The sequence below is a fragment of the Mycobacterium sp. NGS22 genome (assembly GCF_059813095.1).
On the sequence record NZ_JCALDY010000005.1, the window covers coordinates 171,953 to 229,623 of the forward strand.

At 67.6% G+C, this 57,671-nt stretch carries 36 protein-coding genes and 1 pseudogene (2 of these 37 running past the window's edge); 20 read left to right on the plus strand and 17 right to left on the minus strand.

What is annotated here, in order from left to right; genetic code table 11:
* From AC5Y47_RS06510 to AC5Y47_RS06535, 6 genes are all read left to right on the plus strand, one after another.
* A protein-coding gene (locus AC5Y47_RS06510; RefSeq protein WP_499943091.1) for a lysophospholipid acyltransferase family protein crosses the window boundary here: on the plus strand, positions 1-205 show its 3' end. Its footprint begins 539 nt before the window's first position; 205 of the gene's 744 nt are visible here — the last part of the coding sequence; its start codon lies off the left edge, out of view; it ends in the stop codon at positions 203-205.
* A 32-nt stretch (positions 206-237) separates the two neighbouring features.
* The gene (locus AC5Y47_RS06515; RefSeq protein WP_499943092.1) at positions 238-1,041 is read left to right on the plus strand and encodes a lysophospholipid acyltransferase family protein; all 804 of its coding nucleotides are present in this window, start codon (positions 238-240) and stop codon (positions 1,039-1,041) included.
* A 31-nt stretch (positions 1,042-1,072) separates the two neighbouring features.
* Positions 1,073-1,897 (plus strand): HAD family hydrolase, encoded by an 825-nt coding sequence (locus AC5Y47_RS06520; protein WP_499943172.1) that lies wholly within the window; start codon positions 1,073-1,075, stop codon positions 1,895-1,897.
* A gap of 67 nt (positions 1,898-1,964) precedes the next feature.
* The gene (locus AC5Y47_RS06525; RefSeq protein WP_499943093.1) at positions 1,965-2,771 is read left to right on the plus strand and encodes a hypothetical protein; all 807 of its coding nucleotides are present in this window, start codon (positions 1,965-1,967) and stop codon (positions 2,769-2,771) included.
* On the plus strand, positions 2,768-3,934 hold the full coding sequence (locus AC5Y47_RS06530) for a glutathionylspermidine synthase family protein (protein ID WP_499943094.1): 1,167 nt from the start codon (positions 2,768-2,770) through the stop codon (positions 3,932-3,934). Before AC5Y47_RS06525 ends, AC5Y47_RS06530 begins: the two co-directional genes overlap by 4 nt.
* A 13-nt stretch (positions 3,935-3,947) precedes the next feature.
* Complete coding sequence (locus AC5Y47_RS06535; protein ID WP_499943095.1) at positions 3,948-4,406, plus strand: DUF350 domain-containing protein; 459 nt, start codon at positions 3,948-3,950, stop codon at positions 4,404-4,406.
* Here the strand turns inward: AC5Y47_RS06535 and AC5Y47_RS06540 are convergent.
* The gene (locus AC5Y47_RS06540; RefSeq protein ID WP_499943096.1) at positions 4,403-5,920 is read right to left on the minus strand and encodes a PE family protein; all 1,518 of its coding nucleotides are present in this window, start codon (positions 5,918-5,920) and stop codon (positions 4,403-4,405) included. The two genes, AC5Y47_RS06535 and AC5Y47_RS06540, sit on opposite strands and share 4 nt — an antisense overlap.
* A gap of 244 nt (positions 5,921-6,164) precedes the next feature.
* Between AC5Y47_RS06540 and AC5Y47_RS06545 the strand changes: the two genes are divergently transcribed.
* Entirely contained in the window at positions 6,165-7,544 is a 1,380-nt protein-coding gene (locus AC5Y47_RS06545) for an HNH endonuclease signature motif containing protein (protein WP_499943097.1), read from the plus strand.
* On the opposite strand, the gene AC5Y47_RS06550 is transcribed toward AC5Y47_RS06545, so the two are convergent.
* The 3 genes from AC5Y47_RS06550 to AC5Y47_RS06560 form a co-directional block, all read right to left on the minus strand.
* Positions 7,541-9,457, minus strand: coding sequence for a spermine/spermidine synthase domain-containing protein (locus AC5Y47_RS06550; protein ID WP_499943098.1), 1,917 nt, complete (start codon positions 9,455-9,457; stop codon positions 7,541-7,543). The genes AC5Y47_RS06545 and AC5Y47_RS06550 overlap by 4 nt on opposite strands.
* A gap of 9 nt (positions 9,458-9,466) precedes the next feature.
* A complete protein-coding gene (locus AC5Y47_RS06555; RefSeq protein WP_499943099.1) occupies positions 9,467-11,086 on the minus strand; it encodes an N-acetylmuramoyl-L-alanine amidase in 1,620 nt (539 codons plus the stop codon).
* A gap of 124 nt (positions 11,087-11,210) precedes the next feature.
* Entirely contained in the window at positions 11,211-12,242 is a 1,032-nt protein-coding gene (locus AC5Y47_RS06560) for a hypothetical protein (RefSeq protein ID WP_499943100.1), read from the minus strand.
* A gap of 230 nt (positions 12,243-12,472) precedes the next feature.
* Here AC5Y47_RS06560 and glf point away from each other — a divergent pair, with 230 nt between their 5' ends.
* From glf to AC5Y47_RS06615, 11 genes are all read left to right on the plus strand, one after another.
* Positions 12,473-13,684 carry a UDP-galactopyranose mutase gene (glf, locus tag AC5Y47_RS06565; RefSeq protein WP_499943101.1) on the plus strand — a complete coding sequence of 404 codons (1,212 nt, stop codon included), beginning with the start codon at positions 12,473-12,475 and terminating at the stop codon, positions 13,682-13,684.
* Positions 13,681-15,576, plus strand: coding sequence for a glycosyltransferase (locus AC5Y47_RS06570; RefSeq protein ID WP_499943102.1), 1,896 nt, complete (start codon positions 13,681-13,683; stop codon positions 15,574-15,576). The genes glf and AC5Y47_RS06570 overlap by 4 nt, the downstream gene beginning before the upstream one ends.
* Positions 15,569-16,117, plus strand: coding sequence for a phosphatase PAP2 family protein (locus AC5Y47_RS06575; RefSeq protein ID WP_499943103.1), 549 nt, complete (start codon positions 15,569-15,571; stop codon positions 16,115-16,117). The genes AC5Y47_RS06570 and AC5Y47_RS06575 overlap by 8 nt, the downstream gene beginning before the upstream one ends.
* A complete protein-coding gene (locus AC5Y47_RS06580; RefSeq protein ID WP_499943104.1) occupies positions 16,114-17,028 on the plus strand; it encodes a decaprenyl-phosphate phosphoribosyltransferase in 915 nt (304 codons plus the stop codon). The genes AC5Y47_RS06575 and AC5Y47_RS06580 overlap by 4 nt, the downstream gene beginning before the upstream one ends.
* Entirely contained in the window at positions 17,015-18,994 is a 1,980-nt protein-coding gene (gene aftB / locus AC5Y47_RS06585) for a terminal beta-(1->2)-arabinofuranosyltransferase (RefSeq protein WP_499943105.1), read from the plus strand. The genes AC5Y47_RS06580 and aftB overlap by 14 nt, the downstream gene beginning before the upstream one ends.
* 346 nt (positions 18,995-19,340) lie before the next feature.
* A complete protein-coding gene (locus tag AC5Y47_RS06590; protein ID WP_499943106.1) occupies positions 19,341-20,375 on the plus strand; it encodes an esterase family protein in 1,035 nt (344 codons plus the stop codon).
* Positions 20,376-20,507: 132 nt separating this feature from the next.
* Positions 20,508-21,407, plus strand: coding sequence for an esterase family protein (locus AC5Y47_RS06595; RefSeq protein ID WP_499943173.1), 900 nt, complete (start codon positions 20,508-20,510; stop codon positions 21,405-21,407).
* A 181-nt stretch (positions 21,408-21,588) separates the two neighbouring features.
* Positions 21,589-22,602, plus strand: a complete 1,014-nt coding sequence (culp6, locus tag AC5Y47_RS06600; RefSeq protein WP_499943107.1) for a carboxylesterase Culp6 — start codon at positions 21,589-21,591, stop codon at positions 22,600-22,602.
* Positions 22,603-22,892: 290 nt separating this feature from the next.
* On the plus strand, positions 22,893-24,782 hold the full coding sequence (fadD32, locus tag AC5Y47_RS06605) for a long-chain-fatty-acid--AMP ligase FadD32 (RefSeq protein ID WP_499943108.1): 1,890 nt from the start codon (positions 22,893-22,895) through the stop codon (positions 24,780-24,782).
* A gap of 22 nt (positions 24,783-24,804) precedes the next feature.
* Positions 24,805-30,045, plus strand: a complete 5,241-nt coding sequence (gene pks13, locus AC5Y47_RS06610) for a polyketide synthase Pks13 (protein WP_499943109.1) — start codon at positions 24,805-24,807, stop codon at positions 30,043-30,045.
* Positions 30,046-30,072: 27 nt separating this feature from the next.
* Positions 30,073-31,647 carry an acyl-CoA carboxylase subunit beta gene (locus AC5Y47_RS06615; protein ID WP_499943110.1) on the plus strand — a complete coding sequence of 525 codons (1,575 nt, stop codon included), beginning with the start codon at positions 30,073-30,075 and terminating at the stop codon, positions 31,645-31,647.
* A 57-nt stretch (positions 31,648-31,704) separates the two neighbouring features.
* Here the strand turns inward: AC5Y47_RS06615 and AC5Y47_RS06620 are convergent, their stop codons facing one another.
* The 3 genes from AC5Y47_RS06620 to AC5Y47_RS06630 form a co-directional block, all read right to left on the minus strand.
* Positions 31,705-33,504, minus strand: a complete 1,800-nt coding sequence (locus AC5Y47_RS06620) for an acyl-CoA dehydrogenase family protein (protein WP_499943111.1) — start codon at positions 33,502-33,504, stop codon at positions 31,705-31,707.
* A gap of 25 nt (positions 33,505-33,529) precedes the next feature.
* The gene (locus AC5Y47_RS06625; RefSeq protein WP_499943112.1) at positions 33,530-33,982 is read right to left on the minus strand and encodes a hypothetical protein; all 453 of its coding nucleotides are present in this window, start codon (positions 33,980-33,982) and stop codon (positions 33,530-33,532) included.
* Positions 33,983-34,280: 298 nt separating this feature from the next.
* Positions 34,281-35,156: an SGNH/GDSL hydrolase family protein gene (locus AC5Y47_RS06630; protein ID WP_499943113.1), complete on the minus strand. Its 876-nt coding sequence runs from the start codon at positions 35,154-35,156 to the stop codon at positions 34,281-34,283.
* 64 nt (positions 35,157-35,220) lie between these two features.
* Here AC5Y47_RS06630 and AC5Y47_RS06635 point away from each other — a divergent pair, with 64 nt between their 5' ends.
* Positions 35,221-36,693, plus strand: coding sequence for an arylsulfotransferase family protein (locus AC5Y47_RS06635; RefSeq protein ID WP_499943114.1), 1,473 nt, complete (start codon positions 35,221-35,223; stop codon positions 36,691-36,693).
* Here the strand turns inward: AC5Y47_RS06635 and embB are convergent.
* Together embB and AC5Y47_RS06645 are read right to left on the minus strand one after the other, a co-directional pair.
* Positions 36,690-39,971, minus strand: a complete 3,282-nt coding sequence (embB, locus tag AC5Y47_RS06640) for an arabinosyltransferase EmbB (RefSeq protein WP_499943115.1) — start codon at positions 39,969-39,971, stop codon at positions 36,690-36,692. The two genes, AC5Y47_RS06635 and embB, sit on opposite strands and share 4 nt — an antisense overlap.
* Positions 39,968-43,294, minus strand: a complete 3,327-nt coding sequence (locus AC5Y47_RS06645) for an arabinosyltransferase domain-containing protein (protein WP_499943116.1) — start codon at positions 43,292-43,294, stop codon at positions 39,968-39,970. The genes embB and AC5Y47_RS06645 overlap by 4 nt, the downstream gene beginning before the upstream one ends.
* 202 nt (positions 43,295-43,496) lie before the next feature.
* On the opposite strand from AC5Y47_RS06645, the pseudogene AC5Y47_RS06650 reads away from it, so the two are divergent.
* Positions 43,497-44,628: pseudogene (locus AC5Y47_RS06650) on the plus strand (BTAD domain-containing putative transcriptional regulator).
* A gap of 9 nt (positions 44,629-44,637) precedes the next feature.
* On the opposite strand, the gene AC5Y47_RS06655 reads toward AC5Y47_RS06650, so the two are convergent.
* From AC5Y47_RS06655 to AC5Y47_RS06690, 8 genes are all read right to left on the minus strand, one after another.
* Entirely contained in the window at positions 44,638-48,804 is a 4,167-nt protein-coding gene (locus tag AC5Y47_RS06655; RefSeq protein ID WP_499943117.1) for a serine/threonine-protein kinase, read from the minus strand.
* 144 nt (positions 48,805-48,948) lie between these two features.
* Positions 48,949-52,224 (minus strand): arabinosyltransferase domain-containing protein, encoded by a 3,276-nt coding sequence (locus AC5Y47_RS06660; protein WP_499943118.1) that lies wholly within the window; start codon positions 52,222-52,224, stop codon positions 48,949-48,951.
* Positions 52,224-54,299, minus strand: coding sequence for a galactan 5-O-arabinofuranosyltransferase (locus AC5Y47_RS06665; protein ID WP_499943119.1), 2,076 nt, complete (start codon positions 54,297-54,299; stop codon positions 52,224-52,226). Before AC5Y47_RS06665 ends, AC5Y47_RS06660 begins: the two co-directional genes overlap by 1 nt.
* A gap of 2 nt (positions 54,300-54,301) precedes the next feature.
* Positions 54,302-55,066, minus strand: coding sequence for a decaprenylphospho-beta-D-erythro-pentofuranosid-2-ulose 2-reductase (gene dprE2, locus AC5Y47_RS06670; RefSeq protein WP_499943120.1), 765 nt, complete (start codon positions 55,064-55,066; stop codon positions 54,302-54,304).
* Positions 55,067-56,440 carry a decaprenylphosphoryl-beta-D-ribose oxidase gene (dprE1, locus tag AC5Y47_RS06675; protein WP_499943121.1) on the minus strand — a complete coding sequence of 458 codons (1,374 nt, stop codon included), beginning with the start codon at positions 56,438-56,440 and terminating at the stop codon, positions 55,067-55,069.
* A 32-nt stretch (positions 56,441-56,472) separates the two neighbouring features.
* A complete protein-coding gene (locus AC5Y47_RS06680; protein ID WP_499943174.1) occupies positions 56,473-56,838 on the minus strand; it encodes a GtrA family protein in 366 nt (121 codons plus the stop codon).
* Between the two features lie 86 nt (positions 56,839-56,924).
* Positions 56,925-57,410 carry a GreA/GreB family elongation factor gene (locus AC5Y47_RS06685; RefSeq protein ID WP_499943122.1) on the minus strand — a complete coding sequence of 162 codons (486 nt, stop codon included), beginning with the start codon at positions 57,408-57,410 and terminating at the stop codon, positions 56,925-56,927.
* 111 nt (positions 57,411-57,521) lie between these two features.
* Positions 57,522-57,671: the end of a 6-carboxytetrahydropterin synthase gene (locus AC5Y47_RS06690; RefSeq protein ID WP_499943123.1), read on the minus strand. The gene runs 378 nt beyond the window's last position; only the last 150 of its 528 coding nucleotides appear in the window; its start codon lies off the right edge, out of view — the gene reads right to left on this strand; it ends in the stop codon at positions 57,522-57,524.

Sequence of the window (57,671 nt, forward strand, 5' to 3'; positions counted from 1 at the left end):
GCGCGCCGTCCAGGACGTCGCACGGACGAACGAACTGCTACACGAGACGATGACTTCGCTGTTGCACCAGGTGCAACGGAACTATTCTCATCCAACTGGCGAAAATTGGGTGCCGCGGCGGTTGGGCGGCGCGGCGCCGACGTTGGAGGAGGCCGCGCAAATGGACGCCGACGAGAGTGCGGCGAGAGCCGCCGGCCGAAAATAGCTAACGTATTCGGTAGGGCAGGAGGTCAAAAAGTGGCTGAGCCAGTCTTCCGGTTTTTGGAGTATCTCGTGCCGTCGGCCATGGCGCTGAATGGCAACAAGATCACTTACTACGGCCTGGAGAACATCCCCGAGCGCGGCGGGGCGATCGTCGCCCTCAATCACACCAGCTACGTCGACTGGATTCCCGCGTCGCTGGCCGCCAAGGAACGAAAGCGGCGGCTGCGGTTCATGATCAAAGCCGAGATGGCGGAGGTGAAAGCGGTCAACTACGTGATCAAGCACATCCAGCTGATCCCGGTGGACCGTTCCCAGGGGGCCGAGGCGTACTCGGTGGCGGTGCAACGCCTGCGCGAGGGCGAACTCGTCGGGGTGCACCCCGAGGCGACCATCAGCCGCAGTTTCGAATTGCGGCCCTTCAAGACCGGGGCGGCGCGAATGGCGATGGAGGCCAACGTGCCCATCATCCCGATGATTGTCTGGGGCGCACACCGCATCTGGCCGAAGGACCACCCGAAAAAGCTGGTGCGCAGCAAGGTTCCGATCACCGCGGCAATCGGTCCGCCGTTGTGGCCGACGGGCACCGTCGACGAATACAACGCCACGCTGCGCCAGGCGATGGAGTCGATGCTCTATTGGGTGCAGGAGGAGTACCCGCACCCTGAAGGCGAGTACTGGGTGCCGCGCCGGCTGGGCGGCAGTGCGCCAACCCCGGACGAGTCCAAGGAGTTCCGGGTCGCCGAACTGGCCGAGCGAGCGCAAAAGCGTGCGCAACAGGGTGTGGACGCGAAGAAACGAAAGAAGGCGGACCGCGCTGACGACTCCGGCCGACCGTAACAACGCGTCCCCGCAACCGAATTCGCAACGGATTTCTTCGTCGACACCTCCCGCACTCATCGGATGCGACGTCGACGGCACGCTGTTCGACGAGGACGAGACCCTCACCCCGCGTACCCGCGCCGCCGTGCTGGCCGCCGTCGCCGGCGGCGCCCGCTTCGTGCTGGCCACCGGCCGCCCGCCGCGCTGGGTCAGGCCGGTCGTCGACGCCCTGGGCTTCGCACCGATGGCGGTCTGCGCCAACGGCGCCGTCATCTACGATCCCGAACACGACCGGGTGGTGTCGGCGCGCACGCTGTCGGTGGATGCGTTGGCCGCGCTGGCCGACATCACCCGACGGGTCCTGCCGGGGGCGGGACTGGCCGTCGAGCGGATCGGGGAACGCGCGCATGACACGGCCACCCCGCAGTTCGTCAGCTCACCGGGCTACGAGCATGCGTGGCTCAACCCCGACAACACCGAGGTGTCCATCGAGGATCTGCTGAGCGCGCCTGCGATCAAGCTGTTGATCCGCAAGGCCGGCGCACGCAGCGCGGACATGGCTGCGGCGCTCGCCGGGCAGATCGGCGACGAGGGCGACCTGACGTATTCGACCAACAACGGTCTGCTCGAGGTGGTGCCGCGCGGCATCAGCAAGGCCACCGGACTGCGCGAGGTCGCCGAACCGCTGGGAATCGACGTCGCGGACGCCGTCGCCTTCGGTGACATGCCCAACGACATCCCGATGCTGGTACGGGCCGGCCTGGGGGTCGCGATGGGTAACGCGCACCCGGAAGCGCTTGCCGCCGCCGACGAGGTCACGGCCCGCAACAGCGACGACGGCGTCGCCCGCGTGCTGGAGCGTTGGTGGTCTTGAGGATTATTTCCGGTCCGGTGTGGGAGACTGCCCGCGTGTTCGCGTTTCCGGGACCGGAGGGCAGCTAGTGGGGTCAGAACCAGACCCGCCGGACGGCGGTGAGCCCGAGGGCCGTGGGTCCGGAACCGGCGGGACCGACCAGCCCAAGCCGGAGACGCCTCCCAAGCTGCTACCGCACGGGAAGATCGAGTCGCGGGACCCGGCCAAACCTCCGATACCACCCAAGCTGTTGCCGAACACCCCACCGACTCCGCCGGTCCCGCCGAGCGGACCCCGCAAGAGCACGTTCGGAGCGAACCGTCCCGAACCGGGTAGGCCGCCGTCGCCCCGTCCGCCGGATGCCCCGTCCAAGCCGAAACCGTTGGGCAGCATCCAGTTTCAGGACGCCGCCACCACGAAGCCCCGCCCTCCGACCCCGGCCGAGTTGCGTGCCCGGCAGAAGTACGAGGACCAGCAACGCGAAGCCGAAGAGGCGCGGCTGGCGGCCGAAGCCAAGCGCAAGCGGCAGAAACGCATCCTGATGGGCTCCGCCGCCGCGGTCGGCGTGGTGGGGCTGGTGGCGGGAGTCGGGTACTGGTTGCTGACGCCGAGCCACGTGACCGCCCAGTGCGTTCGGGATGACCCGAACGGTCAGCCGGTGATCGTCCCCGACAGCTACTGCACGGGTCACACACCGGGCTTGAACGGCTTCTTCATCTGGGGCGGGCACTCCTACCGCTACTACTACGGCAGTTCGGGATCGGTCGGTCAACGGCCGTCCGGCGGCACCACCACCATCCCCAAGGGCGCGACGGTGACCACCAAGTCGGGCAGCACTATTCAGCGCGGCGGCATCGGCGGCAGCGGCGGCAAGGGCGGGAGCGGCGGCTCGTGAAACGCGGCAGGACACAGCCGCGGCCCAATTGGCAGTCGATCGTCGAATCGCAAGGACTCGTGTACGGCACACCGGCGCGTGACGCCAGCGGCGCCGACCGGCCCTACTGGGACGAGTCGGTGTACTACGAGTTCGAGATGGACGAGATCCTGGCGCTGGAAGCCGACGTCGAGTTGCTGCATTCGATGTGCCTGAACGCCGTCGAGCAGGTGGTGCTCATGGAGCGGTACGCCGATTTCGGTCTGCCGGAATGGAGTTGGCCGCACATCGCCGAGTCCTGGCGCCGCTCCGATCCACATGTCTACGGGCGCTTCGACTTACGCTACGACGGGCGACGGCCCGCGGTGTTGCTGGAGTACAACGCCGATACGCCGACCACCCTGCTGGAAGCCGCGATCGTGCAGTGGTATTGGCTGAAAGACAAGTTCGCGGAAGACGATCAGTGGAACTCACTGCACGAACAACTGGTGGACCGCTGGAAGGTGGTCCGTGACCTGTTGCCCAGCAACGAATTACACTTCGCGTGGTCCGGGGTCGAAGCGACTGGCGAGGATCAGATCACTACTACTTACATGCAGGAGACGGCGGCCGAGGCGGGATTTCACACCGTCGGGCTACTGATCGAGGACGTGGGCTGGGACTCCGCGCTGGAACGGTTCGTCGATCTGGAAGAGGACCCGATCCGGGCGATGTTCAAACTGCATCCGTGGGAATGGGTGCTCGAGGACCAGTTCGGCAAGCACGTGGCGGCCGGCCTGCCGCAGACGATGTGGATCGAACCGCTGTGGAAGACACTGCTGTCGAACAAGGCGATCCTGGCCGTGCTCTGGGAGATGTACCCCGGGCATCCGAACTTGCTGCCCGCCTACCTCGACGATCCGCATGAACTGACCGAATACGTGCGCAAGCCCAAGCTGGGCCGGGAGGGCGCCAACGTCACGATCGTCGGCGCCGGGATGGAAACCGCCACCGGCGGTTTCTACGGCGAAGAGGGCTTCGTCTACCAATTGTTGGACCCGCTACCGGAATTCGACGACATGCGGCCCGCTTTGGGCGCGTGGATAGTGGGCGACACGTCGGCGGGTCTTGGTATCCGGGAGACCGCCGGACTCATCACCGACGACGGCGCCGCCTTCGTCCCGCATCGCATCCCGCTGAAGTGAACGGAGAGAACCGATGACGAAAACCGTTGTGGCGCTGCCGCATTCGGACTATTGGAGCTGGCTGGGCAGTGGCGCTGCGGCAATCATCCTCTACTCGATCCTCGGCTTGGTGCTGATGGTCGTCGGGTTCTACGCCATCGACCTGACCACCCCGGGCCCGCTGCGCAAGATGGTCAACGCCGGCAAGCCGAACGCGATCATCGTGTCGGCGGCCGGCATGGTCAGCATGGCCTTCATCGTGGTGGTGGCCATCTACTCGTCGTCGGGGAATCTGGCGGGAGGGCTGCTGGCCTCGGCGGTCTTCGGGCTGATCGGTATCACGGCGCAGGTGGTGATGATGCGGATCGCCGCGCTGGTGATCGGCATCGACATGCATGCGTTGTTTTACGCCGACGAGTTCAGCTACGAGGCGCTCATGGTGGCCGCGGCGCAGTTCGCGCTGGGCATCGTGGTGTCGGTGGCGATTCTCTAGGTGGGCCTGATGGCCGCGGCGAGTTGCTGCGGTGCGTAGTTCACCAGGAGCGGGATCAGGCCGGAGAACGGCGTGCCCAGGATGGTGACGGGAATCGACTGTGGCGGAATCACCACGATGGCCGGCACATTGATGGCCGGCACATTGATGGTCGCGGTGACCGGATGCGGAGGAACGAGGAGCCCGTCGGACGGCAAGTGCAGCACGAGTCCGACATCGCCAACTACCGGCACCGGAAGGTTGATCGTCGTATCGATGGGGACATTGCCGTTGAGGAAGCCGTTCAACGCTACGGCGGGCGCATCGAACAGCGTGGCCGCCGCACCGAGATAGTTCCCCGTCGCCAGCGCTTGCCCGAAAGTCTCCGCGCTCTCGGCTATCGCATTGAGCGTTGCTAATGGAGCGCCCGCTGCCGCGTAGGTTGCGACCAAGGGCAGCCCGAAGAAGGTGCTCAGTGACGCGCTAACCGCAGGGGTAGGCAGAAGATGTGCGTCCAGTGTGGCGAATGCCGAAATGCTCGGAACAGTCAAGGTATCGATAACATTGGTGAAGTTCTGCGCAATCTGCCGGGGGATCGACGGCGGTATCAGATTGGTGAAGTACTGCGCCTCCTGTCCTGGAATGTTCATGATGGCGAAGAGGTCACCCAACGGACCTAACACCCTGGGATTCAAAGTGGCGGTCACGTTAATCGAAGGCGGCAAAGGAGTTACCCCAGTACCACCGAAGATCACAGTGCCGGGATCGATCCCAGTGACCAACAGCCCTAGGCCTGCCCGCCCGAAATCAGAGACCGCGCCGGTGTAGTTGCCGGTCAGCAAAGTCTGGAAAGCCGTCTGCAGACCCGTCGCGAAGGTCGGCAGCCCGGTCATCAACCCGACGGTTCCGTTGATCGCCGACGTCACAAACGTCTGGGCGAAGCCGGTCTGGACGGTGATGAACTGCTGCGCGAAGGCCGCGGGGTTGAAGGACAAGAACTGCTGAACGGCCGCTTCTATGGCGGCCGGCAACTGCGGCAGTGTGGCAGGGAAGTTGGCAACAGCCGTGGCGATCTGCAGCGCGTAACCCTGCTGGTTGGCAAGGAACTGCCGGGCGAACGGGAACGGATCAGCGGCCCATGCGCCGCCGAGGGCCTGCAAATTGGTGGCCGTATTGACCACCAGCTCGCCGTAGGCGCCGCCCGGAACGGCCGGGGCAGCGCTGGGGAGAGCGCTTGCCAAAGCCTGTCCGGCATTGGCGATCTCGGCGCTCACGTATGCCGCCGAACCGGCGCCGAGGAGGCGCACGAACTCGGCGTGGAATGCCGCGGCCTGGCTATTGACGCCTTGGAATTCTCGCCCGAAGACCCCGAACAGCTCCGAGATCGCGGCCGACACCTCGTCCGCGGCCGCCGCCGCGACTGTGGTGGTGGGGACGGCGGCGACGGCCGCCGCATCCTGCAGCGTCGAGCCGAGATTCGCCAGACTTCCGGCCGCCGTCGTTACCCAGTCCGGCGTGGTGACCACAAATGACACGGCGCTGACCTCCCCGCGACAAACTATGAATTCAATCTGAGCGTAAGTCGCGAGGCCCGCGCTCGTGGGAAATTCGGTGATTCAGTGCGTCGACGATGTGCGGACGGTGACCGAACGTCCGGCGCTATTGCGGGATGTCGACCGGTCGGGATCCGCATCAGCCCTTATCCACAGTTGAATGTTTGTGCACAGCTTGGTCTTTGGCTTCGCGTGCTTGTCGGTGCCGGTTCGTAAAATCAGCGGTATGCCAGCCAGCACGGACGCGGAGATCGAGGAGGTTCTCGGCGGGCTGGAGGCATTCGCCGATAGGGCGTGTGGGTTGAGTTTCGACCGGCTGGATACGGCCGGGTCGTTGGCGGTGCGGGAACGCCTGCAGCGGGTGGTGCGCAAATTGCGGGTGCCTGGTCATGTGATCGTCAATCAGCTCGTGGAGACCGCGACCAATGAGGAGTGGGGCGGCACGGTGGCAGTGGCGTTGGCCAACCGGTTGCGGATCAGTAAGTCCGAAGCTGACCGCTGTGTGGCCGAGGCCGCCGATCTGGGTCCGCGCCGCGCGTTGACCGGTGAGCCGCTGGAGCCGGTGCTGGCCCACACCGCCGCCGCTGAGCGCCAAGGGTTGATCGGCAGCGAACAGGTTTCGGTGATTCGCAAGTTCTTCAAGAAATTGCCCGAGGCCGTTGATGTGGCCACCCGCGCTGATGCCGAAGCCAAGCTGGTGTTGGTGGCCACCGGGTTTCGCCCCGATGAACTGGCCGAATATGCCCAGGTGCTCAAGGACTGTCTCAAGCCCGACGGCGACTTCGTGCCCGACGAAGCCGACGAGGCCGAGCGGGCCCGCAGCAGACGCGGCATCACCATCGGGCGCCAGCAGTCCGATGGCACGTCCAAGCTCACCGGTCTGATCTCCCCGCAGCTGCGGGCCACCCTGGAGCCGGTGCTGGCCAAACTGGGCGCCCCGGGCATGTGTAACCCCGCAGACGAACACCCGACCGTCGACGGACGCGCCCCGCAGGAAGCGGTGCAGCGCGATGCCCGCAGCGCCGAACAGCGCAACCACGACGGGCTGCTGGCCGCGCTGCGCGCGTTGTTGATGTCGAAGAAGCTGGGTCGCCATCACGGGTTGCCGACCTGCATCGTGATCACCACCACCCTGGCCGAACTCGAAGCCGGCGCCGGGCACGGGCTGACCGCGGGAGGCACCTTGTTGCCGATGGCCGATGTGATCGCCCAAGCCTCGCATGCCTACCAATATTTGGCGGTGTTCGACAAGGACAAAACCAAAGCTCTCTATCACGGCAAACGGATCGCTTCCCCCGAGCAGCGGCTGGTGCTGCTGTCCAAGGAGCGGGGTTGCACCTGCCCGGGCTGCACCGTCAAGGGCTACTGGACCCAGGTCCATCACGTGGAGTCTTGGCTGAAAACACGGCGCACCGTCATCGACGAACTCACTCTGGCCTGCGCACCGCACAACCGGATGGTCGAACGACGCAAATACACCACCCGCAAGACCCGCGGCCGCACCGAATGGATTCCACCCAAAAACCTCGACTATGGCCAACCCCGCATCAACTGCATGCACCACCCCGAAAAACCCGTCCAACCCGACGACGACGAAGAACCCTAGTGGCGCAACGACATCGGCGGAACGCTGCTAGCCGTCAGTGCGGCGGCATCGATGGTGCGGGGACGGTAGGCCAGCCCCGGGAGCCGTGCCGACATGAGCGCTACCGGGTCCTGCCCAACTGGTTGCGACAAGCCGGACAGAAACGCCCACTCGTGCTCGTCGCTACCGAAATACACTACGGTGTCGAACGTTTCGCCGAAGCGCCGCCACGAGGAGCGCAAGGTGTCGTTGCGCCACAGCGTCGGGCAACCCGCCTGACCGACCGCAACGCCGGCGATCTCACGGCACCGCTGCAGGAAGCCGATGTCGTACAGCCGGTTGTGCTGCGCCGGCGCGGTTCGTTCGTCGGGAAGGTCGACTACGACGATGTCGTACAGGTCGGAGGCCTGCTCTACGAAGTCCCAGCCGTCACCGTAGTGCATGGTGACCGCACCGAGTCCCCTTTCCGCTCTATGTAATTCGTCCATCGTGTAGCCGTACGGCAAGTGTTCGGCGCACAGCCGCACCGCTGTGCGGTCGATGTCGACGTGGTCGACGCGGGTGGCCCCGGCGGCCACGGCCAGTTGGCTCACCACGCCCTCACCGGAGCCGATGATCAGTACCCGCTCGACCTTGTCGGCCAGTAGCAACGCCGGGACCAGAAGCGCCTCGTGGTAGACCAGCTGGCTCAGCTCCGTGCTTTGCCGGTCACCGTCGCTGAATAGTGTTATGCCCTGGGCAGTTCGGCCGATAACGAGGTGCTGATAGTCGGTTCGGACGTCGCAGAGCACGTCGGACAATTCCCAATGCCGAGTCAGGCCAGGGCCTAGCGGCTCGACGATCGTCCGTCCGGTCTCCCCGCCCGGCGCGAAATACGTTGGCAGCGGATCGAACCCGTTGAAGCTCACCGACGCGTAGCTGGTCGTGTATGCGCCGGCGTCCTCGATGCGGACGGAATCACCGGGACGCAGCGTGACCGGCAGCGGATAATTTTGATAGAGCACGTCGTCGCCGTCGCAGGTCGGGCCGGCGAGCACGGCGTCCGCCACCGGGTCGCTGTCACGAGGCGTCCGCAGCCGGTAGCGGATGTATTCGTTCTCGGTTTCGGCGAGACCGCCGTAGCGACCGATGTCCAGATAAACCCAACGCCGTCCGTCGGTTCCGGTGCGCACCGACACCACTTCGCACGAGATGGTCCCAGCCGATCCCACGATCACCCGGCCCGGCTCCAGCACGAGATGTGGTGTGCGCGAGCCGAAATAGCTTCGGATGGCCACCGTGATGACATCTGCAATCTCAGAAAGTTCCGGTGCCGTCGCCGCGTACCCAATAGGAAACCCGCCACCCACGTTGATCGTCGTCAGTACGCCGACCGCATCGAAAATGGTTGCCGCACAGCGAATGCCCAACTCCCAGGCAGAAGGCTGGGGCTGCTGCGAACCGACGTGGAAACACACCCCCGCCGCTGTCAGCCCGAGCTCACCCGCACGACGCAGCAGACCGGGAGCCGCCTGTGGCGCACACCCGAACTTGTGGCCGAACGGTGTCACCGATGACGGAAACGCAGGCGCTATCCGGCATTCCACCTCTGCCCCGGGGGCGTGCTCGGCGATGACGGCCAGATCGTGTTCGGAGTCGAAGGCGAAACGCCGCACCCCGCCGGCATATGCGGAGGCCACCGTCGCCGGTTTCTTGACGGTGTTCCCGAACGCCAGCCGCGTGCCGTCGATACCGGCCGCAACACAGGCGTCGACCTCACCGACGGAGGCGACGTCGAACGCCGCGCCCTCGTCGGCCAGCACACGCAGGATGGGCCGAGCCGGGTTCGCCTTGACGGCATAGCGGATCTGGGCGGCGGGCAGTACGTTGCGCAGCGCGCAGAAGTTGCCCCGTACCCGGTCCAGATCGATCGTGAGGTACGGGGTTTCGGGCACCCGGCCAGACTAGTTGGGTGGATGCGCGGGCAGCGAGAAGTGTTCGTCCGGTACGTTCGGACCGCTCGGCGGTTGTGTCGACAGGGGCGTGGTGATCCCGTCGACGACTTCGGTGATGTCGCCGGTGAGCCGCTCGAAGTTGAGCGTTCCGTGCTGGAAGTTCTGGGTGATGCGCAGCGGTTCCTGAATCTCTGCGCTGGTGGGCAACCCGAGCTGGCCGCGTTCGTAACTCTGGGCCGCCCAGGCGTCGTAGATGGCGCCGGTGACCGGCTGCACGCCGGTCGCCTCGGACCAATACATCGCGCCCTTGGCGAACGTGACGAACCGCGATCCGGCGGCACCGTCGTCCTCTGGTGACGTCGGGGCACCCAGCACACTGTTCATGCCACCCATCGCCTGCCAGCGCTGATAGATCGCGCCGCCTTCCAGCGCCTTGATCAGCTCCTCCGGCGGATCGTTGAAATGCGCTGCGAGGTCGCGGATCTCGTCCATCAAGGCATACGCCGCGTTGCCCGGGCAATCGGTGTTGCCGACGTCGCGATGGGTGAAGATGGCCGGCAGCTTGGCCACCGCACCGGCCGGAAACACCGTGTAGGAACCGCCCTCTGACTCCAGTTCCACCGCGCCCTTCGGGTCGACGTCGGCCATCCCCAGCCGCCAGCCCAGCAGGCGGCCCGTGGTGCGCAACTGGATGGGGGTGGGCGCCACGTCGTCGAAGTTGCCGATCATCGCCACACCCCAGGTTTCGCGATTGAATCCGCCGGTGTGGAACCCTTCCACCGGCTTGGTCAGCCCGCCGGCGCTGCCTTCGAATACCTGCCCGTACTTGTCGACCAACGCGTTGTAGGCGATGTCGCACCAGCCCAAGGTCTTGGAGTGGTAGGTGTAGATCGCCTTGACGATGCCGGCCGATTCCAGTGGCGAGTAGTCGTTGCTGCCCGCGGTGTGGTGGACGACGCCGGCCCGGACCGCCCGGTCGTACTGCGGGCTGCCGCAACGCAACGATTCATCGGCGCCCCACTGTGCGCGGCTGATGATGGGCGGGGCCTGCCCCGGCATCGTCACCCCAGCCGGTGGGGTCGGGTGGATTTCGGCCGGGGCCTGCGGTGGCGAGATGAGGATCGCCGAGATGTTCTGCCCGAACGGTTGTTCCCTGCTGGCCGGTCGATAGCCCAATCCGCCCCGGTCGGCGGGTGCGGGCGGCGCCTGTGTCACCGGCGCATCCGTCGGTCTGGTGACCGCGATCTGCACGGCGGTCGTGGTGCCGACGAACACAGGATCGGTACTGCGCGGATCGTCGGGCGCCGCCGGGCCGTTCGGCGCCGCCGTTTGGTACTCCGTCTGATACCACGGTCCCCACGACCCGTCGGACCGCCGGGCGCGGACCCGGGTCGAGGTCCCGGCCAGGTCACCAGTGAAGGCGACCAGCGAGAACGGCGTGGTCTGGGAGAGTTCCCGGACGGTCACACCTCCCCCGAGACCCACCAGGGGCTGCTCGGCGAGCTGGGTGTCGCCGGTCGCCGGCGCCGGACGGGTGTCGTGCGGCTGGCCGATCAACAGCCACGACGCGATGACGACCGTCGCCGCGAACGCGGTGAGCAGCATCGTCGGAGCCCGACCGTGAGGCATCAGCCGATGTTACGTGTGTGTCTGGTGTTTCTTATGAGGCGACACGGCAGTTACGGCAGAAACATGTCGACGACACCGCAGAGGGGACTCTGCGGTGTCGTCAGGTGACAGGTTCTGCGGCGTGCTAGACGGGTGGCGCCTCGGGTACGGCGGCCGTGGCTGCCGCCGGGATGGCTGCGGCCGCGCCGGGTATTGCGGCTACCGCCCCAGGAACCGCGGCCGCCGCCCCGGGCAATGCGGCCGCCGCGCCGGGCAGGGCGGACACGGCACCCGGGACCGCCGCGGCTGCGGCGCCGGGCACGGTGGCAGCTGCGGCGGGGATGCCGGGAACCGCCGGCAGTGCCGGTGTGGCGCCGGCGCCCGCAGCTGCCGGTGCACCCGCGCCACCCTGGACGCCCTGCATGAGCGCCGGCATGATCAGGCCTTTGAGCAGGTCGATGGCCTGGCTGGCGCCCAGCTGGTTGGCCGCCTGCATCAGGTCACTGACCAGGCCGCCGCCTCCGCCGCTGCTTCCCGAGGCCACGGGACTGACCGGCGCCAGCCCGGTGCCGGCTCCGCCCAGGCCAGAGGTGTCACCCAGGATCGGATAGGTGCCGTCGGCGCCCGGGTCCAGACCGACCGGCGCCGAGATCGGAACTTCACCGGTGGCGGCACCGGCGGCCGGGCTCAGGCCGGTGGCCGGGCTGAGACCCGGCGCGACCCCGGTCGGGCTGGTCAGACCCGGGTTGCTCAGAGCCGGGTTGACGCCCGCGCCCCCGGTCGTCGGCGACACGGTGGTGCCAGGCAGTGCCAGCGACCCCGGCGTGCTCGGCGACAGGCCCGGCGTCAGGCTGGTCCCGCCGAGACCAGGACTGGCCAGGCCGGGACTGGTGCCCAGCCCGGCGGTGCCCAGGCCGGTGCTGGGGGAGCTGCTGCCGCCCAGCGCGGGCACCGGCGGCAAGTTGACACCGAACTGCGAAAGCCCCTGCGAGAGCGCGGATATCAGCTCGCCCGGCAGGTCGGCAACGTTAGCTGCCTGCTTGAACTCGTGGTGTTCCACCGGCTTGGTGTCGGCTGTCGATTCGTAGACCAGGAAGTACGCGCACGGACTTGCGACTGCCAGGGCGGCGACCGCGCTCATGGCTGTCGAGAACTTGCGTCGGCGACGGTTCGGCACGGAAGTCTCCTCAATATGTCTTGGCTGCAGGCAGTAAACCCGCACCACCGATGGTACGAGTGGGATTGGTGTGACTGGTGTGGCGATACCGAATCGTGAGGCGAGTGGTTCACAGGTGTGACGTTCGTCGGGCGGCCCGCCGCTTCGTGCTCGCGTACCTGGGAAAACCCGGCCCCGCGCGACCCGCCTAGTCGGGTTTCGGCGCGCAGGTCCGATACCCTAGGCAACCGATGTCCACGCGCTTCGACTCTTCCCCTCGCTATGACCTCTTCGTCGTCGGCTCCGGATTTTTCGGCCTGACGATCGCCGAGCGCGTGGCGACCCAACTCGACAAGCGGGTTCTCGTCGTCGAGCGCCGCCCGCAAATCGGCGGCAACGCCTATTCCGAGCCCGAGCCGCAGACCGGGATCGAAGTGCACAAGTACGGGGCGCACCTGTTCCACACCTCGAACAAGAAGGTGTGGGACTACGTGCGGCAGTTCACCGACTTCACGAACTACCAGCACCGGGTGTTCGCGATGCACAACGGGCAGGCCTACCAGTTCCCGATGGGTCTGGGTCTGGTGTCGCAGTTCTTCGGCCGCTATTTCAGCCCGGAGGAAGCGCGGCAGCTGATCGCCGAGCAGGCATCGGAAATCGAGACCGCCGACGCGCAGAACCTGGAAGAGAAGGCCATCTCGCTGATCGGCCGTCCCCTCTACGAGGCCTTCGTGAAGGGCTACACCGCCAAGCAGTGGCAGACCGACCCCAAAGAACTGCCCGCGGCCAACATCACCCGGCTGCCGGTGCGCTACACCTTCGACAACCGCTACTTCAGCGACACCTACGAAGGCCTGCCCGTCGACGGTTACACCGCCTGGCTGCAGAACATGGCCGCCGACGACCGCATCGAGGTCCGGCTGGACACCGACTGGTTCGACGTCCGCGACGCACTACGCCGGGACAATCCCGAGGCGCCGGTGGTGTACACCGGTCCGCTGGACCGCTACTTCGACTACGCCGAGGGCCGACTGGGCTGGCGCACACTGGATTTCGAACTCGAAGTGCTGCCGATCGGGGATTTCCAGGGCACCCCGGTGATGAACTACAACGACCCCGACGTCCCCTACACCCGCATCCACGAGTTCCGCCATTTCCACACCGAGCGCACTTACCCGACGGACAAGACGGTGATCATGCGCGAGTACTCGAGGTTCGCCGAAGACGACGACGAGCCCTACTACCCGATCAACACCGAGGCCGACCGCGCCCTGTTGGCCGCCTATCGGGCCCGGGCGAAGTCGGAGACCGCGACATCGAAGGTGCTGTTCGGCGGGCGATTGGGCACCTACCAATATCTGGATATGCACATGGCCATAGCCAGCGCTCTGAGCATGTACGACAACGTCGTCGCGCCGCACCTTCGCGACGGCGCGCCGCTAATCGAGGAAACATCTGTATGACCGCCGTCAGTCTGCTGTCCCGCATCCTCCTGCCGCGTCCCGGTGAGCCCCTCGACGTGCGCAAGCTGTATCTGGAGGAATCGACCACCAACGCACGTCGCGCCCACGCCACCAGCCGCACGTCGTTGCAGATCGGCGCGGAGTCCGAGGTGTCGTTCGCGACCTATTTCAACGCGTTCCCGGCCAGCTACTGGCGGCGCTGGTCCATCTGTACCTCGGTGGTGCTGCGGGTCGAGCTGACCGGAGCCGGACGCGTCGACGTCTACCGGACCAAGGCCACCGGCGCACGCATCTACATCGAGGGCCACCCCTTCGGCGGCACCGAGGACGCCCCCGCGGTTTTGGAGATCGAGGTCGCGCTCAAGCCGTTCGAGGACGGCGGCTGGATCTGGTTCGACATCACCACCGACACCGCGGTCACGCTGCGCAGCGGTGGCTGGTACGCGGCCGTGCCCGCGCCGGGAACCGCCAACGTCGCGGTCGGGATCCCGACCTTCAACCGGCCCGCCGACTGCGCCAACGCGCTGCGCGACCTCACCGCCGACCCGTTGGTCGACGAGGTGATCGGCGCGGTGATCGTGCCCGACCAGGGCACCCGCAAGGTGCGTGACCACCCGGACTTCCCGGCCGCGGCCGAGCGGCTGGGCAACCGGCTGTCGATTCACGACCAGCCCAACCTCGGTGGCTCCGGCGGCTACAGCCGGGTGATGTACGAGGCGCTGAAAAACACCGACTGCCAACAGATCCTGTTCATGGACGACGACATCCGCATCGAGCCGGACTCGATCCTGCGGGTGCTGGCGATGAGCCGGTTCGCCAAGACCCCGATGCTGGTCGGCGGGCAGATGCTGAACTTGCAGGAGCCGTCGCACCTGCACATCATGGGCGAGGTCGTCGACCAGTCGAATTTCATGTGGACCGCCGCCCCGCACGCCGAATACGACCACGACTTCGCCGAGTACCCGCTCAACGACAGCGAGGACAAGAGCAAGCTGCTGCACCGGCGCATCGACGTCAACTACAACGGCTGGTGGACGTGCATGATCCCGCGCCAGGTCGCCGAGGACCTGGGCCAGCCGCTGCCGCTGTTCATCAAGTGGGACGACGCGGACTACGGGCTGCGTGCCGCCGAGCACGGCTACCCGACCGTCACGCTGCCCGGCGCGGCGATCTGGCACATGGCGTGGAGCGACAAGGACGACGCCATCGACTGGCAGGCCTACTTCCACCTGCGCAACCGGCTGGTGGTGGCGGCCATGCACTGGGACGGTGACGTCTCCGGCCTTGTCCGCAGCCACCTCAAGGCGACGCTCAAACACCTTGCCTGCCTTGAATATTCGACGGTGGCGATTCAGAACCGGGCGATCGACGACTTCCTGGCCGGCCCGGAGCACATCTTCTCCATCCTGGAATCCGCCCTGCCGGAGGTCCATCGGCTGCGCAAGGAGTACCCGGACGCGGTGGTGCTGCCGGCCGCCAGCGAGCTGCCCCCACCGGCACACCAGAGCAAAGCCATGAAGCCGCCGGTGAATCCGGTGACGATCAGCTACCGGCTGGCGCGCGGAATCCTGCACAACCTCAAGGCCGCCGATCCCGCGGCCCATCAGCGGCCCGAGTACAACGTGCCGACCCAGGACGCGCGCTGGTTCCGGTTGTGCACGGTCGACGGCGTCACGGTCACCACCGCCGACGGCTGTGGTGTGGTCTACCGGCAGCGCGACCGGGCCAAGATGTTCGCGCTGCTGGCGCAGTCGTTGCGCCGCCAGCGCCAGCTGGCACGCCGGTTCGACGAGATGCGCCGGCTGTACCGCGAGTCGCTGCCGGTGCTGTCCAGCAAGCAGAAGTGGGAGTCGGTGCTGCTACCGGCCGACGCGGCAGCGCGTCATGGCTGAAGCCGTCCCGTCGGGGGAGCCGCCGTCGGGGGAGATCGCGGCGATGGTGGCCGTCCAGTCCGCGCTGGCAGATCGGCCGGGTGCGCTGAGCGCGGCGCGTGCGCTGTCGCACTTCGGCGAGCACAGCATCGGCTGGCTGATCGTGTCGCTGGTGGGCGCGATCCTGTCGCCGGCCCGCCGCCGCGACTGGGTCGTGGCCGGGGCCGGCGCGTTCGCGGCGCACGCCGCGGCGGTCGTGGTCAAGCGGGTGGTGCGACGCACCCGTCCCAAACATCCCGCCGTCGCGGTCAACGTCGGCACCCCCAGCCGGCTCAGTTTCCCCTCCGCGCACGCCACGTCGACGACGGCCGCGGCGCTGCTGCTGCGCCGCGCTACCGGGCTGCCGCTGCCGGCGGCACTGATTCCGCCCATGGCGCTGTCCCGGATACTGCTGGGCGTGCACTATCCCAGCGACGTGGTGGCCGGTGTGGCTCTGGGCGCCGGGGTCGCCGCGGCAACCGTGCGGGTGGACAGCACGGTTCGACAAAGGTGGCTGCGATGAGCGAAGACCTGGCCGAGAAGACCGGACCGCCCGGCAACCTGGTCACCGGTGTGATCAAGGCGATCCGGCCGCGGCAGTGGGTGAAGAACGTATTGGTGCTGGCCGCGCCGTTGGCCGCCGCGGGCCGGGGTCAGCGTTACGACTGGCTGGACATGGCGACCAAGGTCGGCGTGGCCTTCGCGGTGTTCAGCCTGGCGGCCTCGGCGGTCTATCTGGTCAACGACGCGCGCGACGTCGAGGCCGACCGCGAACACCCGACCAAGCGGTTCCGGCCGATCGCGGCCGGGGTGGTGCCCGAATGGCTGGCCTACACCCTGGCGGTGGTCCTGGGTGTCGTCTCGCTCGGTATTTCGTACTGGCTGACGCCGAACCTGGCGGTCGTCATGGCGGTCTACCTCGTCATGCAGATGGGGTATTGCTTCGGCCTCAAGCACCAAGCGGTGATCGACGTCTGCATCGTGTCGTCGGCGTATCTGATCCGCGCCATCGCCGGCGGCGCGGCCACCGACACCCACCTGTCCCAATGGTTCCTGCTGACGGCCGCCTTCGGATCGCTGTTCATGGTGGCCGGCAAGCGCTACGCCGAGCTGCAGCTGGCCGAACGCACCGGGGCTCAGATCCGCAAGTCGCTGGAAAGCTACACCAGCACCTACCTGCGATTCGTCTGGACAATGTCGGCCACCGCGGTGGTGCTGTGCTACGGGCTGTGGGCGTTCGAGCGCGACGGCGCCAAAGGGTCGTGGTACGCGGTGTCGATGATCCCGTTCACCATCGCGATCCTGCGTTACGCCGTGGACGTCGACGGCGGGCTGGCCGGAGAGCCCGAGGACATCGCGCTGCGCGACCGGGTGCTGCAACTGCTGGCGCTGGCGTGGATCGCAACAGTGGGTGCTGCTGTTGCTTTCGGCTAGCGAACGGTTCCGCGCGCTCCAGCAGGCTGCGCTGGCTCGCCGGCCGGCGGTCCGGCGCGTCAAGTGGCCCGCCTTTCCCTACACCGTCATGGTCCGGGTCAGCCTGTGGATCAGCGTGGCGGTGGTCGCGGTGCTGTTCGGCTGGGGGGCCTGGCAACGACGCTGGATCGCCGACGACGGACTGATCGTGCTGCGCACGGTGCGGAATCTGTTGGCCGGCAACGGGCCGGTGTTCAACATGGGCGAACGCGTCGAGGCCAACACCTCGACGGTCTGGACCTATCTGCTGTACGTCATCAGCTGGCTGGGCGAGCCGGTCCGCCTGGAGTACGTCGCGCTGGCCGCGGCGCTGACGCTGTCGGTGCTCGGCGTCGTCCTGCTGATGTTGGGCACGGCGCGGTTGTATGCACCGAGCCTGCGGGGCCGGCGGGCGATCATGCTGCCCGCCGGGGCGCTCGTCTACATCGCGCTGCCGCCGGCCCGCGACTTCGCCACCTCGGGTCTGGAGAACGGGCTGGTACTGGCCTATCTGGGTTTGCTGTGGTGGATGATGGTCTGCTGGGCGCAGCCGCTGCGGGTCCGCCCCCAGGCCTGGGCCTTCATCCTCGCGCTGGCCTTCGTCGCCGGATGCAGCGTGCTGGTCCGGCCGGAATTGGCGCTGATCGGCGGGGTGGCGCTGATCATGTTGCTGATCGCGGCGCGCAATTGGCGCGACCGGGCGCTGATCGTGGCGGCGGGTGGTCTGCTGCCGGTCGGCTACCAGATCTTTCGGATGGGCTACTACGGATTGCTGGTGCCCAGTACCGCCCTGGCCAAGGACGCCGCCGGCGACAAGTTGTCCCAGGGCTTGATCTACCTGGCCAACTTCAACCAGCCCTATCTGCTCTGGCTTCCGCTGGTGCTGCTGGTCCCGCTGGGAGTCATCCTGATGCTGGCGCGGCGGCGGCGGTCGTTCATCCGGCCCGCGCTGGCGCCCGACTACGGCCGGATAGCCAGGTCGGTGCAGAGTCCGGCGGCCGTGGTGATCTTCATGGTCGTCAGCGGCCTGCTGCAGGGGTTCTACTGGATCCGCCAAGGCGGTGACTTCATGCACGCCCGGGTACTGCTGACACCGGTGTTCTGTTTGCTGGCACCCGTAGCGGTGATCCCGGTGATGATCCCCGACGGCAAGGATTTCAGCCGGGAGACCGGTTACTGGCTGGCCGGCGCGGTCAGCGCGCTGTGGCTGGGGGTGGCCGGATGGTCGCTGTGGGCGGCGAACTCCCCCGGAATGGGTGACGACGCCACCCACGTCACGTACTCCGGAATCGTCGACGAGCGGCGCTTCTACGCCCAGGCAACCGGGCGCGCGCATCCGCTGACCGCGGCCGACTACCTGGATTACCCGCGGATGGCCGCCGTGCTGGTCGCGCTCGACAACACCCCGGGAGGCGCGTTGCTGTTGCCGTCGGGCAACTACACCCGATGGGATCTGGTGCCGATGATCCCGCCGGGCAGCGCCCCTGGCATCCCGGCAGACCAAAAGCCGCAGCACGCGGTGTTTTTCACCAACCTCGGGATGCTGGGCATGAACGTCGGCCTGGACGTCCGGGTGATCGACCAGATCGGGCTGGCGAACCCGTTGGCCGCGCACACCGAACGGCTCAAGCACGGCCGGATCGGCCACGACAAGAATCTGTTCCCCGACTGGGTGGTGGCCGACGGGCCGTGGGTGAAGTGGCCGCCGGGCATCCCGGGCTACCTCGACCCCCAGTGGGTGGCTGAAGCCGAAGCGGCGCTGCGCTGCCCGGAGACCCAGGCTGTGCTGAACTCGGTACGTGCCCCGATGAGCGTGCGCCGCTTCGTGTCCAACGTGCTGCACGCCTACGAGTTCACCCAGTACCGCATCGACCGGATCCCGCGCAACGCGCTGATCAAGTGCGGACTCGAGGTGCCGCACGTACCGGCCGCGCCTCCTCGTGAGTGACGCGATCGCCAAGATTTTTTTCCCGATTTCCGTGCCGCGGGGCCCACGACCGCGGTTCCGACTCTGATAGCAAACTGTCATTTCAGCCGTCACCAGCGGCCACCCGATGACGGGCACATGCGGAAACGCCGATCTCGGATGCGTTTTCAACGTTGTCGATCACACCGAAACCGCGCCGATGGAGGCGCCCAGCGACTCCCTGGAGGAGAGCCGGTGCCGGAAGATGTGGTTGACTACAGAAGCACTGCAGCGCCGCGTGCGTGCAGTCTGACCCAATTCGGGACGCGCCCCCAAGCAAGACGATGCATTAAGGACGCGCACAAGGATGAGGATGAGGAAGCAAGGAATGAAGCTTGTTGACAGGTTTCGTGGCGCCGTGACGGGTATGCCGCGCCGACTCGCTGTGGGAGCCGTGGGTGCGGCCCTGCTCGCGAGCCTGGTCGGTTTCGTCGGCGGCTCGGCGACCGCGAGTGCGTTCTCGCGTCCGGGCCTCCCGGTGGAGTACCTGCAGGTGCCTTCGGCGGCAATGGGCCGCGAGATCAAGGTCCAGTTCCAGAGCGGTGGCGCCAACGCGCCGGCCCTGTACCTGCTCGACGGCATGCGCGCTCAGGAGGACTTCAACGGCTGGGACATCAACACCCCGGCATTCGAGTGGTACCTGCAGTCGGGTCTGGCTGTGGTCATGCCGGTCGGCGGGCAGTCCAGCTTTTACAGCGACTGGTACAAGCCGGCCTGCGGTAAGGCGGGCTGCACCACCTACAAGTGGGAGACCTTCCTGACCAACGAGCTGCCCGCGTACCTGGCCGCCAACAAGTCGGTCAAGCCGACCGGTAGCGCCGCGGTGGGTCTGTCGATGGCCGGCTCGTCCGCGCTGATCCTGGCCGCTTACCACCCCAGCCAGTTCATCTACGCCGGCTCGCTGTCGGCGCTGCTGGACCCGTCGCAGGGGATGGGCCCGTCGCTGATCGGTCTGGCCATGGGCGACGCCGGTGGCTACAAGAAGGACGACATGTGGGGTCCGACGAGCGACCCGGCGTGGGCCCGCAACGACCCGACGCTGCAGGTCGGCCAGCTGGTCGCCAACAACACCCGCATCTGGATCTACTGCGGTAACGGCAAGCCGTCCGAGCTGGGTGGCGACAACCTGCCCGCCAAGTTCCTCGAGGGCTTCGTTCGGGACAGCAACATCAAGTTCCAGAACGCCTACAACGCGGCCGGTGGCCACAACGCGGTGTTCAACTTCGACGCCAACGGCACGCACGACTGGCCGTACTGGGGTGCGCAGCTGAACGCGATGAAGGGTGACATCCAGTCCACGCTGGGTGCGACCCCCGGCGCCGGCCCGGCCACCGCGGCCACGGCTCCGACCGCGGGCACCTAAACCCGCGCCAGGCAACACGCAACTGACGGCGGCGACCTATGGGTCGCCGCCGTTGGTTGTTAGCGCCCCTTTATCCCGTCGATACCGGTGTGGTTAGCTACCTTCCGGTAGGTGGACACGGTGGAGGTGGACATGAGGGGTCTGTCGTTGCTGCTACGGCTGCTCGGCGTCGCGGTGCTGTCGATCACGTTCGGTGTGGTGGCGGGGACGTGTCCGGGTGCAGCGAAGGCAGCCCCGTACGAGACCCTGATGGTGCCGTCGGCGGCAATGGGCCGAGACATCCCGGTGGCCTTCCTGGCGGGTGGACCGCACGCGGTGTACCTGCTGGACGCGGCCGACGCCAACCCCGATGTCAGCAACTGGGTCACCGCCGGCAACGCGTTCAACACCCTGGCCGGCAAGGGCATCTCGGTGGCCGCCCCGGCCGGGGGCGCCTTCAGCATGTACACCAACTGGGAGCAGGACGGCAGCAAGCAGTGGGACACATTCCTTTCCAGTGAGCTGCCGGATTGGCTGGCCGCCAACAAAGGTCTGGCGCCGGGCGGACACGGCGTAGTCGGCGCCTCTCAGGGCGGGTACGGCGCGATGGCGCTGGCGACCTTCCATCCCGACAGGTTCGGTTTCGCCGGCTCGCTGTCCGGGTTCCTCTACCCGTCGGAAACCTTCAGCAACGGCGCAATTCTGGCCGGTTTGCAGCAGTTCGGCGGCGTGGACGGCAACGGCATGTGGGGAGCCCCACAGCTGGGTCGCTGGAAGTGGCATGACCCGTGGGTGCACGAGGCGCTGCTCGCCGCGAACAACACCCGCGTCTGGGTGTGGAGCCCGACCAGCGGCGGTGCCAGCAACCCCGCTGCGATGCTCGGCACTCCGGACACCGCAATGGGCAACAGCCGCTCGTTCTACCAGCACTACCGCGAAGTCGGCGGGCACAACGGGCACTTCGACTTCCCGGGCGGCGGCGACAACGGCTGGGGTTCGTGGGCGGCGCAGCTGGGCGCGATGTCCGGCGACATCGTCGGCGCGATTCGCTAGTAGCCGGGTGCAGCGGGTCGCCACGCTGGTGTGAGCGGCGTGGCCGGGTGCAGCGGGTCGCCACGATCTGACTGAGCCTGCGGGCCGGTACCGTGTAAAGGCGGGTGCGGGTAGGGCGCGACGGTGCGCATGCCCCGGACAGCACTCGCCCTCCCGTACCGGACTCTGTTAGCAGGAGAACATGGCCAACACTGCCCGCCAGCGCCGACACAAGCGCCTCGCCTGGTTGGCGGCCGCCTCCATGGCCCTGGTCGTGGCCATGGTCATCGCCGCCGGGGTGATGATGCTGCGCCATCGCGACGTGCCGCCCAGCGCGGTGCCCCCGGGCGTGCTGCCGACCGGGCCGACGACCTCGTCGCAGCACAAGAAGCCGCGTCCGGCTAGCCAGGACGCCTCCTGTCCCGACGTGCAGTTGGTGTCCGTGCCGGGCACCTGGGAGTCCTCGCCGACCGAGGACCCGTTCAACCCCACGTTGCACCCGCTGGCGTTGCTGCTCAAGGTGACCGGGCCGATCAGCCAGCAGTTCCCCGCGAGCCGGGTTCAGACCTACACCGTTCCGTACACGGCGGAGTTTCAACGACCGCTGTCCGGCGACACCCAGATGAAGTACGACGACAGCCGCGCCGAAGGCACCCGCGCCACGGTCAAGGCGATCACCGACATGAACAACCGGTGCCCGCTGACCAGCTACGTGATCATCGGCTTCTCGCAGGGCGCGGTGATCGCCGGTGACATCGCCAACAACATCGGCAACGGTCAGGGTCCCGTCGACGAGGATCTGGTTCTCGGTGTGACGTTGATCGCCGACGGTCGCCGACAAGGTGAGGTTGGTAACAACATTCCGCCCACGCCGCCGGGGGTGGGTGCTGAGGTCACCCTGCACGAGGTGCCGGTGCTGGCCACTCTGGGCTTGACGATGACCGGCCCACGGCCGGGCGGGTTCGGCGCGCTCAACGGTCGCACCAACGAGATCTGCGCCGAGGGCGACCTGATCTGCGCCGCGCCGAAGGAAGCGTTCAGCCCGGCCAACCTTCCGACCACGCTGAATACGCTGGCCGGGGGGGCGGGGCACCCCATCCACGCGCTGTACGCGACGACCGATTTCTGGAGTTCGGACGGGCAGTCGGCCACCCAGTGGACGTTGAACTGGGCGCAGGGCGTACTGGACAAGGCGCCGCATCCCAAGCACGGGTGAGCGGTGTGCCGACAAGGCAGTTAGACACACTCCGTAGCGCGGCGGTAGCGAGCGGGATCAGGCGTACCTTGTGATTTGGTGCGCCGCTACGCGCCCCTTAACATTAAGAGAAAACTAAGAGCATGTGGTTGACCCGGTTGGGTCGAGGTTGGCAGCGACAGACCCCGGCGGGGTGCGGGTCGCGGTCATATCGCGCGCAGATTTTCGACGTCGGCGCCCGCTAGCCCGTATTGGAGTACCCGCCGCAAAGCCGGTGACACAGAGAGTTCGTGACAGGAGAGCTTGAGAAAATGGCTTACCACAACCCGTTCGTCGTGAACGGCAAGATCAGGTTCCCGGCTAACACCAATCTGGTCAAACACGTCGAGAAGTGGGCGAAGGTGCGCGGCGACAAACTCGCGTACCGGTTCCTGGACTACTCCACCGAACGCGACGGTGTCGAACGCGACATCCTCTGGTCGGAGTTCAGCGCCCGCAACCGCGCCGTCGGTGCCCGGCTGCAACAGGTCACCCAACCCGGTGACCGCATCGCCATCCTGTGCCCGCAGAACTTGGACTACCTCGTTTCGTTCTTCGGTGCGCTGTACTCCGGGCGGATCGCGGTGCCGCTGTTCGACCCGGCCGAGCCCGGTCACGTCGGCCGGTTGCACGCCGTGCTCGACGACTGCACTCCGTCGACGATCCTGACCACCACCGAATCGGCCGAGGGGGTGCGCAAGTTCATCCGCGCCCGCGCGGCCAAGGAACGGCCACGTGTCATCGCCGTGGATGCGGTGCCGACCGAAGTCGGCGCGACCTGGCAGGAAACCGATGCCAACGAGGACACCATCGCCTATCTGCAGTACACCTCCGGCTCCACCCGCACCCCGACCGGTGTGCAGATCACCCACCTGAACCTGCCCACCAACGTGCTGCAGACGCTGGTTGCGCTGCAGGGCGAGGAAGGCGACCGCGGCCTGAGCTGGCTGCCGTTCTTCCACGACATGGGCCTGATCACCGCACTGTGCGCGCCGGTGCTGGGCCAGAGCTTCACGTTCATGACGCCGGCCGCGTTCGTGCGCCGTCCCGGGCGCTGGATCCGTGAGCTGGCCCGCAAACCCGGCGAGACCGGCGGGGTGTTCTCGGCCGCACCGAACTTCGCGTTCGAGCATGCCGCGGTGCGGGGAGTGCCCAAGGAGGGCGAGCCGCCGCTGGATCTGAGCAACGTCAAGGCAATTCTGAACGGCAGCGAACCGGTTTCACCGGCGTCGATGCGCAAGTTCTACGACGCGTTCCGTCCCTACGGTTTCCCGGAGACGGCGGTCAAACCCTCCTACGGGCTGGCCGAGGCGACCCTGTTCGTCTCTACCACCCCCCACGACGAGCCGCCGAGGATCATCCACGTCGACCGTGAGGAACTGAACAACCAGCGCTTCGTGGAGGTGGCCCCGGACGCGCCGAACGCCGTCGCCCAGGTCTCGGCGGGCAAGATCGGCGTCGACGAGTGGGCGGTCATCGTCGACGTGGACACGGCCAGCGAGCTGCCCGACGGGCAGGTCGGCGAGATCTGGTTGCACGGTCAGAACCTGGGCGTCGGCTACTGGAACAAGGAAGCCGAGACCACGGAGACCTTCAAGAACATCTTGAAGTCCCGCGTGCCCCAGTCGCACGCCGAGGGTGCCGCGGACGACGGGCTCTGGGTACGCACCGGCGACTACGGCACCTACCACGACGGGCATCTCTATATCGCGGGCCGGATCAAGGACCTGGTCATCATCGACGGCCGCAACCACTACCCGCAGGACCTCGAGTACTCGGCGCAGGAAGCCAGCAAGGCGTTACGGACCGGATATGTGGCGGCCTTCTCCGTCCCGGCCAACCAGTTGCCGCAGCAGGTTTTCGACGACCCGCACACCGGTCTGAGCGCCGACCCCGACGACACCTCCGAGCAACTGGTGATCGTCGCCGAGCGCGCAGCCGGTACGCACAAGCTCGAGTACCAACCGATCGCCGACGACATCCGGGCGGCCATCGCCGTGCGGCACGGCGTGACCGTGCGCGACCTGTTGCTGGTGTCGGCGGGGACGATTCCGCGTACTTCGAGTGGCAAGATCGGGCGCCGCGCGTGCCGGACGGCCTACCTGGACGGCAGCCTGCGCAGCGGCGTCGGGTCTCCGACGGCCTTCGCCACCAACGACTGAAACGAACCGAACAAGGTAAGCAATGTCTGACATCACCGAGTCTCCGTCGACCGGGGGCAAGACCGACCTGACCGTCCCCGAGATGCGCCGCTGGCTACGCGAATGGGTGGGCAATGCCGTCGGCAAGTCACCCGACGACATCGACGAGTCGGTGCCGATGGTCGAGTTGGGGCTGGCCTCGCGGGACGCGGTGGCCATGGCCGCCGACATCGAGGACCTCACCGGTGTCACGTTGTCGGTGGCGGTGGCGTTCCAGCACCCGACGATCGAGTCGCTGGCCACCCGCATCATCGAGGGCGAGCCGGAGCGGGAAGACGACGGCGCCGACAACTCCGACTGGACCCGCAACGGACCCGCCGAGCGGGTCGACATCGCGATCGTGGGCCTGTCCACCCGATTGCCCGGCGAGATGAACTCCCCGGACGAGACCTGGCAGGCGCTGCTGGAAGGCCGCGACGCCATCACGGACCTCCCGGAGGACCGCTGGACGGAGTTCCTGGCCGAGCCGCGGCTGGCCGAGCGGGTCGCCAAGGCCCGCACCCGCGGCGGCTACCTCAAAGACATCAAGGGCTTCGACTCCGAATTCTTCGCGGTGGCCAAGACCGAGGCCGACAACATCGACCCGCAGCAGCGGATGGCGCTGGAGTTGACCTGGGAGGCGCTCGAGCACGCCCGCATCCCGGCGTCCAGCCTGCGCGGCGAGGCGGTCGGCGTGTACGTCGGCGCCTCCACCAACGACTACAGCTTCCTGGCCGTGTCCGACCCGACCGTCGCCCACCCGTATGCGATCACCGGCACCGCCAGCTCGATCATCGCCAACCGGGTGTCCTACTTCTACGACTTCCGCGGTCCGTCGGTCACGCTGGACACCGCGTGCTCCAGTTCGCTGGTGGCGATCCACCAGGGCGTGCAGGCGCTGCGCAACGGCGAAGCGGACGTCGTCGTCGCCGGCGGGGTGAACGCGCTGATCACCCCGATGGTGACGCTGGGATTCGACGAGATCGGCGCGGTGCTGTCGCCGGACGGCCGGATCAAGTCCTTCTCGTCGGACGCCGACGGCTACACCCGCTCGGAGGGCGCCGGCATGTTGGTGCTCAAGCGGGTCGACGACGCCCGCCGCGACGGCGACCAGATCCTGGCGGTCATCGCCGGCAGCGCGGTCAACCATGACGGCCGGTCCAACGGTCTGATCGCCCCGAACCAGGACGCGCAGGCCGAGGTGCTGCGCCGGGCCTACAAGGACGCCGGCATCGACCCGCGCACCGTCGACTACATCGAGGCGCACGGCACCGGCACCATCCTGGGCGACCCGATCGAGGCCGAGGCGCTGGGCCGCGTCGTCGGCAAGGGACGCCCGGCGGACCGGCCGGCCCTGCTGGGCGCGGTGAAAACCAATGTGGGACACCTGGAGTCGGCCGCCGGCGCGGCCAGCATGGCCAAGGTGGTGCTGGCGTTGCAGCACGACAAGCTACCGCCGTCGATCAACTTCGCCGGTCCCAGCCCCTACATCGACTTCGACGCGATGCGGCTGAAAGTGGTCACCGAGCCGACCGACTGGCCGCGCTACAGCGGCTTCGCGCTGGCCGGGGTGTCCAGCTTCGGCTTCGGCGGCGCCAACGCGCACCTGGTGGTGCGCGAAGTCCTGCCCCGCGACGTGATCGAGCGGGAGCCCGAACCGGAGACCGCGCCGCAGGCCGCGGTGGTCTCGGCCGGCGGCGACCTGGCCGACGGGCAGGGTCATTCGCTGCGGTTCGACGAATACGGCGAGATCATCAGTGACGGGCCGGCGGCGGCCGAGGACGACGAACCGGAGCTGCCCGGCGTCACCGAAGAGGCGTTGGCGCTCAAGGCCGCCGCTCTGGAAGAGCTTGCGACACAAGAACTTCCACCGCCGGCGATCCCGCTGGTGGTGTCGGCGTTCCTGACCTCCCGCAAGAAGGTGGCCGCAGCCGAACTCGCCGACTGGATGGAAAGCCCCGAAGGTCAGGCGTCGTCGCTGGAGTCGATCGGGCGTTCGCTGTCCCGGCGCAACCACGGCCGGTCCCGCGCTGTGGTGCTGGCCCACGACCACGAAGAAGCCGTCAAGGGGCTGCGCGCGATCGCCGAGGGCAAGCAACGACCCAACGTGTTCAGCGTCGACGGCCCGGTCACCAACGGCCCGGTCTGGGTGCTGGCCGGCTTCGGTGCGCAGCACCGCAAGATGGGCAAGAGCCTGTATCTGCGCAACGAGGTCTTCGCGCAGTGGATCGAGAAGGTCGACGCGCTGGTCCAGGACGAGCTGGGCTACTCGGTGCTGGAGCTGATCCTGGATGACTCCCAGGACTACGGCATCGAGACCACTCAGGTCACCATCTTCGCGATCCAGATCGCGCTGGGCGAGTTGCTCAAGCACCACGGCGCCAAGCCGGCGGCGGTGGTCGGGCAGTCGCTGGGCGAGGCGGCGTCGGCGTACTTCGCCGGCGGTCTGTCGCTGCGCGACGCCACCCGCACCATCTGCTCGCGCTCGCACCTGATGGGCGAGGGCGAGGCGATGCTGTTCGGCGAGTACATCCGGCTGATGGCGCTGGTCGAGTACTCCGCCGACGAGATCAAGACGGTGTTCTCCGACTTCCCGGACCTGGAGGTGTGCGTCTACGCCGCGCCGACCCAGACCGTGATCGGCGGCCCGCCCGAGCAGGTCGACGCGATCATCGCGCGCGCCGAATCGGAGGGCAAGTTCGCCCGCAAGTTCCAGACCAAGGGCGCCAGCCACACCCAGCAGATGGACCCGCTGCTGGGCGAGCTGGCCGCCGAACTGCAGGGCATCAACGCGACGAGCCCGACGGCCGGGATCTACTCGACCGTGCACGAGGGCCGCTACATCAAGCCGGGCAGCGAGCCGATCCACGACGTGGACTACTGGAAGAAGGGCCTGCGGCACAGCGTCTACTTCACCCACGGCATCCGCAACGCCGTGGACAGCGGGCACACCACGTTCCTGGAGCTCGCCCCCAACCCGGTGGCTCTGATGCAGGTCGGGCTGACCACCGCGGACGCGGGTCTGCACGACGCGCAGCTGATCCCGACGCTGGCCCGCAAGCAGGACGAGGTCGAGTCGATCATCTCGACCATGGCGCAGCTCTTCGTACACGGCCACGACCTGGACGTGCGGACTCTGTTCACCCGGGCGGGCGGCCCCGAAGATTACGCGAACATCCCGCCGACCCGGTTCAAGCGCAAAGAGCACTGGCTCGACGCGCACTTCGCCGGCGACAGCTCGGTGCTGATGCCGGGCAACCACGTCGCGCTGCCGGACGGGCGGCACGTGTGGGAGTACGCGCCCCGGGACAAGACAGACCTGGCCGCGCTGGTCAAAGCCGCGGCGGGCGCGGTGCTGCCGGACGCGCAGCTGACCGCCGCGGAGCAACGCGCGGTGCCCGGTGAGGGCGCCCGGCTGGTGACTACGCTGACCAGGCACCCCAACGGCGCCTCGGTGCAGGTGCACGCCCGCATCGACGAGTCCTTCACGCTGGTCTACGACGCGCTGCTGACCCGCGGCGGCGCCGAATCCGTGCTGCCCGCCGCCGTCGGCGCCGGCACTTCGATCGCGAGTCCCGTCGCGGTCGAGGCGGCGCCCGTCGAAGAAGACGACGCCGAGACCCTCTCCGACAGCCTGACCAACCGCTACCTGCGGTCGGACGTCGGCCGATGGTCCCCGGAGTCCGGGGAGACCATCGCCGAGCGGTTGGGCACCATCGTCGGCGCGGCCATGGGCTACGAGCCCGAGGACCTGCCGTGGGAGGTGCCGCTGATCGAACTCGGCCTGGACTCGCTGATGGCGGTGCGGATCAAGAACCGCGTCGAGTACGACTTCGACCTGCCGCCGATCCAGTTGACCGCGGTGCGCGACGCCAACCTGTACAACGTCGAGAAGCTGATCGAGTACGCCGTCGAGCACCGCGACGAGGTCGAGGCGCTGCACGAGCAGCAGAAAACGCAGACCTCCGAGGAGATCGCCCGCGCGCAGGCCGAGTTGCTCAGCGGCGCAACGCCCGCCACGGCGGCGGCGCCGGCGCCCGACCCGCAGGCCGAGCCCGAGACCCAGCCCCCGCCGTCGGACGTGACCATTCCGCCGCCCCCGACCGACCCCTCGGGACCCGCGGGGACCAACCTCGCGGCGGCGGCCGACGCGCTCAGCCAGGAGGCTGTGGCCAAGGCGCTGAACTCCGACGTGCCGCCGCGCGACGCGGCCGAGCGCGTCGTCTTCGCCACCTGGGCGATCGTCACCGGCAAGTCCGCGGGCGGCATCTTCAACCCGCTGCCCAAGCTAGACGAGGACAAGGCCGCCAAGCTGGCCCAGCGGCTGTCCGAGCGCGCCGAAGGGCCGATCACCGTCGAGGACGTGCTGAGCTCGGAGAACATCGAGGCGCTGGCCGACAAGGTGCGCGAGTACCTGGAGGCCGGCGTGATCGACGGCTTCGTGCGCACCCTGCGGCCTCGTCCCGAGGGCAGCAACGCCGCGCCGGTGTTCGTGTTCCACCCGGCCGGCGGATCCACGGTGGTCTACGAGCCGCTGCTGAACCGGCTGCCGGCGGACACACCGATGTACGGCTTCGAACGGGTCGAGGGGTCGATCGAGGAGCGGGCCGCGCAGTACGTCCCGAAGCTGATCGAGATGCAGGGCGACGGGCCCTACATCCTGGTCGGCTGGTCGCTGGGCGGGGTGCTGGCCTACGCGTGTGCGATCGGGCTGAAGCAGCAGGGCAAGGATGTCCGGTTCGTGGGTCTGATCGACGCGGTACGCGCCGGCGAGGAGATCCCGCAGACCAAGGAGGAGATCCGCAAGCGCTGGGACCGGTACGCCAAGTTCGCCGAGAAGACGTTCAACGTCACCGTCCCGGCGATCCCGTACGAGCACCTCGAGCAGCTCGACGACGAGGGCCAGGTGCGGTTCGTGCTCGACGCGATCAGCCAGAGCGGCGTGCAGATCCCGGCCGGGATCATCGAGCACCAGCGCACGTCCTACCTGGACAACCGGGCGATCGACACCGCCGAGATCCAGCCGTTCGACGGCCACGTCACGCTCTACATGGCCGATCGATACCATGACGACGCGATCATGTTCGAGCCGCGGTATGCCGTCCGCCAGCCGGACGGCGGCTGGGGCGAGTATGTGTCCGACCTCGAAGTCGTGCAGATCGGTGGCGAGCACATCCAGGCCATCGACGAGCCGATCATCGCCAAGGTCGGCGAGCACATGAGCCGCGCCCTGAAAGAGATCTAGAGCTCCGACGACCGAGGCAGGCACGCAGTGACGGGAACAGAGCAGACACCGGTACTTCACACCACCGCCGAGAAGCTCGCCGAGCTGCGGGAACGTCTGGAACAGGCCAAAGAGCCCGGTGGGGAGAAGGCCGCGGCCAAGCGGGACAAGAAGGGCATCCCGAGTGCCCGCGCCCGCGTGCACGCGCTGGTCGACCCCGGCACCTTCTTCGAGATCGGGGCGCTGTGCAAGACGCCGGGTGATCCCAACGCCCTGTACGGCGACGGCGTCGTCACCGGGCACGCGCTGATCGACGGCCGCCCGGTCGGGGTGTTCTCCCACGACCAGACGGTGTTCCAGGGCACCGTCGGGGAGATGTTCGGCCGCAAGGTCGCCCGGCTGATGGAGTGGTGCGCGATGGTCGGCTGCCCGATCGTCGGTATCCAGGACTCCGGCGGCGCCCGCATCCAGGACGCGGTGACCTCGCTGGCCTGGTACGCCGAACTGGGCCAGCGTCACGAGGCGCTGTCCGGGGTGGTGCCGCAGATCTCGCTGATCTTCGGCAAGTGCGCCGGCGGTGCGGTCTATTCGCCGATCCAGGACGACCTGCTGGTCTCGGTGCGCGACCAGGGCTACTTCTTCGTCACCGGTCCCGACGTGATCCGCGAGGTCACCGGCGAGGACGTCACCCTCGACGAACTCGGCGGGTCCGACGCACAGGCCCGCTACGGCAACATCCACCAGGTCGTCAACTCCGAGGCCGAGGCCTTCCAGTACGTGCGGGAGTTCCTGTCGTTCCTGCCGTCGAACTGCTTCGGCAAGCCGCCGGTCATCAATCCCGGACTGGAACCGGAGGTCACCCCGACGGACCTCGAGCTGGACTCGATCGTCCCGGACTCCGACAACGCGGCCTACGACATGCACGAGATCCTGCTGCGCATCTTCGACGACGGCGACTTCCTGGACGTCGCCGCGCAGCACGGACCGGCCATCATCACCGGGTTCGCCCGCATCGACGGGCGCCCGGTCGGCGTCATCGCCAACCAGCCCATGTACCTGTCCGGGGCCATCGACAACGAAGCCTCGGACAAGGCGGCGCGGTTCATCAGGTTCTGCGATTCCTTCCAGCTGCCGCTGGTGTTCGTGGTGGACACCCCCGGGTTCCTGCCGGGCGCCGAGGAGGAGAAGCGCGGCATCATCAAGCGCGGCGGCCGGTTCCTGTACTCCGTCGTGGAGGCGGACGTGCCGAAGGTGACGATCACCATCCGCAAGTCCTACGGCGGCGCGTATGCGGTAATGGGTTCGCGGCAGCTGACCGCGGACTTCAACTTCGCCTGGCCCACCGCGCGGATCGCCGTGATCGGCGCCGAAGGGGCCGCGCAGCTGCTGATGAAGCGCTTCCCGGACCCGACCACGCCCGAGGCCCAGCAGATCAAGAAGGACTTCATCGAGGGCTACAACCTCAACATGGCGATCCCGTGGATCGCCGCCGAACGCGGGTTCATCGACGCGGTGGTCGACCCGCACGAGACCCGGTTGCTGCTGCGCAGGTCGATGCACCTGTTGCGGGACAAGCAGAACTGGGCCCGGCTGGCCCGCAAGCACGGCCTGATCCCGGTCTAGCCCAAGGTTGCGCGAGCAGACGTAAAAGCCCCTAATTCGTGCCGAATTTGGGGGCTTTTACGTCTGCTCGCGGGGGAGTCGCAACGTCCCGTCGGCGAGTTCGTCGAAGCGGTCCAGCGCCTCGTCGGAATCGGCGTCGATCCCGCGCAGCGGCCCGCGATCGGCGAGGTAGCGCCGCACATACAACCGCGCTACCAGCGCCTTGCGGCCGCCGCCACGCGCCTCCCGCTCCCACGCCGCCTGCTCGGTGAGCAACGCACCGGCGTACACGTCGCCGATGAACTGGGCCAGCGGGAACAGGCGCGCTTCGGCCAGGTCGCCGTCCAGCTTCTCCCACGCGGTGATCGCCGCGTCGAGGTCGTCGATCCGGTCGGCCACCAGCGCGGTCGTCGGGTCGTCGTCGGACACCGACACCGCATCGCGCATCCTGGTCAGCAGCGACTCGTGCGCGCGGGTCTGCACGATGCCGCGCCGCACGTCCAGGCACAGGATGTTGTCCGGGCCCTCCCAGATGGTGTTCACCTGCGCGTCGCGTAAAAGCCTTGCCACCGGCCAGGTTTCGATGTAGCCGTTGCCGCCGTGGATCTCGATCGCGTCGGAGGCGGCGGTGATGCCCAGCCGGCACACCTTGAGTTTGGTGACCGGCACCGCGATGCGCTGCCGGATGCGGCGCGGCTGACGGTGGTTGGCTGCGCCCAGGCCGTCGAACACCAGCGCCTGCGCGGCTTCCACGTCGACGATCATCTCGGCCAATTTGCGCCGCATCAACGGCTTGTCGATCAGCGCCGCGCCGAACGCCCGCCGCTGCCGCGCATAACACAGCGATTCGACCAGCGCGCGGCGCGCGTTACCGAGTGCGAACAACGCAATGCCCAGCCGCGCCGCGTTGGTCAGCTCCATCATCCGGCCCAGGCCCTTGCCGTCGGACGGCCCGGCTTCACCCGACGGCTCACCCGAGAGCAGGAAAGCCTCGGCGTCGACGAACTCCACCTCGCCCGAGGCCACCGAACGGGTGCCGAGCTTGTCCTTGAGTCGCCGTACCCGGACCCCGTTACGGGAACCGTCGCGGCGGGTGCGCAGCACCAGGAAGTTGGCCACCCCGCGGCTGGAGTCGGGCGCATCTTCGGGCTTGGCGAGCACCACGAACGCCTCGCCGGCGCAGTTCGACGCGAACCATTTGAAGCCGTTGAGCAGCCACGCGTCACCGGAGCGTCGCGCCGTGGTCTCCAGCGCGCCCAGATCCGAACCGCCGGTGCGCTCGGTGAGCAGCTGCGCGGTCTCCCCGGCCCACTCCCCGGAGTCGAACTTGGCCAGCACGTGGTCGCGCACGTCGGGCGGGGCGTAGGCCGCCACCAACGACTGCACCATCCCGCCGCCGGTGCCCAGCGCGCAACCCATGCCGATGTCGGCCTGGTCGAGCAGGTAGTTCGCCGTGAACATCGGCAGCGACGAACTGAATCCGGCGCCGCGGGCGGCCTGGCGCAACGCCTGCTGGCCTTCCAGGACAACACGTTTGGACTGGATGAACGATTCGGGCATCACGACCCGGCTGATGTCGTGACCCCACCGGTCGTAGCGTTCCAAGCGCGGCGGGTTGCGGTCGGTCTCGTCGGCCCAGCGCGTCACCGGCCCACCCATCAGGGCGCCGATGTCTACCAGGTGGGGCTCGACGACGGCGAGCTCGTCGGGGGTGAGGTAGTAGGCCGTGATGAACTGCAGCGTGGGGTCGGTCAGATACCAGTTGAGACCGGTCGCCCCGCCGTATCGCTCGGTTTGATACCGCTGCGATTTCTCCGGTGTCGAGAACGGCAGCCGATCCACGGCCTCCGACCCGTATGGCGAGTCGTACTGGGTCATGCCGCGACGGTATTACAGATCGGAACTAGACGGGCGCGAGAAATTCCGTGGTGTAGAACTCGCCCGGAATCTGGCTGTTCGGGTTCGGCGACTCGACGATCACCCACACCCCCGTGGTGCCCTGCCGCAGCGGCGCGGTAATGGTCACGTGCCCGACCCCGGCGGCGTCGGTGTCCAAGCCGGCGAACGTGGTGCCCGGATCCCCGGGCCCGCAGGTAGCCGACGACGGCCGGGGCACCTGGATCACCCCGACGTCGTAGTGTCCGCCCCCGTTGTTGGCGATCACCATGTCGACGTCGGCGACGACCGTCGACCCGGAGACACGGAAGTCGGCCGTGCCGCGCCCGAGGATCGTCTTCGGCCGGATCAGCGCGGTCTTGACAAGGCTGTAGTCGCAGTTGCGCAGGTCTGGATTCATCGGCACCCGTGAGGTTGCGGACGCCGCTCCGGTCCCGAGCGTCATCCCGGAGGCGGCCATGACCGTCAGTGTCACTACGGACGTTGCCAACCGTTTCAACGAGCGCATTTGCCTACCATTTCGTGTTGAATGAGCCCGATCCCGAACTGTCTATTGACCGGATTTGCGTTTTTCAACCATCGAGATTCGAAGGCAGACTTGAGGCGGTGGCGATGTTAATCGCCATTCTTGTAAACCAAATGTCTAAGCGCTTCGAAACCAGCTGTTCTGGCCGTTGACCAGCGGATTGTGACACCTCGGCGCGAGGTTGCTTTACCAAACTAACAAAAACCCGGCGACCAATTGGCCGCGCCGTCAATTATTGGTTTTCGGTCAAGACCAGATAGTCGGTAAGCGCATTTCCGACCGCAACGGCGCCCAGCGCGGTGGGGTGCAACGGCACCGCCCGATTGCGCGTCACATACCCCTCGACATAGCGGTCGGCGGGCGGGGCGCACATGTCGTGGCCCCGCGACAGCGGACGGGTGTCGAAGTACTCGATGCCCTTGGCGGCGGCGAGTTGTCGCTGCCGGTCGCCAAGTTCGTCGATCTTGGCCTGCAGATAGTTCGCATCGTGGGGCAGGATGGGCTGCTCGGGATAGCAGCCGCCCGGGCGTATCAGCAACCCGTATCCCACGAAGATGATCCGGGCGCGCGGCGCCCTGGCCCGGACCTCGTCGACCATCGTCGACCACACCGGCACCTGCGCGTCGATCAGGCCGGAAATCCGGTCGACGTCACCCACGACGAACTTGCCGGTGCACGGACGCGGATTCGACGCCTCGACTTCGCAGGATTCGGCGTCACCGGCGAGTCCGACGTCGTTGGCGCCGATGGTGATGGTGATCAGTTCGGTGGTCGTGCTGAGCGCCTCGAGTTGGCGCGGCATCAGGCCGTCCCCGGTCTGCTGGGCCCGGCTGTAGATGTCGTCGGTCGTCGCGCCACTACAGGTGACGTCGCGGAAAGACGCAGCGTCGAGTCGTCGGGCCAGCACGGTGGGATAGTTGTTGGTCGACTTGTGACAGCCCTGGGGTTCGGCCGGTTCCGGCACGCCCGGCGCGGCTGCGAAGGAGTCGCCCAGCGCGACGTAGTGGGACCGCGCGGCCGAACCGGGACCGCCTGGTTGCGGCGCCGCACAGCCGACGCCCAGGCACCCCACCAGCGTGGCGATGCCCAGACGCGTCCACCACCACATGCATCCCAGTGTTTCATCCGGATCCGATGTGCACCCCTGGTGTAATAACCGGGTGCCGGCCGGGATGACGAGGCGACAGTTCGGCGCCGCGGCTGGCGTGGTGGTAGCCGGCGGCGCGGCGGCGTGCGCTACGCAAAACGACCGGTTGGCCGCTGCGCCGTCGGCACCCCCGCCGCCTCCGCCGGGAGGGATCGAGGTCTCGGCGAGGTCCTTGGGCTACACCGTCAACGTCGACAACCCCGGTGGTTCCCCCGGCCACATTTTCTTCGTCTCCGGCACCACTGCCGCCAACCCGGGCAGCGGTGCCCCACACACTTCGATACTCGTCGTCGCCGACCGGCGCGGGAGAGTGGTTTGGCACAGCGAACTGCCGCCCGGGCAGACCGGCGGCAACCTGCGGGTGCAAACTCTGCAGGGCCGGCCCGTGCTGACCTGGTGGCAAGGATTGAAGGTGGGCAGCCACGGCGTCGGCGTCGCTTGTATCGCCGACGAGCATTACAACCTGATCGCCACCGTCACCCCCGGTGGCGATCTGTCGTCGGACATCCATGAATTCCGGCTCACGCCGGACGGGCACGCGTTGATCACCGCCTATCAAGAGGTGACGACGGACCTCACGGCTATCGGCGGACCCAGAGACGGCCGCATCTACAACTGCATCGCCACGGTGGTCGACGTCGCGGCGAAGAAGACGTTGTTCCGATGGGACGCGCTCAGCCATGTGCCGGTCGCCGACTCCCCGGCCAGGTACACCGCGGGGCAGGTGCTCGACCCGTACCACATGAACTCGATCGCGCTGGATCCCGCCGGCAACCTGCTGATCAGCATGCGCGCGCTGTCCACCGTGCTCAATGTGGATGCGCGCAGCGGTGCGATCAACTGGCAACTCGGTGGCAGACACTCGACCTTCGAGTTGGGCGACGGTGTCGAGTTCGCCTTCCAGCACGACGCCGCGATGCCGGCCGCCGACACGCTGACATTGTTCGACAACCACTTCGAAGGCAGCCGCGCCCAGCCCGGCGGCGGAACGGTGCCCAGCAGCCTGAAATGGATCCACCTGGACTTCGCCGCGCGCAGAGCCACTCTCGTCCGCGCGCAGCCACACCCCGGCAACCTCAGCGCCGGCGCCATGGGGAACCTGCAACCGCTTCCCGGCGGGCACACGTTCGTTGGCTGGGGCACCGCGGGTCGCATTTCTGAGTTCGGCGCCGACGGCGAACTGGTCTACGACGCGACGTTGGCCGACGGCACCTACCGCGCGTTTCTCGACGTCTGGACCGGCGATCCCGTCGTGCCCCCGCAACTGGTGCTGACCGGCGACACCGCCCGCGCGATCTGGAACGGTGCCACCGCCGTGCGCCGCTGGCGGTTGCTGCACGGCCCGGACAGCACCACCATGACGCCGTTGACCACGGTTGACTGGGCGGGTTACGACACCCCGATACCACTGCAGGGCAGCGGCGGCGGCTACTACCAGCTGCAGGCGCTGGACGCGGGCGGTGCCGTCATCAACCAGTCGCCGCCGCTGCCCCGCTAAGGCTTGTACCGGATGTGTCCCGGCGACCACAACCCGCTGCGGGTGGCCTCGCCCAGGTCCAGCCGCGCGGGCGGCGCGTCTACCAGCGTGTCGAACTTGCGCAGCGACCCCCAGTCGCGAGCCCAGTCCCGGGACAGATACGTCGCCATCACGTGCGCACGCAGCAGCAGGTCGGTGATGCCCAGCAGGCCGCCGTTGACGCCGTCCTCCCAGGTGTCGGTGTCCAGCTTCTTGGCCGAATAGTCCGGGGTGATGCGGAACCGCGGAATCTCGGTGACGCCGTTGGTGTGCAGCATCGGCTGCTGGCAGGGGAAAGCCAACCCGACCGCCCAGTCCAGCAGCACCGGCTGCGTGGACCCGACATACTCCTGCAGCGACCGCAGCTCGGGCACCCGCGGCGGGGTCACCGCGAGCCAGTCCTCCGGCGTCAGCGACAGGTCCTCGGCAACCACGCGCACGGCGACCGCGTCGGCCGGCATCTTCTCCCGCGCGAACCGCAGGTTGCGCCACGCCTTGGGCTGCTCGCCGTACAGGTCGTCGGGCACCATCCGCCCGGCCGGCACCAACGGCCCGGCGCCTTGGCGGGCGTATTCCAGCACCACGGTCTGCCCGGTCGTGTAGTGATGCAGCACGGAGTTGCCGGTGATCTTGCCCGCGGCGGTGATCACCACCAGCGGATGAGCGTCGTCGAGCTTAGGCAACTGATACCACGCCGAAGTCAGCCTGCTCTGTTGCTGCGCGCCGGTGGTGTAGGTGCCCGCCAGCGGCACCCGGGCGGGGTCGAGCTGGTAGGGCAACGGCACCGTCGAGCCGTTGACGCCGGGCGTCTTCAGCTTGGTCGGGGCGTCCCAGTCGTAGTCGGTGCCGGGCTGGTTGGGCTTCATCACCACCGCCTCGGCGACGGTGTGTTCGGGCACCCCGTTCGGGGAGAAGCCGATGGGACCGGAGCCGCCCAACGGACCCAGCGGACCGTATTCGCCGGGTAGCGGCGTCATGAACCCGTTGTTGGGGTCAGGCTCGACGAGCACGTCGTCGGCCAACCCGCAGCCGCCGGCGAAGGCACGCACGTTCGACCATCCGTTGGAGTAGGTGGGGTACTGGCGCACGATCCCGATGCCCATCGAGGCCACGAACGTCAGCACCATGAAGCCGGCCGCCAGCGCCACCGGGGCGCTGGTCAGCGACCGGGCCAGCCTGCCCTCCCCGCTGCCGCGCGGCGCGAAGTGCAGCCAGGCCGCGTACACCGCGGCAAGCACGAACAGAACGAAAAACATTGTGCTGACCGTGATTCCGGCGATTTTCGGCATCGAGCTGTTGAACGGCACACCGTAGCTGGACACGTACCACCAGCCGTTGGTGGTGGCGAAACACAACGCCAGCAGGAAGAACACCGCCGCCAGGAACGCCATCCGGTTGCGCGACCAGCGCAACACTGCCGGCGACACCAGCACCGTCGTCAGCGCGGCCATCGCCGCGCCCACCGCCGCGAACAACCCGAAGTGGTGCACCCACTTGGTCGGGGTGAACATCAGGAAGAACATGGTGCCGAAGATGACGCCCATCAGCCGCCACGCCGGCCCGCGCGCCACGCCGGGAACCCGCTTGCGGCGCAACATGATGAACACGGCGGTGAACAGGCACAGCGCGGTGATCAGGAAACCGAAGCGGCGCGAGAGCGAGCCATCGACGGTCGGCAGGATCAGGTAGTAGTAGCGCAGGTTCTCGGTGTACCAGGCCTGGCTGGGCCCGATCTTGCCGCGGACCCGGGTGGCCTCCCACACCGTCGACAACGTCTGGTCGGCGAACACCACGGTCAGGATGATGGTGCCGGCGGCCAGCATCGGCGCGAGCAACGGCAACGTCCCGCCGACCATGCGGCGGCGTTTGGCCAGGATCCGCAGGATCGGGCGGCCGCCGGCCACCAGCGCGGCCACCGCGATCAGCCCGGTCGGCTGCACGCCGAGGGTGAACGCCGCGGTGATGACGGCCAGCGCCGCGGGCGTCAGGCGGCTGTAGCGCATCGACCGTTCGATCAGCACATAGGTGACCAGCGAGCCGAGCGCGATGATGCCCTCGGGGCGCAGGCCGTTGTTGAACGGCATCCAGGCGGTCAGCAGCACCATCGCCGCGGCCCAGTTGGCGGGTTTGCTGGCGGCCACCGCCGGGCCGAGTCGGGGCAGCACCTCCCGGGACAGCAGCAGCCAGCACACCAGGCCGGCGAACAGGTCGGGCAGCCGCATCCAGATGCTGGCGTCGCTGACGTGGGTCATCAGGGCCAGCAGGTTGTAGTACCAGCCGAACGGGTCCTCCGGGCTGCCGAACCAGCGGAAATAGTTCGACATGTAGCCGGCTTGGTCGGCGACCCGTGCCATGCCCAGGATGTAGCCGTCGTCGGACGAGTTGGCCCCGATCACGTGCCAGAGCAGGAACGCGAAGATCACCACGCCGTCGAGCAGGGTGAACTTGCGCCAGTTCGCCGGTATCCAGCGGCGCATCCGGTGCCCGTCGAGTTGGTCGAGGCGCCACAACGCGAGGAGCGCGACCAGGGTGGCCACGATCGCGCCGACGATGGCCAGCAGTTTCAGGGTGGTCGGGGTGGTGGAGAAGCGGGTGTCGACGGTGGCCGAGAGCTTCAGCTGCGGCGGCGCCGGTCCGCTGAGGTCGGTGAACACCCCGACGATCTGCGGACGCAGGTTCGGGTCGGGGAAGCCGCTGCGCAGCGGTGCGCCGCCGGGGTCTTTGAGCCCGACGAAATGGGCGAAGGTGCCGGCGTGCGTCGAGGAGATGTCGATGCGCTCGCAGTCCGGTGAGCGCATCAGGTCGCGCGGCACGGACAGGATCACCACGTTGCGGTCGGTGACGTCGACGCGTTTGGCGCTGACGACGACGAACAGCGCCTGCAGGTTGGCGTCCTTGCCCTGCTTGGGTGCCGTGCCCAGGATGACGCCGCCGTCGGCGGGCATGTCGCGTTCAATGCTGCACGGCACCGAGGCTTTGAAGTCGACCGGCGTCAGCGAGATCAGCGGCGACGTCACGCTGTTCAGTTGGCCGTTCTGTGGCCAGTTCAGCATCGCGGTGGTCTGCACGACCGGCAGCAGCGGCGTGGCGACCGACAGCACGAAGCCGATCAGTCCGGCGACGGTGGCCACCCACTTCGTTGCGCGAGCTGGGGGCACCTCCCGCTTCGTTGCGCGAGCAGACGCAAAAGCCCCCGAATCCGCCCGATTTTGGGGGCTTTTGCGTCTGCTCGCGCCAGGCCCGCTCGCGCCGAGGGTCATGGCAGCGCCCTGATCGGTCCGCGCCGGCTCCAGCCCGACACCGTGATCACGCCCTGCTCGACGGCAGCGTCCGGCGCCTCATCGGACGGCACCAGCCGGTGATACTGCTCCACCGAGCCCCAGTCGCGATACCAGTCACCGTCGAGATACGTCGAGATCGTCGACGTCCACAGCAGTGCCTGAGTGAACATGAACGGTCCGCCGGTCGAGGCTGACTGCCACAGGTTCGACGACACCGCGGTCTGCTTGTGGTCGGGCAGGATGCGGTACTCGGGCAGTTCGGCGATGCCCAGATGCTCGGAGAACGGCCGCTGGCACGGGAAGTTAGCGGCGGTGGCGATGTCCATCAGCACCGGGTCCTGCGATCCGATCAGCCGCTGCAATGGCTCCAGCTCCGGCACCCGGGGCGGGGTGAATGCGAACCACTGCTCGGAGCTCAGGTTCGGGTCGTAGGCGACGATGCGGGCGGTGTTGGCTTCCGGCGGTGCCCAGGCGAACGGGAAGCGCAGGTTGCGCCACGCCGGTTGTGGCCCGAGGTCGATCGGGAACACCTCACCGAGCGGCGTGGTGCTGCCATCGGGCTTGGTCACGCCCCACTGCAGCTTCAGGGACTGCCCGTACATGAAGTCGCCGTCCTCCTTGTAGGACCAGATGGCGCCGGCGGCCGAGACCACCACCAGCGGCCGGTCCGGGCGGCGGGCGGGCAGCTGGTACCAGGCCGAGGTGGCGCGGGCGGCCAGGTTGTTCTCGCCGTAGCTGCCCATCACCGGGGTGCGCGCAGGGTCCAGCCCGAACGGCAGCGCCGCGTGCGAGCCGTTGACGCCGACGGGACCCTTGCCGCCGGCGGTGCCCGCCGAGTCGGTGATGGCGGCGTTGGGTTTGTTGGGGGAGGCGTCGGAATTGACCACCCCGGGTTTGCTGACCACCGGGTCGGACTTCAGGTCCTCGCCCACCCCCTCGGGCTTGAAACCGACCGGATTGACCCCGCCCAACGGTCCGTCCGGCCCGAACTGCTGACCCGGAACCGGTTGCAGCATCCCGGCATTGGAGTCGGGCTCGGCCAGCACGTCGTCGGCCATGGCGCAACTGTCGGGCTTGGTGAGCGCGGCCAGGTTCGCCTTGGCGGTGGTGTAGAGCGGATAGCGGAACACCGCGCCCTTGGCCATCGACCCGACCTCGCCCAGCACCATGATCACCGCCACCACCAGCAGCGGAGTGGACGCCAGCACCCGGTTGCGCCGGTTGTTCTTGACCTCGGTGTGACCCGCGTAATCCATCCGGAAGTGGTACCAAGCAGCCAGCAGTCCGGTGCCGATCGACAAGAACAAGAAGATGTACGTCACCGGGAAACTGGCCACCACGGGCTGGATGTCGTACCACGGGACGCCGTAGTTGCCGACGTAGAACCAGCCGTTGATACCCGAGGTCGCCCAGGCCAGCACGAACAGCAGCGCGGTGACGTACAACGCCAGGTTGCGTCGGCTGTGCAGCCCGATCCGCGCCACGCTGAACGCGGTGACCGCGCCCAACGCCCCGGTGAGCCCGGCGAAGACGCCGAACTGAATCGCCCACTTGGTGGGGGTGAACGTGAGCAGCAGCAAACCGATGGCCGTGGTGCCGAGTAAGCGCCAAGCCGGGCCGGTGGCCAGCCCGGGCACCCGGCCGCGGCGCAGCAGCACGAACAGCATCCCGAACAGGCACAGCAGCAGGATCAACCCGGCGAACCGGCGTGCCATCGAGCCGTCGGCGTTGCTTTCCACGGTCAGGAAGTAGTAGCGCAGAAAGTCCTGATACCAGGCGATGGTCGGCCCGACGGTGTACTTGATGCGGGCGGACTCGGCGACCGTGGCCAGCGTCTGGCTGCGGAACACCACGACGGTAATCAGCGACAACGTCGCCGCCAGCACGATCAGCGGGGCCAGCAGTCCGTCGGTGTCGCGCCGGCGCCTGATGGTCTGCGCGACGGCACGGGCACCGGTCAGCAACGCGGCGACCGCAATCAGCCCTTGCGGTGCCAGCGTCGCGGTGAGCGCGGCGATGATGATCGCGACGGCGGCGGCCGCCAGGCGTGCCAGCGCGATCGAACGTTCCACCATCATCCAGGTGGCCAGTACGCCCAGCGCGATTATCGGCTCGGGTCGCAGCGCGTTGTTGAACGGCAGCCAGGCGGCGATGAACACCGCGCCGGCGGTCCACACCGCGACCGGGTTGGCGGCCAGTCCGTTGCTGCCCGGTCCCAGTCGGCGCAGCACACAGCGGCTGATGATCAGCCAGCACGCGATGCCGGCCAGGGTGGCGGGTAGCCGCATCCACACGCCGGCCGTGCTGACAGTGGCCATCTTCGAGAGCAGGCTCAGATACCAGTCGAACGGCGCATCTGTAGTGCCGAAGTAGCGGTAGTAGTTGGCGACGTAACCGGCCTTCGGCGCGACCCGGGCGATGGTGAGGTTGTAGCCGTCGTCGGAGGAGATGGCGCCGATGACGTGCCATCCCAGCAGCGTTCCGATGACCCCGGCGTCGGCCAGCCAGGTCGCCAGGCCGACCCGCCAGATCCGGGACCGGTGCAACCGGGGACGGTACCGGCTCAACCATGCGATGGACGAACGCCAGTGGCGCACCGTGTCGCCGCGGCTGAGCCGGTCCAGCGCTCCCAGCGCACCGATGGCGATCAGCACGGCCAGCACACCCGCAGCCATCGCGAGGGCCTTCAGCGTGGTGGGCGCGAGGATGAACCGGGTGTCGACGTCCACCCGCGCCGACAGGCCGGGCTGCGCGGGCACTTTGAGGTCCGTGAATATCCCGCCGACCTGCGGTTTCTTCTCCGGAGGGAGCTTTCCGGCCGCGCCGGGGATGCCGACGAAGTCCGCCCCGGCGCCGCCTGCGTCGGCCCAGATGTGCAGTATCGAGCACCCGCCGGCGGCGATCGCCGCGCGGGGGGCGACGGTGGCCACCGTGTCCCGGAACGCGACGACGACGGTGTCCTTGTTGGCCCGCACGAACAACCCGTGCTTGCCGGTCTGGAAGCCGTCGGCCGGCAGCGTGGACAGGACCAGGCCGCCGTCGGCCGGCAGGGTGGCGATCGCCGAGCACGGGACGGAGATGTCGATCGCCCGCGGTGCACCCGACACCAGCGGTGCCGTGATCTGGCTGACATCGCCTGTTGCCCGACCGTCCGTGGTGCCTTGCGGCCACAGGATTGTCGTGGTGGTTTGCCGCACCGGCAGCAGCGGAACCAGCAGGCACAACAGCAGGCCGGCGAACCCGGCGACGACGGCTGTCAAACGGGCGATCCGGTGAGATCGCTCAGTACCGTCGGGGGACACGAGGCTCGATCGTAGGCGACGCTGCTGAGCGCTTTTCGGATGCAGGGCCGCGCACGAGTCACTCTCCAGGCCGCGAAGGTGCGCAGATGTTCACCGACACGCCGGTCGGGCCGTACATTTGTGCACGCTCGTGCGCAGTCGCATCGGTCGCCGGCGTCGCATAATTCGTCACAACAGGTATGACCGGAAGGCTGGCAGCGCGATGACGAACTCGGCACTCGGGTTTGGGGCACTGGGTCCGCTGCAGCTGCTCGTCGACGACGTCCCCGTGCCGGTGGGTCCGGCCAAACAACGTGCGGTGCTGGCCATGCTGCTGGTCAATCGCAATCGGCCGGTGTCGGTCGACTCGTTGACCGACGCGGTGTGGGACGGCTCTCCGGTGCCGGCCGCCGCGCACCAGCATCCAGTCCCACATCTCCAACCTGCGCCGACTGCTGCGTACCACCGGCGTGGACCCCAACTCGGTGCTGCCCAGCGCGCCGCCGGGTTACCAACTCACTGTCGCCGACGCCGATTGCGACCTGGGACGGTTTGCCGTCGCGAAAGCCGCGGGCGTCCAGGCCGCCGCGGCCGGACGGTTCGAAGAGGCCAGCGGTCATCTCTCGGCGGCGCTGGCCGAGTGGCGCGGCCCGGTGCTCGACGACCTGCGGGACTTCGAGTTCGTCACGGTGGTCGCGGCCAAGCTGGTGGAGGACAAGGTGGCCGCGCACAGCGCCCGGGCCGAAGCCGAGATCGCCTGCGGCCGGGCCGATGCGGTGATCGGTGAGCTCGAAGCGCTGACCGCCGAGCATCCTTACCGGGAACCGCTGTGGGCTCAGCTGATCACCGCCTACTACGTCACCGAACGTCAGTCCGATGCGCTGGGTGCCTATCGCCAGTTGAAGACCGCATTGGCCGAGGGCCTCGGCATCGACCCGGGGCCGACCGTCAGCGCGCTCTACGAGCGAATCCTGCGTCAGGAACCGCTACCCACCAAACGGGGTGCGGTGAACACCCGCAAGCGCGGTGCTTACCGGACCGAAACCCACACGACGTTCGCGCCTCCGACGGCCGGGCTGCGCGACAGCGCCGGACGACGACACCCGCTGGCCGGCCCGGCCACCCGCATCGGCCGCTTTCCCGACAACGACCTCGTGCTCGACGACACCGACGTCAGCCGTCATCACGCCGTAATCAGCGACACCGGAACGGGTTTCGTGATCACCGATCTGCGGTCGACGAACGGTGTCGAGGTGCAGGGGCAGTTGATCCGGGGCAGCGCCGGACTTTCCCATGGCGACCACATCTGCATCGGCGGCGTGGAGTTCGTCTTCGAGGTCGACCTCAGCCAATAACGGCGCGGGCTAACACCCGAGAATCGCCTGCGCCGCCACCGCTTCAGGTGCCGTGCAGTTGGCTGGGAGGCGACCCAGCGCCTCGGTGAGGACGTCTCGCGCATCGTCACCGCGGAGCTCGAAATCGTCTAGCGCGGAACGCAATTCGAACAGGGGCGCATCCTGTCGGCGGGCCAGTGCCATGGCCGCAACGAGATCCGCGGCCGTGCTGTCCGGATCGGTGTGGGTGCGCGCCCGGACTCGGAGCAGTTCAGCATCCCACAAATGCATTTCGGTGTCGTCGGCGATTTGTAGGGCGAGATCGATTCGCGCGCGGGCCTCGTGGCGCCGGTCCGCGGCGATCAGCAGCTGCCCGATAACGCAGTCATAGCGCGTCTGGTACGCGTACAACCCCAGCGAACGCCACAAGTCGGTCAGCTGCGTTGTGGTCTCGATCTGAGCGGTCAGCGCATCCGCATCGGGATCAGCTGAGCGCAACAGGGTTTCGGCCTCGACTTTTGCTCGCACGGCAAGTCCGAACAACTGCCAGAAGACGAACCCGTACCGCTCGGCCTTGGCCAGCATGTCGGTCACCAGCTCGGCGGCGCGATCCAAGTTGCCGGCATCGGTTTGTATCCAGATTTCGATGTCGATCGCATACACGTGGTTGTAGGGCCCGAGCGGAAATCCGAGAGTGTCGGCCCGCTGCATCGCTCTTGCGATGGAGGCTTCGGCCGCAGCGAGGTCACCGTGCAGCAGGTGGTAAACCCCGAGATGCTCGTGGGCCAAGGCGACGGTGTCGTGCGGAATGAACCAGGACTCGTCCATGTTGCGCTGCTCGTCATCGGCCAAGCCGACTGTGGCCTGCTCGAACAGGCAACGGGCGCCGGCATATTCCCCCCGCATGAAGGCGACCATTCCGTGGATGCAGTCGACGGCGGGACTCCACCACTGCTTGGCGCCTTGGGCGTTGCTGCGCAACGCATCCGCGGTCTGGCTCGCCCGCCGCATGTCCCCCCGGCTGATGTAGTAGCTGCTGACCGCAAACAGAACCCCGAACAGCTGATCCTCGGCAAGGTCTTTGCCGACGAGTTGCAGGCAGCGCTCCACATCGTCGGTGACCTCGGGGCTTTGATACCCCTCCGCCGTGGCGGTGAGCAACCACCGTTCCAGACGCGGTCCTATCTCCCAACGGTCCCGGTCTGCGCTTGGCGGACAATGCCCGAGTTGGTTCAGGGCGTGCGTCAGATAACTGCGCGCCTCGGCCAGAGCTCCGCGGCGCCTTGCATCGGCGGAGGCCTGCTCATACGCGGAGGCGGCCTCGGCGTGCCGTTCGGCCTGTTCGTAATGCGCTGCAACCTGCGGCCAGTCCGGGGTTCCGACGGCTGCCTGGGTCATCGCGTCGGCGACTTTGGCGTGCAATTCCCGGCGAACGCCGGGCGGCGCGATCTCGGCCGCCGCCTCCCGGAATAACTCATGGCGAAAGCGCCAGGCGTCCGGGCCTTGCGGTTCCAGGATTTTGGCGTCCTCGAGCTCATCGATGATGTCGTCCACTTCATCCGCGCTCGACGCAGCCACCGCGACGAGGAGATTCCGCTCGACCTGCCGCCCGATGATGGCGGCCGCGGAGACGACGGGTACCACGTTGGGAGTGGCCAACAGCCGCGCGAACAACGGCTCATACAACCGGTCGGGTAACGCGGCGCGGGTCCCTTCGTTCGCAGCATCCATCCCACTGACGACCTGCTCGATGAAGAACGGGACACCACCACACCGGGCACGCACCGCCGCGCAATCTTCGGGACTCACCGTGGGATCAAGAGTCAGGGCGAGCTGGTCCGATTCGGCCTCGGTCAACGGCGCCAGATCAAACACCTTGGCCTGCCAGTGATTCGGTGTCCAATCGTCACCTCGGCCGGTGATCACGACGAGCAGGCGGCCGCCGGTTTCGTCCAGCACCTCGCCTAGCAGGCCGAGGGTGGAGGGGTCGAACCAGTGAGCGTCTTCGGCCACGAGTAATCCGGGGCCGCCGTGAAAGCAGGCAAGCAGATAGCGCTTCAGCGCTGCGGCGATCAAGTCCTGCAGTTTCTGCGCTGCGGCCGGCACTGGTTCGTAGCCGTGGACGGCGTCGATGCCGATCACGGGTGCCAGCAACGGAAGTAGGCCGTCTGGGTCCAGCCGTTGCGCTTCGATCTCCACCCGCAAAAGGTGCAGCCGCTGTTCGGGTCCGGTGAGACGAGTGATGGCACATCGACGTTCCAGCAGCACCCGCATCGGGTGCAGACCCACGTCAGGATGCAAAGGCGAACCGACCAACTCGACGACTTGGCCTGAGTCCCGCCGCACAACATCGATAGCCGCCGCCGCGAGCCTGCTCTTTCCGATTCCGGCTTCGCCGCGGAACACCATTGCGGGGATGGTCAGTGTGCCCGCCTGTGCCCGCGACCAACTCTTGTGCAGCCGGGCGAGTTCGCGCTGGCGGCCGACGAGCGGACCCCGCGGGAGTGGGGCGGGGTCGACCCGCTCGCCGATCACCTGAAACAACTGGACGACCTCGGCGACGCTGAACGACGCCCCGGGCAACTCCGCCAGTTCGAACGTGTCGCGGATCAGGGGCGCAACCGACTGTGTGACGGCGACGCCGCCCGTCGGCGCCTGCGCCGAAACTTCCACCGCCAGACTGGCGGTGAGCCCGTACAGGTCGTCTTCAGTGTCGTCCAGGTGCACCGCGCCGCGGTGAATACCCACCCGGACATCCACGTTGGCGTCGAACTTGCTTTTCGCTTGCCGGCTCAGGCTTTCCAGCTCGCGGGCGATCTCCAAGCCCGCATATACCGCTCGGTGAACATCGTCGTCGTGCGCGCGAGGATAGCCGAAGACGACCATCAGCCCGTCCGCCGTCGCGGACGCGAGATGTCCCTCATACCGAACCGAGATTTGGCGGACCTTGTCGCGGTAGCGACGGATGATCACGCGCTGGGTCTCCGGGTCGACCCGCGCGGCCAGTCGGGTTGCACCGACCAGTTCGGCGGAAAGGATTGTCAGGCGCCGGATTTCGCCGCTGCCGGTGCTTTCGTTCCACAGATCGTCGGCGTCGTCGGGTCCGGCGTCGGGTCTGGCGTCGACCGGGTCTTGCGGCACCGCAGCAGACTTGGACGTCGCATATGGCCCGCTGACCGCCGCTACAGCTCGCTCCAGCAGATCGTCGATGGCTGCACCTGATCTCACGGACCGGCGATCGAACGACGAGTACTTTTCGGCGGGGGATCGGGCAGGGCCCGCAGCCACCGCGATGTCGTCCGAGATCGTTTCCGGCGCTTCGGAAGTGGTGGTCGACATGACGGGTGCATGGGCTTGCTTCGGCGGCAATCCGCCCGCATCCACATTGGTGTTCAGGGCCAGGCGAGCCGCCTCGCTCAATTGGAGCGCGGTCTGGTAACGCGCGTCAGGGTTCTTCGCCATTCCCTTGCCGACGACAGCATCGAACTCTTCAGGGACGGCCCGGGTGATCTGAGACGGTCGCGGCGGGGGCGCGGTCAGGTGCGCCATCATCTGCTGTTCGGGATCCTCACCGGGGAAAGGCGGGACTCCCGTGACGCATTGCACCAGCACGCACGCCAACGCATAGACATCGGCGCGCATATCACCCTTGTTGTCGCGGAACCGCTCCGGAGCCATGTACTGCATCGAGCCGATGATGTTGCCGGCTCCGGTCAGCCCGGTTTCCCGAGCGGCGCGGGCGATGCCGAAGTCGATCAGGTACGCGAAGTCGTATCGAGTGATCAGAATGTTCGAGGGTTTGACGTCGCGATGTACCAGACCGGTGCGGTGGACGGCGTCCAACGCCATGGCGACCTGCTCGATTATTGCCACCGCCCGGGCCGGGGCGAGCGGGCCGTCCTTGAGCAGGGTCTGTAGGTCCTGACCCTCGATGAGGCGCATCTCGACATAGAGCCGACCGTCGACTTCGCCGTAATGGTGAATGGGGACGATGTGCGGCTCGTTGAGACTGGCCGCGGCGTGTGCTTCCCGGCGAAAGCGCTGGCGGAATACGTCATCCTGCGCCCACTGGGTCGGCAACAACTTCAGCGCCACATCGCGGTCGGTCTGCGTATCGTGCGCCCGCCACACTTCTCCCATGCCGCCGCGGCCCAGCAACCCCTCCAGCCGGTACCGACCGAACGCAGTTTCTTTCATCGGCCCGCCCCTTGACGATCCAGCCAGCCAGGTTCCAACGATGGCAGTCGTCTCACCATATGCCAAGGTGTCGACAGCGCCGCCGCATATTCCCAGCTACGGTCCGGCCTGCGGCGTCAAGGGATCCGGTACGCCAAACACCGGTCAGCTCTTGCGCAGCGGCGCCGGATCCCACAACCCGCTGCGGGTCACCGTGCCCAGTTCCAGGCGGGCCGGCACGGCGTCGGGATAGAAGGGGGTCAAACGCTGCAACGCGCCCCAGTCCCGGAACCAGTCGTCCTTGAGGTAGCTGGCCACCGTGGTCGCATGCGCCAACAGTTCGGTGATGCCCAGCGGGCCGCCGCCCAGGTTGTCCATCACCGGCGAGTTGGCTTCGGCGCCGAACCGGTCCGGCAGGATGCGCCACTTGGGTGCCTCGACGACGCCGTTCTGGTGGCCGAACGGTCGCTGGCAGGGGAACGCCAGCCCCACCAGCCAGTCCAGGAACACCGGATCGTTGGATCCCACCACGTCCTGCAGCGTGCGCAGTTTCGGAATCCGCGGCGGCGTCAGTCCGATCCAGTGCTGCGGCGCCAGGTCGTCGTCGTCGGCCACCAGGCGGATCTGGGTGGCGGAATCGGGGATCGCCGACAGCGGCGCGCGCAGATTGCGCCAGGCGGGTACCGCACCGACGTCGGCGAATTCCATTGATCCGCCGTGCTTTCCGGCGGCAGCCTGGTCGTCGGTGGCCCACTGCACCTGGATCTCACGCGAGTCGAACCGGCCGGCCGCCGTCACCACCAGCAGCGGTGTCTTGCCGCGTTGATCCTTCGGCGGCAGCCGATACCAGCCCGACCGCAGCATGGCGGGCACCTGGATGCCGGAGCGCCAACTGCCCAGCACCGGCACGCGGGCCGGATCCAGGTTGAACGGCAAGCGCGCGCGGGAGCCGTTGATGCCGGGTGCGGCGGTGGTGCCGCCCTCGGTGCCCGGGTCGCTGCCGGTGACCACTGCGTCGTCGCTGGCGAAATTGCGGTCGCCCGGGCGTTCCATCACCGGGTCCGCGGTGACATCGGCGGGAATCCCATTGGGCGAGAAGGCTTCTGAAAGACCGGCGCCCAGGGCGTCGGCCACCGGTGCCGAAACCGGCTCGAGCATCCCGGCGCCGGGATCCAGCTCCACCAGGACGTCCTCGGCCAGTCCGCAGGTTTTGCCGGTCAGTGCTTGCAGGTTCGACCGGCCCACCGTCCAGGCCGGGTACTGCGAGATCATCGCCGAGGTCAGCGAGGTCACCTCCAGCAGCACCAACAGCCACGCCGCAATTGCCAACGGGGACTGCAGGATTCGCGACAGTCTCGCACCGTAGCGGGTCTTCGGCGGCGCGTCGTCGTCGGTGGAGCTGAAATGGAACCAGGCGGCTATCAGCAGCACGATCACCGTGAGCTCGAGCAGCGCGGTGGTCAGCGACCAGCGCCACTTCGGGAACGAATTCGACCACGGCACACCGAAATTCGATACGTACCACCAGCCGTTGACACTGGCGAAAGACAGCGCCATCACAAAGATCACCACCGCCGCGAACACAGTGCGGTTGCGGCGGGATCGCATGGCCGAGCCGGTCACCGCCACCGCGGCCAGCGCCCCCAGCGAACCGGCCAGCCCGGCGAACACCCCGAAGTGGTGCGTCCATTTGGTCGGGGTGAACATCATCGCCAGGAACGAGATGATGGTGATGCCGATGATGCGCCGGCTCGGCCCGGCAGCGGTGCCCGGAATCCGTCCTTTGCGCAACGACACCGCCACCGCGATGGCCAGCGCGAGCAGCAACGCCAGCACCGCGAAGCGGCGTGCCACCGAACCGTCGGGGCTGGGCATGAACAGCCGCTCGTAGCGGATGTGCTCGTCGAACCATTTCAGGCTGGGGCCCACCGCCTGCTTGAGCAGGGTGGCCTGCGCTTCGCCGGCCAACGTCTGATCGCGGAAGATCAGGATCGCCGTGACCGTGGTCGCGGCCAGGATCGGCGTCACCAACGGCAGCAGGCCGAACTGCTTGGATCGGCGGTGCAGGATGGTGCGCAACGGGCCGATCGCGACCAGCAGCGCACCGATGGACGCAATACCGGTGGGTCCGGAGAACAGTGTCAGCGCGCCGATGACGCAGGCCATCGCTACCGGCAACAACCGGCTGGTGGCCACCGCCCGCTCCACCGAACACCAGGTCAGCAGGATGCCCAGCGCGATGATCGGCTCCGGTCGCAGCCCGTTGTCCAGCGGCAGCCACACGGCCAGGAACATGCCGGCCGCCGTCCACGCCGCGGCCCGGCTCTTCTTGACGGCGTATCCCAGCCGCGGGATGACCTCCCGGCTGATCACCCACCAGCAGGTCAGCGCCATCGCCAGGACCGGCAGCCGCATCCAGATGCTGGCCGTGGAGACGTGCGCCCATACCGCCAGCAGGTCGTAGTACCAGCCGAACGGCGCCTCGGGTGTGCCGAACCAGCGGTAGTAGTTCGCCATGTATCCCGCGTGCTCGGACACCCGGGCCATGGTCAGGATGTAGCCGTCGTCGGAGGTGTTGGCGCCGACGAAGTGCCACCACACCAGCACCGCGATCACCAGCGCGTCCAGGCCCCCGATCGACCACCAGCGGGACGGCAGGAACCGCCGGTGCCGGGTGCCGTCGGCGGTGTCCAGGACGTGCAGCGCGATCAGGGATGCCGCGGTCATCAGCACGCCGAGGATCATCGCGGCCATCTTCAGCACGGTCGGGCTGCTGCTGTAGCGGGTGTCGACGGTCGCGGAGAAACTCAATCCCGGCGGCGCCGGCCCGGACAGGTCGGTGAACACACCCACGATCTGCGGGCGGAAGTCGTAGCCGCTCTTCTCCCCGCGCAGCGGTTGGCCGGGGTGCTCGGTTGTCGGGCCTTGGCGCAGGCCGACGAATTCGCCGATCACCCGGTCGGGGTGCGCGGTGAATGTCAGGCGCTGGCAGGACGGCCCGAGCACCTCGCTCATCGGCGCCGCCACCACCGGCACGTTGCGCACGATCAGCACCAGGTCCTCGTTGACCCGCTGCAACAGCAGCCCCCGGTCGACCGCTTTGGGGGCTTGTTTGGGCACTGTCGAGAGCAGCACGGTCTTGCCGGCGTTCTGCGGACCCGCCAGCCCCGCGGCGGCCTGGCAGGGAACGCTGATGTCGAGGTCGGTGGCCACGTAACTGAACAACGGCGCGTCGACGCTGCCGAAGGTGCCGTTCTGCGGCCAGTTGAGCTGGGCGGTGGTCTGTTCGACCGGTAGCAGCGGGGTCGCCAGCGCAAGAACGGTGCCCAGCAGGCCCGCGACGACGGCGACGAGCCGAGCGATCCGGTAGTTTGCGCCCGCATCGCCCACGGAGGTAGATGCTAATTGCTCGGCGTTCTGCGGTGAGGTTTCGGTGGCCATCAGTCGCCCGGCTTTCGGATGGCCACCACGAACGGACCGATGGTCTCGACGGCGAAACGCGGATCGGCGAACAGCGCGGCCTTGAGGTCCACGGTGTACCGGCGCACGTTGGGCTGGTTGGGGTAGACGTCCTCGGCCAGGCGCAGGGTGTAGGTGTTGCCGGCGCCGCGGCGCATCACGAAGACGGTCGGCGGCGGCCAGGGCAGTTTGTCCAGCGCCTGGACGAGTTCGTCAGCCGTCTTGAGCTTGGACCAGGACTGGATTTCCGCGGCCCGCTTGTCGAACTGTGCCAGCGGGTTGGCGTAGTGCGACGTCAGTCCTTGGAAACCCCAGTAGGGGTAGAAGGACAGGAAGCTGTAGTCGGCGGTGAGCACCACCGTCTCATCGCGCGGTTTGCCGGTGACCTTCTGTATGGCGGCGTCGACGGCCGGGTAATACTTCTCCGCGCCGGGCGGCCGACGGTCCCCGCGCTGGCCGTCGCCGTCGGTGTCGGTGTAGGCGATGGTCAGGTCGGACCGCAACACGTCGGGGATGTCCTGGCTGAACGCGATGGCGCCGGTCAGCCCGATCGCCGCGGCCGCAGGCAGCACCACGCGGCTGCGGCCGGCCAACGCGGTGACGGCCTCGACGAACCCGAAAACCCCGGCCGCCACCAGCAGCACGGTCAACGCCGGCTGCAGCCGGAACGACAGCAGGGTCGTGCGCGCCAGCGTGGTCAGCATCGACAGCAGCGACCACAGGTACACCGCCAGCACCCCGAGCGCCAGGCCGCCGGCCCGCACCGACGTGCGCGCCCGGATCACCAGCCACAGTGTGCCCAGCATGCAGATCGCGCCCAGCAGCGAGAACTGCAGCATCGGGAAGGTCAGCTGGGCGCCGTCGGCCGGCAGGTAATGCTGGGCGCTGCCGGTGTTGCTGACCGGGTCGCGCAGCGCGCGCAGCAGGAACGGCAACCAGGTGATGGATCCGATGGCGGCGGCGATGACGCCCATAACGAGCAACCGGTACAGCGGTTGCAGGGCCGCCGCCCGGTCGGTTCGCCAGCGCGACGCGGCCAGCAGCAGCGCCATCAGGGTCACCGTGAACGCGGTGTAGCCGAACAGCAGCGTGTACCAGGTGGCGGTGTAGCCCAGGAACAGGCCAGCGCCGACGATCGCGGCCCACCCGCCGCGCGAATTTTCGCCGAGCGTCACGCCAGCGTGACCGTCGGTGTCGGATGCCACGCTGGCGTGACGCTCGGCGGGGAGGCGAGCGCCGGCGCGCAGGCCCGACCAGGTCAGCACCAGCACCGGTGGCAGCAGCACGGTGATCATCGCGGCGTAGGGCTCGGGCGAACTGTAGGCCAGGGTGACCGCCGTCGTCGCGACGGTGACCAGCAGCGCGTACTCGAACCGGATCATCCGCCACCACAGCACCAGCGCCACCGCGACCGCGACGGCGATCGAGGTGATCGCCCACGGCTTGAACATCTCCCAGGCCGGGGTCCCCGTCAGCGCCGCCACCCGTCCGCCGATCCAGAACCAGCCCGGCGGGTAGAACGGCGGCAGCCCCAGGTAGGTCATGTCGCGCAGCCCGGGGTCGTCGGCCAGCCGGGTCAGATACTCGGTGCGGAATTGTTGGTCGACGGAGATGCCGAACAGGTAGAGCTTGGTGGCTCCCAGCGGCATGCCGAGCGTCACGACGGTGAACGCAGAGACGAACACCAGCGCGCCCAACTGGGCCAGGCGGCGGAAACGCCCACGCCGCCAGACCGTTCCGGCGACCAGCAACCCGGCCAGACAGCCGACCTGACCGACGGTGGTCAACGCGTGCAGCTGGTTGGACGACGGGAAAGCCGGCCACTGCACTCGGGAGATGGCCAGCAGCGAAACGACGGACACCACGACGGCAACCAGGGCCGCCAGGACCATCTGGCCGGCGGTGGCCAGCACCTTCCCCGCGCCAGCCGGGGGCACGTTCCCCGCGCGAGCCGGGGGCACCTTCCCCCCGCGAGCTGGGGGCACCTCCCGCTTGCGGGGGAACGCAAAAGCCCCCGATTCGTGCCCGATTTGGGGGCTTTTGCGTCTGCTCGGCATTCTCAGATGGGCAGCTTGCGGAAGATCTTCCGCGGGACGTGCCGCAACACCATCATCACGTAGCGGAATGCTGCTGGCGCCCAAACCAAATCCTTACCTTTTGCGGCCGCGGTCACCGCGAGGTTGGCGACGTACTCCTTGTCGACGGTCAACGGGGCTTCCTTGATGTGGGCACTCATCCGGGTGCGTACCTGGCCGGGCCGGATCACCAGCACCCGAACGCCGTACTCGCGCAACGCCTCACCGAGCCCGAGGTAGAAACCGTCCAGGCCGGCCTTGGTGGACCCGTAGACGAAGTTGGACCGGCGCACCCGTTCTCCGGCGACGGTGCTCATCGCGATGATCTGACCGAAACCCTGGGCGCGCATCTTCTCGCCGAGCAGCACGCCCACCGAAATTGCTGCGGTGTAGTTGATTTCGGCGATCTGCACGGCCTTGCGCTGGTTCTGCCACAACTCCTCGGCGTCACCGAGCAGGCCGAACGCGACGATGGCGACATCGATGTCGCCGCCGGCGAAGCACTGCTCGATCACCTTCGGGTGGGTGTCGGTCTCCACCGCGTCGAAATCGACGACCTCCACCGACTTCGCGCCCGCGGCCTTCAACTGTGCGACCGCGTCGTCGCGGCCGGGGTCTTCCGGCATGCAGGCCAACACGATTCGCGCGGCCGCGTTGCGCAGATACCGTTCGCAGATGGCCAGCCCGATCTCGGACGTGCCTCCGAGCAGCAGGATGGTCTGCGGATTGCCTACGGCGTCAAGCACCATCTAGAGCAGCTCCAAACGTCGGGCCATGTCGGAGGCGAACACCCCCGACGGGTCAACCTTGCGGCGCACCGCGATCCACTCGTCGATGCGCGGGTACATGGCGTGGAAGGTCTCGGCACTCACCCGGGAGTCCTTGGCGGTGTAGACCCGGCCGCCGAATTCCAGTACCCGGCGGTCGAGTTCGTTGAGGAATTCGTTGAGTCCCGGCTTGATCGGGAAGTCCACGCACACGTTCCAGCCGGAGATCGGAAAACTCAGCGGTGCCCGGTTCCCCGGGCCGAACAGCTTGAACACGTTCAGAAACGAGTAGTGCCCGGACTTCTGGATGTCGCCGATGATCCGTTTGAACTCGTCGACGGCGGTGGTGGGCACGACGAATTGGTACTGGCCGAAGCCGGCCGGACCGTAGGCCCGGTTCCATTCCCCGAACATGTCCAGCGGGTGGTAGAACTGCGTCAGGTTCTGCACCTTGCCGCGGTAGGTTCCGGATTTGCGGTACCACAGCTCGCCGATCGGCATGAAGGTGTACTTGGCGGCCAGCCCGTTGGGGAAGATGTCGGGCAGCGTAAGCAGTTGCGGCGCATCGAATTTCAGTGGGTCGCGCTGCAATTTGGCCGGCAGCTGGTCCAGGGTGGCCAGCGAGCCGCGGGAGATCGCGGCACGGCCCAGCTTGGGCGGTGCGCTGATCGCGTCGAACCACGCGCTGGAGTAGGTGTAGTTGGCCTCGCTGCCGTCACTGTGGAAGGCGATGGTTTCCTCGAGGCTCGCGGTGACGTCGCCGTCGGCGATGAAGTACGCGGTCTCGGTGGGTGTCATCTCGATGGTGGCGCGCAGGATGATCCCGGTCAGGCCGTTGCCGCCGACGGTGGCCCAGAACAGCTCGGCTTCCTCGCCGTCGGGCGTCAGGTGTCGGATCTGCCCGTCGGCGGTCAGCAATTCCATGGACCGCACGTGGTCGCCGAAGCTGCCGGCGCTGTGGTGGTTCTTGCCGTGGATGTCGCAGCCGATCGCCCCGCCGATGGTGACCTGCCGGGTGCCGGGCAGCACCGGAACCCACAACCCCAGCGGCAGCGCCGCCTTCATCAGCTGGTCCAGGTTCACCCCGGCGTCGACATCGGCCAGTCTGGTGTCGGCGCTCAGCGAATGGATCCTGTTCAGCGCGGTCATGTCGATGACCAGCCCGCCGCCGTTCTGCGCGTTGTCGCCGTAGGACCGGCCCAGCCCTCTGGCCAGGACGCCCCGGGGCCCGGCCTGCGCGACCGCGCGGACGATGACCTCGGGGTCGGGGGTGCGCAGGACCTCGGCTACCGAGGGTGCCGTTCGTCCCCAACCGGTGAGCCGGGTGGTCGTGGTGGACAGATCGCTGCTCGACATCGTCAAAGAGGGTACCGCGAGCCCAACGAGGCTCAGCGGACGCGGAAGATCACGGTTCGTTGCACGACGAAGTTGATGACCGTCGCGACCCCCTGTGCGATCACGAACGCCACCGGGATCGCCCAGCTGCGGTAGTGCAGCAGCGCCAGACACAGATGGTTCAGACCGATCTGGACTGCGAAGGTGACCCCGTACAACGCCATGACGGCGGCAAACCGCGCACGGCTGGGCGCCGCCTGAAACGTCCAACGCCGGTTGATCAGGTAAGCGGTGATCGTGCCGATCACGACGCTGATGAATTTCGACAAGTCGACCTGCAGGCCCAGGCCTTTGTAGAGCGCCACGTAGACGCTGAAGTCGACGATGGCCGCGAAGACACCGGTGATGATGAAGCGCAGCGCCTGGGTGGTCAGATGCAGGTGCGTGTGCTGGTCCTGGGCGACCGGCACGGCATCGGGCTCTGGCGGGATCATCGGGTCGAAGTCTAGGAGGGCAGCTTCACCGAAATCAGTTCGACCTGGGTCGGGCCCTGCGGGGTGGAGTAGGTGATCGTGTCGCCGGCCTGGTGGCCTGCCAGCGCCTGGCCCAGCGGGCTGCGCGCGGTCAGCGTCTCGGCCTCGTGCCCGACCGGGGTTTCCTCCACGATCGAGATCACGTGCATCGTGACCACTTCGCCGTCGGCGAACCGTAGCGTCACCTCGGTGCCACCGGGCAGCGTGTCCGACGGGTCCGTCGTGGATGGTCCCGCCTTGAGTCGGCGGTCGAGTTCGTGGATCCGGTCACCGAGGATGGCGAGTTCGTCGGCGCGCTGGATGGCTTCGGCCGCGTCGCCATGGTCGCCGACCATGCCGCGGTCGTTCTTGACCTCGACTTCCAGCCGGTCGCGGCGCTGCCTGAGCCGGTCGAGTTCGGCGGCGAGGTTCTCGCGTGCCGCTGCCGCCAGGTCCGTTGACTGGGCTTCCTCGCTCACCTGCGGCGACCTTTCGTCCGGATTTGTGGCTTTTCAGTGATACACCACAACCAACCTGGTCGTCACTGGTATTCCGTACGCGTTTACCCGGGCGTAAAACCTTCTAAGCCCTCAGTCCTTGGCCGGTAGCGCCGTCATGGTGATCACCTTGCTGCCGCTCTCGTGGGCGGCGATGCGGGACACCCAGACACGGCCGCCCGTTGCCTGTGTGACGATCCGTTCCGCCGCGTCGAAGACCCACGCCGCCGAGGCCTCCATTGC

Coding starts and splice junctions, on each gene's coding strand:
- fadD32 (WP_499943108.1), top strand. CDS start 22,893: ATGGCTTACCACAACCCGTTCGTCGTGAACGGCAAGATCAGGTTCCCG.
- AC5Y47_RS06665 (WP_499943119.1), bottom strand. CDS start 54,299: ATGCCGAGCAGACGCAAAAGCCCCCAAATCGGGCACGAATCGGGGGCT.
- AC5Y47_RS06635 (WP_499943114.1), top strand. CDS start 35,221: ATGACGAGGCGACAGTTCGGCGCCGCGGCTGGCGTGGTGGTAGCCGGC.
- AC5Y47_RS06630 (WP_499943113.1), bottom strand. CDS start 35,156: ATGTGGTGGTGGACGCGTCTGGGCATCGCCACGCTGGTGGGGTGCCTG.
- AC5Y47_RS06570 (WP_499943102.1), top strand. CDS start 13,681: ATGACCGCCGTCAGTCTGCTGTCCCGCATCCTCCTGCCGCGTCCCGGT.
- culp6 (WP_499943107.1), top strand. CDS start 21,589: ATGGCCAACACTGCCCGCCAGCGCCGACACAAGCGCCTCGCCTGGTTG.
- AC5Y47_RS06535 (WP_499943095.1), top strand. CDS start 3,948: ATGACGAAAACCGTTGTGGCGCTGCCGCATTCGGACTATTGGAGCTGG.
- embB (WP_499943115.1), bottom strand. CDS start 39,971: ATGACCCTCGGCGCGAGCGGGCCTGGCGCGAGCAGACGCAAAAGCCCC.
- pks13 (WP_499943109.1), top strand. CDS start 24,805: ATGTCTGACATCACCGAGTCTCCGTCGACCGGGGGCAAGACCGACCTG.
- AC5Y47_RS06580 (WP_499943104.1), top strand. CDS start 16,114: ATGAGCGAAGACCTGGCCGAGAAGACCGGACCGCCCGGCAACCTGGTC.
- AC5Y47_RS06620 (WP_499943111.1), bottom strand. CDS start 33,504: ATGACCCAGTACGACTCGCCATACGGGTCGGAGGCCGTGGATCGGCTG.
- AC5Y47_RS06655 (WP_499943117.1), bottom strand. CDS start 48,804: ATGAAAGAAACTGCGTTCGGTCGGTACCGGCTGGAGGGGTTGCTGGGC.
- AC5Y47_RS06595 (WP_499943173.1), top strand. CDS start 20,508: ATGAGGGGTCTGTCGTTGCTGCTACGGCTGCTCGGCGTCGCGGTGCTG.
- AC5Y47_RS06555 (WP_499943099.1), bottom strand. CDS start 11,086: ATGCCTCACGGTCGGGCTCCGACGATGCTGCTCACCGCGTTCGCGGCG.
- AC5Y47_RS06660 (WP_499943118.1), bottom strand. CDS start 52,224: ATGGCCACCGAAACCTCACCGCAGAACGCCGAGCAATTAGCATCTACC.
- AC5Y47_RS06590 (WP_499943106.1), top strand. CDS start 19,341: ATGAAGCTTGTTGACAGGTTTCGTGGCGCCGTGACGGGTATGCCGCGC.
- AC5Y47_RS06545 (WP_499943097.1), top strand. CDS start 6,165: ATGCCAGCCAGCACGGACGCGGAGATCGAGGAGGTTCTCGGCGGGCTG.
- dprE1 (WP_499943121.1), bottom strand. CDS start 56,440: ATGTCGAGCAGCGATCTGTCCACCACGACCACCCGGCTCACCGGTTGG.
- dprE2 (WP_499943120.1), bottom strand. CDS start 55,066: ATGGTGCTTGACGCCGTAGGCAATCCGCAGACCATCCTGCTGCTCGGA.
- AC5Y47_RS06575 (WP_499943103.1), top strand. CDS start 15,569: ATGGCTGAAGCCGTCCCGTCGGGGGAGCCGCCGTCGGGGGAGATCGCG.
- glf (WP_499943101.1), top strand. CDS start 12,473: ATGTCCACGCGCTTCGACTCTTCCCCTCGCTATGACCTCTTCGTCGTC.
- AC5Y47_RS06625 (WP_499943112.1), bottom strand. CDS start 33,982: ATGGCCGCCTCCGGGATGACGCTCGGGACCGGAGCGGCGTCCGCAACC.